This window comes from Methylobacterium sp. JK268 (genome assembly GCF_054052225.1).
The window spans coordinates 1-57,227 of the sequence record NZ_JBSVZN010000009.1; the positions used below are offsets into that span (position 1 = coordinate 1).

Here is a 57,227-nt window from a genome sequence, read left to right on the forward strand (position 1 = left end):
CCGGCGTGGTTGGCGGGGCCGACGATGCCCTCCTTCTCCATCCGCTCCATCAGCGAGGCCGCCCGGTTGTAGCCGATCTGAAGCCGGCGCTGGATGTAGCTCGTCGACGCCTTCTTGTCCCGCAGCACCACCGCCACCGCCTGCTCGTAGAGGTCGGCTGCCGGGTCCGCGAAGGCGCCCTGGTCGAACACCGCGGTGTCGGCGACGGCGGCCTCGGCGCCGCCCTCCTCGCCCTCCTCGGCGGTGATCGCGTCGAGATAGGCCGGACGCCCCTGGCGCTTCAGATGCGCCACGATCGCCTCCACCTCGTCGTCCGACACGAACGGGCCGTGAACCCGCGTCGTCCGACCGCCGCCCGCCATGAACAGCATGTCGCCCTGACCCAGAAGCTGCTCGGCGCCCATCTCCCCCAGGATCGTCCGCGAGTCGATCTTCGACGTCACCTGGAACGAGATCCGGGTCGGGAAGTTCGCCTTGATCGTCCCGGTGATCACGTCCACCGACGGGCGCTGCGTCGCCATGATCAGGTGGATCCCCGCCGCCCGCGCCATCTGCGCCAGACGCTGGATCGCCCCCTCGATGTCCTTGCCGGCCACCATCATCAGGTCGGCCATCTCGTCCACGATCACCACGATGTAGGGCAGCGCGGACAGGTCCATCACCTCGTCCTCGTACACCGCCTCGCCCGTCTCCCGGTCGAACCCCGTCTGCACCGTCCGGGTGATCACCTCGCCCCGCTCGCGCGCCTCCGCCACCCGGGCGTTGAACCCGTCGATGTTGCGAACGCCGAGGCGCGCCATCTTCTTGTAGCGCTCCTCCATCTCGCGCACGGCCCACTTGAGGGCGATCACGGCCTTCTTGGGGTCGGTGACCACGGGCGAGAGCAGGTGCGGGATGCCGTCGTAGACGGAGAGCTCCAGCATCTTGGGATCGACCATGATCAGGCGGCACTCCTCGGGCTTCATGCGGTAGAGGAGGGAGAGGATCATGGTGTTGATGGCCACCGACTTGCCGGATCCGGTTGTGCCGGCGACGAGCAGGTGGGGCATGCGGGCGAGGTCGGCGATGATGGCCTCGCCGCCGATGTTCTTGCCGAGGCAGAGGGCGAGCTTCTGCTTGGTCTCGGCGAAGGCGGGACTGGAGAGGATCTCGCGCAGGTAGACGGTCTCGCGCTTGACGTTCGGGAGTTCGATGCCGATGGCGTTGCGGCCCTGGACGACGGCGACGCGGGCGGAGACCGCCGACATCGAGCGGGCGATGTCGTCGGCGAGCGAGATCACCCGCGAGGACTTGGTGCCCGGCGCCGGTTCGAGCTCGTAGAGGGTGACGACGGGCCCGGGCCGCACGGCCAGGATCTCGCCCCGCACCCCGAAATCCTCCAGGGTCGATTCGAGCAGGGTGGCGTTCTGCTCCAGGGCGTCCGAGGAGACCGCGGCGCTCGGCGAGGGGCCGCGGGGCTCCGCAAGGAGCGCCAGTGACGGCATCTCGTAGGCGTCCGGGTTCGCGGGCGGCGACGGGGCGGCGCGGCGGCCGGCGAGGGGCGCCGGCGGCGGCGCGACCCGGGGGCGCGGCGCGGGCTCGGCCGCCTCCGCCCGCGCGGCGGGGCCGGCGGGAAGCGGGTCGTCGAAGGTCGGCTCCCGGCGGACGGGCCCTGCGGGCGCGTCGTCCCAGGGGGCGTCGCCCTCCTCCGCGAAGACCCGGCGGGCGATCCGGGCCGGGGAGGCCTCGTCCGCCTCGTCCGGCGATGCGTCGAGGCGGGCGGCCCGCCAGGCCGCGACGCGCCCGGCGACGCGGTCGCGCGCGCCGAGGGCGAGCTGCGCCAGCGCGTCCAGGCTGGCGATGCCGACGCCGAGCCCCTCCTCCTCCGCGGAGCGGGACGCCGCCGGGCGGCGCCCGCGCGGCGGGAGGCGGCTCGGGGCCGCGAGGTAGGAATCGCCCTCGTCGTCCTCGTCCTCCTCCCCGTCGGCGAGGCTGCAGGCGGCCGTGAGGCACATCACCGCGGCGACCGCGTAGGCGAGGCCCGCCAGGGCGCCGAGCGGCCCCAGCACCGCCTTCACGGCGGCGAGCAGCGCGTCGCCGCCGACGCCGCCGAGGCCGGTCGGCAGCGGCCAGCGCGCGGTCGGCGGCAGCGCACTCGCCACCGCGCTCGCCGCCCCCGCGCCGGCGAGCCACAGGCCGAGCCGCGCCCGGAGCCGGCCGAGCCGGTGGCGGCGCAGCAGCCGCACGCCCCAGACGGCCAGGGGCAGCACGAAGGCCAGCGACCCGAAGCCGATCAGCTGCATGCCGAGGTCGGAGACGACGGCCCCCGGCGCGCCCAGCAGGTTGTGCGCCGGGCGGCTGGTGGCGTGGTTGAGGCTCGGATCCTCGATCGACCACGTGGCCAGGGCGACCACGAAGGCGCCCGAGCCGAGCAGGAGCGAGAGCCCCGCGAACTCGGTCACGCGCCGCTTCAGGAACGAGCGGAGCGTGTCGACCAGAGCATCGTAGGGCGATGCCGAACGGCGAAGCGAACGCATGCGAGAGCGAACCGGGTACGCGGAACTTGACGCACCCTACCGCGGCGGGAGTTAATGGGCGTTTAAGCCTAACTTTGGGAATACCTTCGAAATATCAATCTATTAATGCGGAACAACGCTCAGGCCGCGGCGTTACGGGCGGCGACGCGACGGGCCCCGGTCCGTGGAACCGGGGCCCGCCGTCGGCACGCGGGGCGGCCGCCCTCAGGGCGGCCGACCGGATCAGTAATTGTAGGCGCGCTCGCCGTGATCCGCGACGTCGAGGCCCTCGCGCTCCTCCTCCTGCGTGACGCGCAGGCCGACGATCAGGTCCACGACCTTGTAGAGGATCGCCGAGCCGACGCCCGACCACAGGATGGTGAAGCCGACCGCCTTGGCCTGGGACAGGAAGGCGGGGCCGAACTCGTAGGCCGCCGCGACCAGTTCGCCGGGCTTGGTGGCGTAGTCCGGCGCGCCGGTGCCGCCGAGCGCCGGGTTGACCAGGATGCCGGTCGCCAGGGCGCCGATGATCCCGCCCACGCAGTGCACGCCGAACACGTCGAGGGAGTCGTCGTAGCCGATGGCGTTCTTCACGGCCGAGCACATCAGGAAGCAGACGGCGCCCGCGACGAGGCCGAGCACGATCGAGCCCATCGGGCCGGCGAAGCCGCAGGCCGGGGTGACGGCGACGAGGCCGGCGACCGCGCCCGAGAGCATGCCGAGCAGCGACGGCTTGCCCTTGGCGGCCCACTCGACGAACAGCCAGGAGAGGCCCGCCGCGCAGGTCGCCACGAAGGTGTTGAGCATCGCCAGCGCGGCGCTGCCGTTGGCCTCCAGGTTCGAGCCGGCGTTGAAGCCGAACCAGCCCACCCAGAGCAGCGAGGCGCCGATCATGGTCATGGTGAGCGAGTGCGGGGCGAGCAGGTCGCGGCCGTAGCCGATGCGCTTGCCGATCAGCAGGGCGCCGACGATGCCCGCCATGCCGGCGTTGATGTGCACCACGGTGCCGCCCGCGAAGTCGAGCGCGCCCCACTTGAACAGCATGCCGGCATCCGCGTTGGCGGCGTCGAGGGCAGCCTGGGCGGTCTGCTTGGCGCTGTCCGTCGTCGCCGCGGCGAGCGCCTTGGCGGCGTTACCGACCGCGTCCGGGCCCGACCAGTACCAGACCATGTGCGCCATCGGGAAGTAGATGAACGTGACCCAGAGCGTCACGAACAGCAACAGGGCCGAGAACTTCATGCGCTCGGCGAAGGCGCCGACGATCAGCGCCGGCGTGATCATCGCGAACGTCATCTGGAAGCAGATGTAGACGTATTCGGGGATGTAGACGCCGTTGGAGAAGGTGGCGGCGGTCGAGTTCGGGTCGACGCCCTTCAGGAAGGCCTTGGAGAAGCCGCCGACGAAGTCGTTGAGGCCGCCGCCGTTGGTGAAGGACAGGCTGTAGCCGTAGAAGACCCAGAGGATGCCGACGAGGCTGACGATGGCGAAGACCTGGGTCAGCAGCGACAGCATGTTCTTGGTGCGGACGAGGCCGCCGTAGAACAGGGCGAGGCCGGGCACCGACATCAGCAGCACCATGGCCGAGGAGACGAGCATCCAGGCCGTGTCGCCCTTGTTGGGCACCGGCGCGGCGGCCGCGGCCGGCGCGGCCTCGGGGGCGGGCGACTGCGCCAGCGACGGCTCCACCAGGAGGAGCGCCAGTGCGGCGCCTCCCAGGCCGAGAGCCAGGAGGTTGCGAAGCTTCATGGAAACGGAACTCCCGATCGGTATCGTCACAAACGGGTCAGGTGGGCCGCCGGAGGGCGGAACGGATCACAGGGCGTCGGCGTCGGTCTCGCCGGTGCGGATGCGGACGGCCTTCTCGAGGGGCATGACGAAGATCTTGCCGTCGCCGATCTGCCCGGTGCGGGCCGCCGCCGCGATGGTGTCCACGACGCTGCCGACGAGGTCGCCGGCCACCGCCACCTCGATCTTCAGCTTGGGCAGGAAGCTCACCGCGTACTCGGCGCCGCGGTAGATCTCCGTATGGCCCTTCTGACGACCGTAACCCTTGACCTCGGTTACGGTCAGGCCGTGCACGCCGATGCTGGTGAGGGCGTCGCGCACCTCCTCCAGCTTGAACGGCTTGATGATGGCCATGACGATCTTCATGGGTCGTGCCCCCTTTCCGATTGGCTCCCGGTCTCCGCGCTCTCTGGCCCGGCCGGCGGCGTGAACTGGGAGGAGCGCCGCCACGGCGTTTCCCGGTCGGTCCCCGTCAAATCAAGGAACGTGCCACGAGACGACGTTCGTCCTTATGGACAAGCTGCCCGGTTCCTGGGCCTTTTGCGGAGATTCAAGCCGTTCCGGCCGGCATGGCCGGTGAAATACGATGCAAATGCTGATTTCATGGGCAATTCGGCGGTCGGTCGGTCGGCGCGAGGGCCGGAGGGAGGGGCTGCGCGCCGCGCCTCTCGTCCTCACGCGGCACGGCTGTCCGGGGGAGGACGCGGGCCTGTTCTCAGCGCTTCAGTCTGCAAAAAGGGCTGACTTGACAGAACGCTACGCCAGTCTACGGCGCGCCGGATCCCTTCTCCCCGCTCGGGCTGACATCGTCACACGTTGCGGTTGGGACGCCTGACGCTTTGCGGATGCGGCGCCATCTCGACCGCTTGGTGCCTTGCGGCGACGTGTGAAGCCGCAAGCCCCCTCGAACAGAGGGGAGACGCGCCTCGCCTCGTTCCCGAATCGCCACGCGCGGCAGGGAGGGCTCGGCCTAAGCCTTCGCCTCTTCGGCCACCGGCCGGATCAGCCCCTCCTGGGCCACCGAGGCCACGAGCGTGCCGTCGCGGGTGAAGATCAGCCCCCGCGCGAAGCCGCGGGCGCCCGATGCGCTCGGGCTGTCCTGGGCGTAGAGGAGCCACTCGTCGGCCCGGAACGGACGGTGGAACCACAGGGCGTGGTCGAGGCTCGCGGGCTGGATGCTGCGCTCGAACACGGTGCGCCCGTGCGCGGCGAGCGAGGTGTCGAGGAGCGTCATGTCGGAGGCGTAGGCGAGCACGCTCTGGTGCACGGCCGGATCGTCGGGAAGCGGCGCCGTGGCGCGGATCCAGACGTTGAACCGCGGCGGGTGAGGCTCGCGGGAGGTGTAGCGTGCCATCTCGACGGCGCGCAGTTCGATCGGCCGCTCGCGCTCGAAATAGGCGCGCACGGCGTCGGGCATGCCGGGCATGATCGACGCCTTGAGGCCGCTCTCGTCGGCGAGCGCCTCGGGCATCGGCACGTCGGGCATCGGCATCCTGTGGTCGAACCCGGGCTCGTCCTTGTGGAAGGAAGCCGACATCGAGAAGATCGGCCGCCCGTGCTGGATCGCCGTGACGCGCCGCGTGGTGAAGCTGCCCCCGTCGCGGATGCGGTCGACCTCGTAGATGATCGGCACCCGCGGGTCGCCGCCGAGCAGGAAGTAGGCGTGGAGCGAGTGCGGCCGCCGCTCCGCCGGGACGGTGCGGGTCGCCGCCACCAGGGCCTGGCCGATCACCTGGCCGCCGAAGACGCGCTGCCAGCGATCCTTGGGGGAGCGTCCGCGGAACAGGTTCTGCTCCAGCTGCTCCAGGTCGAGGAGGCCGAGGAGGTCGTCGACCGCGCGCGTCATCGCCGTCTCGCGTCAGGCCGCCCGGCGGGCGGGGAGGGGCGATCTGGCGCGGGGGGGCCTGCGGCGTCAAGCGGCGGCGGCGCGGCCGCCGTGCTATGGCGGGCCCGTTGCGGCGGGGCCGCGGCCGAAGGAGGAGCGCATGGCGGGACCGGCTCGGGAGATCGTCGTCGCGGGGGGCGGGCTGCCCGGCCTGTCGCTCGCGCTCGCCTTGCGGCGGGCGCTCGGCGAGGCGGTGCGGGTCACGGTCTGCGATCCGGCCTTCGCCCGCACCTCCCCCTCGCCCGACCTGCGCGCCTACGCGGTGGCGGCGAGCGCCCGGCGCATGCTGGACCGCCTCGGCGTCTGGGAGGCGGTGGCGGGGGGCGCCCAGCCGATCCGCGAGATGGTCATCACCGACAGCCGCCTCTCGGACCCGGTGCGGCCGGCCTTCCTGACCTTCGCGGGCGAGGTCGAGGAGGGCGAGCCCTTCGCGCACATGATCGAGGGCGGCGCGCTCCTCGACGCCCTGCGGCGGGAGGCGTCCGCCGCGGGCGCCGTCCTCGACGCGACGCCCGTCGCCGCGGCGGCACCGGAGCGCGACGCCACGGAGGCCCGGCTGAAGGACGGGCGGATTCTGCGCGCCAGCCTCGTGGTCGCCGCCGACGGCGCCCGTTCGCGCCTGCGCGAGGCGGCCGGGATCACCTGGATCGGCTGGTCCTATCCCCAGTCGGGCATCGTCGCGACCGTGTCGCACGAGCGCGACCACGAGGGGCGGGCGATCGAGCATTTCCTGCCCTCCGGCCCCTTCGCGGTGCTGCCGCTCACGCCCGGCGGCGCCCTCGGCCACCGCTCCTCGATCGTCTGGACCGAGCGCCAGGCGGACGTGCCGGCCCTCCTCGGCGGCGGGCCGGAGGACGCGCTGGCGGAGGTCGAGCGCCGCTTCGGCCTCACCCTGGGGCGCCTCGCCCTCGAGACCGGCCTGCGGGCCTACCCGCTGGCATTCGGGGTCGCCCGGCGCTTCCACGGCTCTCGGCTCGCGCTGCTGGGCGACGCGGCCCACCTCATCCACCCGATCGCCGGCCAGGGCCTCAATCTCGGCCTCAAGAGCGCGGCGTCCCTGGCCGAGGCGCTGGTCGACACGATGCGGCTCGGCCTCGATCCGGGCGCGCCGGACGCCCTCGATGCCTACGACCGCGACCGCCGGGCCGACACCCTGGCCATGGGGGCGGCGACGGACGGGCTCAACCGGCTGTTCTCGAACGACGCCCTGCCGGTGCGCCTCGCGCGCGATTTCGGCCTTGGGCTCGTGGACCGGATGCCGGCGCTCAAACGCCTGTTCATCCGGGAGGCGGCGGGCCTACGCGGCGCGCAGCCCCGGCTGATGCGCGGCGAGGCCCTCTGAGGCGGCGCGCAGGTCCGTGCACAGGATCGCGGCGGCGATGTAGCCCGCCAGCGAGACCGCCACGCGGTCGGGGCGGATCGGTTGCGCGAAATGGGCGCTGACGCTCATGACGGTTCCTCCGATTCGGGTCAGGGGATCAGACGCCCGATCGGGGCGGAAGGGAAGCCCGGGCCGGCTCACGGGTGCTCGATCGTCAGGCGCGGCCGGGGGCTCGGTATCACGGCGTCCTAATTGTCCCGCGCACAGGAACTTCCGTATTTACGTCTCTTGAACTCGCTCGTCAGCGCAACGGATCCGGCAAGCATACCACTCCTCATGCTGAGGTGCGACCGCAGGGAGCCTCGAAGCACCCCTGACCGTCAATCCAAGACAAAAGGCTGCCTGGATAGGCTGTTCTGGTGTGCTTCGAGGCTCCCTGCGGTCGCACCTCAGCATGAGGGGGTGAATTGTCCGCCAACAGCGGGGTCTGATGGTGTAGCTTGTCTTAGGCTTCATGAACATCGATCGAGTCGTGCGATCGCTTCTGATGCTGTATGCACGCGCTGACCTGAAGGCGATCATGCCGATCTTTCGGTGGACCTTCGTCAGGCTGCGCCCGCTCTCACCCGCAGAGGAGACGGGTTCACGGAGGGGTCCGCTCCACGTCCCTTGTTCGCCGCCCGGAGGCGCTCAGCGCGGGTCCGAGTTGAAGAAATTCGGGGCGTCGTTGGTCGGGAAGAAGCGCCGCGAGGGTGTCTGGCGCGGCTGCACGGGCGTGCCGCGCAACGGGGCCACGTCGACCTGGCCCTCGCGGTTGACAGGCTGCGAGCGCCGCGCCTCCTGCTGGCCCGGATCGCGGCGCCGGCGCTCGGGCTTGGCCGCGACCACGGGCGCGTCGTCCTGCTCCTTCGCCTCCGCGATGACGTCCGTGCCGCCTTTGCAGTCGACGAGCCAGACGTCGTAGATCGGGTGCTCGATCGCGTGCAGGCCCGGGCTCGACGCGAACATCCAGCCGGTGAAGATCCGCCGGTACTTGTTCTCCAGCGTGACCTCGTCGACCTCCAGGAAGGCCGTCGTCTTGGCGCTCTCGGTGGGCGGGCGGGAGTAGCAGACCCGCGGCGTGAGCTGCAGCGCGCCGAACTGAACGGTCTCGTCCACCGCGACCTCGAAGGTCACGATGCGGCCGGTGATCTTGTCGAGGCCGGAGAAGACCGCGGTCGGGTTGCGGATCTTGTCCGCCTGCGCGGCCGTCGCGGCGCCCGCGAGGCAGAGACACAGCGCCGTGCGGGCGGCGGATCGGGCGGTGATGCGGCTCAACGCGGACACTCCTCGGCTCCCCGCTCTCTCCCCCCGAAGGGTGGTGGAAAAAGGGCGGGGGCGCCTACTCGCCCGGCGTCCAGGGCACGTAGTCGCCGGTGGCGGCCGGGCGCAGGCCGTAGGAGAGCTGCGAGCCGCGCGGCCGGTAGGCCGCGACCGTGCCGGTGAGGTTCGGCTCGAAGGGCTTCTCCCACTCGCGCGGGACGTAGGTCTCCTCGCTCGGCGGCACATCGACCGTGTGGCTGAGCCAGCCGCGCCAGCCCGGCGGCACTTTCGAGGCGTCCGCCTCGCCGTTGTAGATCACCCAGCGCCGCTCCGTCCCGACCGAGGGGTCGATCATCGGCCCCTGCGCCCGGTAGTAGCGGTTGCCGAACTCGTCGGTGCCCACGTGCGCGCCGTGGCGCTTGGTGTAGAATTCCAGCCCCACGGTGGAGCCGCTCCACCACGTGAAGATCCGGAGCAGGGTGTCTCGCAGCGCCATCGCGGCCGTCTCGTCGCTCGCCCGGGCGCGATCCCGCACCCCGATTTGCGGCGGACTATGGTGACGCGGCGGTGGGTTGTCCAGCCGCTCCGCGTCGCAGGCCCCGGGGGGCCAAAATGTTGCGAATTTGCATCGAATGCGCCGGACCCGGGGCCTCGGATCCGGGGGATGACCGGTGCATGGAAAAATTTCCAGGGCGAATCCCGGAGGCCCGATGCGGGGTTACCGACCCCGGTCGAGATATCCACAGGAATTGGCTCGCCGGCACAACATCTAGCGGGGAACGGCCCCGCCCCACACTAGTTGTTGACGCGGAGCCCCGAAGCTCGGTAGCTTGCCCGCAGGTTGGACGACCGGTTCGCCGGCTCACCGTCCACCAGCCGCGCGGCGGGAAGCTGCGGACGGCGCACCCTGGCGCGCGTTGATGCGCCGGGGCGAGGCATCCTGAACCATGCTGGGCGAACGGCCGCGCGGATCGCGGTTCGGGTTGTCGTGTCTTTATGCGGGAGAGGACATTCTATGCGGATCGAGCGGCGCATCACGACGGCCGGACAATCCCCCTATGCCGATATTCCGTTCCGGAAAGCGGTCAGTGAGATCCGCAATCCCGACGGCTCGGTCGTGTTCCGCCTCGACGGCATCGACGTGCCGGAGGCCTGGAGCCAGGTCGCCTGCGACGTGCTGGCCCAGAAGTACTTCCGCAAGGCGGGCGTGCCGGCCGCGCTCAAGCGCGTCGAGGAGACCGGAATCCCCTCCTTCCTGTGGCGCTCGGTGCCCGACGAGGCGGCGCTGGCGGACCTGCCCGAGGAGGCGCGCACCGGCTCCGAGACCTCCGCGACCCAGGTCTTCGATCGGCTGGCCGGCTGCTGGACCTACTGGGGCTGGAAGGGCGGCTACTTCACCAGCGAGGAGGATGCGAGCGCGTTCTTCGACGAATTGCGCGCCATGCTCGCCCGCCAGATGGTGGCGCCGAACTCCCCGCAATGGTTCAACACCGGCCTGCACTGGGCCTACGGCATCGACGGCCCCAGCCAGGGCCACTACTACGTCGATTACCGCAGCGGCGAGCTGACGAAGTCGGCGACCGCCTACGAGCACCCGCAGCCCCACGCCTGCTTCATCCAGTCCGTGCAGGACGACCTCGTCAACGAGGGCGGCATCATGGACCTGTGGGTGCGCGAGGCGCGCCTGTTCAAGTACGGCTCGGGCACCGGCTCGAACTTCTCGGCCCTGCGCGGCGAGAACGAGAAGCTCGCCGGCGGCGGGCGCTCGTCGGGCCTGATGAGCTTCCTCAAGATCGGCGACCGGGCGGCGGGCGCCATCAAGTCGGGCGGCACCACGCGCCGCGCCGCCAAGATGGTGATCGTCGACATCGACCATCCGGACGTGGAATCCTTCATCGACTGGAAGGTGAAGGAGGAGCAGAAGGTCGCCGCCCTCGTCACTGGCTCCAAGGTCGCCGCGAAGCACCTCAAGGCGGTGATGCGCGCCTGCGTGAACTGCGAGGCGGAGGGCGACGCCTGCTTCGATCCCGAGCGCAACCCGGCCCTCAAGCGCGAGGTCAAGGCGGCCCGCCGCGCCATGGTGCCGGACGCCTACATCAAGCGCGTGATCCAGTCCGCCCGCCAGGGCGCCACCGAGGTCGACTTCCCGATCTTCGACACCGACTGGGATTCCGAGGCCTACCTGACGGTCTCGGGCCAGAACTCCAACAACTCGGTCTCGCTCACCGACGCCTTCCTGCGCGCCGTCGAGGCGGATGAGGATTGGCAGCTCACCACCCGCATCGGCGGCAAGGTCGCCAAGACGGTCAAGGCCCGCGACCTCTGGGAGAAGATCGGCGCGGCCGCCTGGGCCTCGGCCGATCCGGGCCTGCACTTCAACACCACCATGAACGACTGGCACACCTGCCCGTCGGGCGGCCGGATCCGGGCCTCGAACCCGTGCTCCGAGTACATGTTCCTGGACGACACCGCCTGCAACCTCGCCTCGGCGAACCTGCTGGCGCTCTACGACCGGCAGGCCAAGAGCTTCGACGTCGAGGCCTACGAGCATCTCTGCCGGCTCTGGACCGTCGTCCTCGAGATCTCGGTGATGATGGCGCAGTTCCCGAGCCGGGAGATCGCCGACCTCTCCTACAAGTACCGCACGCTGGGCCTCGGCTACGCCAATGTCGGCGGGCTGCTGATGACCATGGGCCTTCCTTACGACTCGCGGGAGGGGAGGGCGCTCGCCGGCGCGCTGACCGCGATCATGACGGGCGTCGCCTACGCCACCTCGGCCGAGATGGCGCGGGAGCTCGGGCCCTTCCCGGCCTACGAGGAGAATGCCGACGCGATGCTGCGCGTGATCCGCAACCATCGCCGGGCGGCGCACGGCGAGGCGGAGGGCTACGAGTTCCTCAACACCAAGCCGGTGCCGCTCGACCACGCGGCCTGCCCGCTGCCCGGCCTCGTCGCCCACGCGACGCGGGCCTGGGACCGGGCGCTGGCGCTCGGCGAGGAGCACGGCTACCGCAACGCGCAGTCGACCGTGATCGCGCCGACCGGCACGATCGGCCTGGTGATGGATTGCGACACCACCGGCATCGAGCCCGACTTCGCGCTGGTGAAATTCAAGAAGCTCGCGGGCGGCGGCTACTTCAAGATCATCAACCGGGCGGTGCCGGACGCCCTGCGGGCGCTGGGCTACCGGGAGAGCGAGATCGCCGAGATCGAGGCCTTCGCGGTGGGCCACGGCTCGCTCGGCCAGGCGCCGGGCGTCAACCCGGGCAGCCTTCGCGCCAAGGGCTTCACCGACGAGAAGATCGCGGCGGTCGAGGCGGGGCTGAAATCGGCCTTCGACATCAAGTTCGTGTTCAACCGCTGGACGCTGGGCGACGACTTCCTGACCCAGACCCTGAAGGTCCCGGCGGAGAAGCTCGCCGACCCGACCTTCGACCTCTTGGCCCATCTCGGGTTCGGCAAGCGCGAGGTCGAGGCGGCCAACATCCACGTCTGCGGGGCGATGACGCTCGAGGGCGCGCCGCACCTGAAGCGTGAGCACTACGCGGTGTTCGACTGCGCCAACCCGTGCGGCCGCACGGGCAAGCGCTACCTCTCGGTCGAGAGCCACATCCGCATGATGGCGGCGGCGCAGCCATTCATCTCGGGGGCGATCTCCAAGACCATCAACATGCCGAACGACGCCACGGTGGAGGATTGCAAGGAGGCCTACCGGCTGTCCTGGACGCTGGGCCTCAAGGCCAACGCCCTCTACCGCGACGGCTCGAAGCTCTCGCAGCCCCTCAACGCCGCGCTCATCGCCGACGACGACGCGGAGGAGGTCGAGGAGGCGGTCGAGGCGCTGATCGCCCAGCCGGCGGCGGCGCGCAGCGCCGCGGTGGCCGAGAAGATCGTCGAGCGGGTGATCGAGCGCATCGAGCGCATCCGCTCGCGGGAGAAGATGCCGGACCGGCGCAAGGGCTACACCCAAAAGGCGCGGGTCGGCGGGCACAAGGTCTACCTGCGCACCGGCGAGTACGACGACGGCCGCCTCGGCGAGATCTTCATCGACATGCACAAGGAGGGCGCCGCCTTCCGCTCGCTGATGAACAACTTCGCCATCGCGATCTCGCTCGGCCTGCAATACGGCGTGCCGCTGGAGGAATACGTCGACGCCTTCACCTTCACCCGCTTCGAGCCGGCGGGCTTCGTGCAGGGCAACGACGCGATCAAGAACGCGACCTCGATCCTCGACTACGTGTTCCGGGAACTGGCGATCTCCTATCTCGGCCGGACCGACCTCGCCCATGTCGACCCCTCCGAGATCGGCTCGACCGTGATGGGCGGCGGCACGGCGCAGTCGAAGGCGCCGAGCCCGGAGCCGGTGGTGGCGAACAGTGTCGTGTCGCGCGGCCTGCTGCGCGGCTCGGCCGACCGGCTGACCCTGATCCATGGCGGGCCGGCCGGCACGACCTCCGGGGTGGCGGCGCCGTCGACGGGCGTCTCTGCGCCGGCGGGCGGCAGCGTTCACGCGGTGCGGGGCACGGTGGCGCTCAAGACCGAGCCGACCCTCGCCGGCCGAATCGACGCGCTCGCCGAGGCGCTGCCCTTCGCCAAACCGGAGCTCAAGGTGGCGGAGCCCAAGGTCGAGCGCAGCGTCGCCGACCGCCGGGCCGAGGCGAAGATGAAGGGCTATGTCGGCGAGGCCTGCCCGGAATGCGCGAACTTCACGCTCGTGCGCAACGGGACCTGCCTGAAGTGCGACACCTGCGGGAGCACGACGGGGTGCAGCTGAGGGCGGTCAGAGGCTGCGCGTCCCCGCGATCGGCCTTGGCGTCACGCGCCCCGGATTGACCAGACTTGTAAAGACGATGGGCGGCCCGGTCCGGGCCGCCCATCGTCTTTTCCGATCAAGCCGCTCAGCATAGCGTTGGGGCACTCGAACACCCTCCTCGACGGCGAGCCGCCGTCGGCCCCACCCGAGTGTCCCATGCGGCCCCGAACGCCACCCCTCTCGGCCCTCAGACTGTTCGACGCGGCCGGCCGGCATCTCAGCTTCGCCCGCGCAGCCTCGGAGCTGAACCTCACGCCGAGCGCCGTGAGCCACGGCATCGTCGGCCTCGAGAAGGCGCTGGGAGTGAAGCTGTTCATCCGGGAGCCCGGCCGGCTCGCGCTGACGCGCGAGGGCGCGGATTACCTCACCTACGTGTCCGAGGCGCTGTCGATCATCCAGATCGGAACCCGGCGCCTGCCGCCGCCGCGCGCCGGCCGAACCCTCGCCATCAGCTGCGCCCCGACCCTGGCGTCGCGGTGGCTGCTGCCCCGGCTCCCCGCCTTTCGCGCCCGCCACCCGCGGATCGCGGTCCGGATCGACACCTCGCACAGGCACGTCGGATTTCCGATCGACGGCTTCGACTTCGCCATCCGCATGAGCCGCAACCCGGCCGCGATGCTGCGCGGGACACGCCTCTTCGACGACTGGCTCGTTCCCGTCTGCAGCCCCGCCTATCGCGACGCGCAGGCCGGGCGGGACGGCGCGGTCGATTGGCGCCGGGCCACGCTCATCCACGTCACGTCCATCACGGAGGATTGGCAGGCGTGGTTCGACGCGACGGGGGAGGCCGAGCCCCCGTCGGGCGACAGCCTGCATGTCGACACGTTCGGGCTCTCGCTCGAAGCCGCCGCGGCGGGCCTGGGCATCGCGCTCGGCCGGAGATCGCTGATGGACCGGGAGGTCCGGGATCGCACGCTCGTCGCCGTCGGGCCCGCCCGTCCGGCCGCGACGTCGCACTGGCTCGTCAGCCCGGAGAAGGGCGACGAGCATCGCGATCTCGCCGATTTCCGGGACTGGCTGCTGGCGGAGGCCGAGCGCTTCGCGGCCGATCAGCGGGAGCGCTTCCCGTTCGGACCCGCCGACGAGGGCTAAATAGAACGCGCTCGCAAAGCATTGTCATTATCGCCGGGGGATCAATCCGATTTGGCATGAGATCCAAGCGGGCGCGCCGCCAAGGGCCGTCCCCCCGCCCATGAGCGCCGCTCACCGCCCGAGGAGATGTTCTCGTTTGCGGCCCCGGGACCCGACTGCGATCGTCCCCGCGAAGGAGACGGCGAATGGCGACGATCGGGACAACGCGAGGAACTGGCGGAGGCGGGACGCGCGCCCTGCTCATGGCGGCTGCGGCGGGTCTGGTCCTCAGCGGTGCGATGGGGATCCGGCAGACCTTCGGGCTGTTCCTCGGGCCCTTCTCCCTGGAGACCGGCATCCCGGTGGCGACGACCGCCCTCGCCATCGCCCTGCACAATCTCGTCTGGGGGATCGCGCAGCCCTTCGCGGGTGCGGCGGCGGACCGCTACGGCGCCGCCCCGGTCATCGCGCTCGGCGCCCTCGTCTACGCAGGCGGCCTCGCCCTGACCGCGCTCGCGCCGTCGGCGCCGACGCTCCTGGTCGGGCTGGGCCTGATGGTCGGTCTCGGGATCAGCGGCACGAGCTTCGGCGTCGTCCTGACCGCCGTCGGCCGGGCCTCGACGCCCGAGCGGCGCAGCACGGCTTTGGGGCTCGCGAGCGCCGGCGGCTCGTTGGGGCAAGTCCTGCTCGTGCCGGTCGCGCAGTCGATCACGGCGGTCGCGGGCATGAGTGCGGCCCTCCTCGCGCTGGCCGGAATCATCGTGGCGGTCGCGCCGCTCGGGATCTGGCTCGATCGTCGCCCCCGGAGCGACGCTCCCGAGATTCGGTCGGCGGCCGGCACCTTGTCCGATGCGATCGCACGGGCCGGGCGGAACCCGGGCTACCGGCTCCTCACGCTCGGTTTCTTCACCTGTGGCTTCCAGCTCGCCTTCATCGCGACGCACCTTCCCGGATACCTCGCCCTCTGCCACATGCCGGTCGGCCTGAGCGCGACGGCCCTGGCGCTGATCGGCCTGTTCAACATGGTCGGCAGCTGGGCCTGCGGCTGGCTCGGCGGGCGGTTCCGGCCGCAGCACGTGCTGGGCTGGCTCTACGTCGTCCGGGGACTCGCGATCGGCGCCTTCGCCGTCGCGCCGAAATCCGAGGCCGTCGTCGTCCTCTTCGCCGCCGTGATGGGCCTGACCTGGCTCGGCACGGTGCCGCTCACGAGCGGCCTCGTCGCGAGGGTCTTCGGGGTCGCTCACCTCGGCACGTTGTTCGGCATCGTCTTCCTGAGCCACCAGGTCGGATCGTTCCTCGGCGCCTGGCTCGGCGGCGTGGTCCTGGACGTCACCGGCTCCTACGACCTGGTCTGGGGGGCCACGGCCCTGGCGGGGCTGGTCGCCGCGCTGCTCCACTTCCCGATCGACGACCGGCCGGTCCTCCTCGGCCGGCCTCTCGCGGCGAGGGCCCGATGAGCCGCACCGTCGACGCGCCCGTCGCGGGCGGCGCCCTCTTGCCCGAGGCCGTGGCCATCGCGTGCCGCGACGGCTACGTCCTGCACGGTCATCTCTGGCGCCCGGAGGACGGGACGGCGCCGCTCCACGGCACGGTGATCGTCAACCCGGCGACCGGGGTCCTCGCGCGCTCCTATCACGCCTACGCGCGGTTCCTGGCCCGGCACGGCTTCGCGGTCCTCACCTACGACTACCGGGGGATCGGCGCGTCGCGCCCGCCGAGCCTCCGGCGCTGCGGCATCCGCTGGCGGGACTGGGGCGAACTGGACGTCGACGCCGCCCTGCGCTGGGCGCACGACCGCCGGTCCGGCCCCGTCGCGGTCGTCGGCCACAGCATCGGCGGAGTCCTGCCCGGCTTCGCGGCGGCCGCCCCTCTGGCGGACCGCATCCTGACGGTTGGCGCGCAATTCGCCTACCGGAAGGACTACGCGCCGCGCCACCGGCTGCGCATGACCGCGAAGTGGCACGTCGCGATGCCGCTGGTGACGGCCGTCGCGGGCTACTTTCCCGGGCGCCGCCTGGGATGGCTGGAGGATCTTCCGGCCGGTGTCGTCTACGAGTGGAGCTTCCGGCGCGCCGACATGGCGGCGAGCTATCCGGCGCACGAGCGCGCGGGGATCCTCGCCCGTTTCGCGGCCGTGACCGCACCGATCCTCGCCGTCGGGGTGACGGACGACGCGTTCGGAACCCCGGCGGCGATCCGGCGGGGGCTGCGCCCCTACACGGGGAGCCCGCGCATCCAGGTCTGCCTGAGCCCGGACGATGTAGGCGTCGCGGCGATCGGCCATTTCGCCCTGTTCCAATCCCGCAGGAGCGGCAGGTTCTGGGCCGACACCCTGGCCTGGCTGCGCGAGGGCCGGAATCCCTGGCCGCACGCGGTCGTCGAGGCAGGCTGACGCGGGCGCACCCTGCTCGGCGCTCGCCGGCGCGGGGTGATCCCGCGCCTCAGGCCGCCCGCGCGACCGCGGCCGCCTGCGCCGGCCGCACGAAGGCCGCGACCGTGATCACCCCGAGGACCGCGATCGCGCCGGCGAGCGCGAAGGCGCTGGTGAAGGAGCCGGTCGCCTGGACCATGTAGCCCGTCACGGCCGGGCCGATGATGCCCGCGGTGTTCGCCAGCGCGTGGACGAAGCCGCCCACGGCGCCCACATGCGCCGCGGGCACCGTGTCCTGGATGATCGCCCAGTAGAGGCTGCCTGTCAGGTAGAGGGCGCAGACCGCGACCGCGACCAGCGTGACGGCCCCCACCGCGCCCGTCATGAACCCGGCCGCGATGATCGCCAGCGCGGCCGTCCCGAGGCAGGCCGTCAGGATGACCTTGCGGGAGAACAGCGCGTCGCCGGTGCGCCGGTAGAGGGCGTCGGACAGGAAGCCGCCGCCGATCAGGCCGACGCAGCCCAGCACCCACGGGATCACCGTGACGAGGCTCATCTCGCGCATCGAGAGGCCCCGCGCCATGGTGAGGTAGCTCGGGAACCAGGTCAGGAAGAAGAACAGGATGTAGTTGTAGCCGAAGAAGGCGAAGCCCGTCGCCAGCACGATCGGGTTGCGCAGGTAGCGGCCGAGCCCGGCCGAGGCGCCCTCGGCGGCGAGCGCCGCGGGGCGGTCCGCCGCGATCGCCCGGCGCTCCTCCGCGCCGACGCGGGGGTCGGTCTCCGGGGCGTTGCTCGCGAGGGCGAGCCAGAAGACCAGCCACACGAGGCCGATCGCCGCCACCACGAAGAAGGCGATCCGCCAGCCGAACTGCGCGACGCACAGGCCCACGAGCGGCCCGGCGATGGCGCCGCCGAGCGGCGTGCCCCCGTTGGCGATGCCGATCGCGGCGCCCGCCTCGCGGCGCGGAAACCAGTTGCTGACCATCTTGTTCGCGGTCGCGGAGAACGGGCCCTCGCCGATGCCGAAGCCGATGCGGATCAGCATCATCGATAGGAAGCCGGCCGCCAGCCCGGTGAGGGCGCAGAAGGCCGACCACACCGCCATCGACAGGCCGAAGACCCGGAACGGCCCGGCCCGGTCCGCCAGGTAGCCGCCGATGAAGTTGAAGATCGCGTAGCCGAAGAAGAAGCTGCTGAAGATCAGCCCCATCTCGCCCGGGGAGAGCCCGAGGTCGTCCCGCACGGCCGGTGCCGCGATCGAGAGCGCCGCGCGGTCCATGTAGTTGATGATCCCGGCGCTGAACAGCAGCGCGATGACGAGATGGCGGCGCTTGCGGAACATGCGATTCCTCCCCCTGGCCCGCATCGCCGATGCGCGTCGGCGGGGCGGGCGAGGCGCCACGGGCCGACGGCTCGGCGGTTGACGCTGATCCTGCATTCTACCATTCTAGAATGTCAAGAGACTGACTCTGGGGAGTGATTGCCATGCGCGCCTGCGTGCTCCATGCCGCCGAGGATCTGAGGCTCGAGGAGCGGTCGGACCCCGCGCTGGGTCCCGGCGACGTCCGCGTCCGCGTGCGCGCGGGCGGGATCTGCGGCTCCGACCTGCACTATTTCTTCCACGGGCGGGTCGGGGATTTCGTGCTGCGCGACCCGCTGATTCCCGGCCACGAATTCGCCGGCGAGGTCGTCGAGACGGGATCCGCGGTCGGCCGCGTCCGGATCGGGCAGAAGGTCTGCGTCAACCCGGCCCGCGCCTGCCTGCATTGCGCGCGCTGCCGCGAGGGCCGGCCGAACCTGTGCGAGAACGTGTTCTTCATGGGCAGCGCCAGCAAGGTCCCGCACATGCAGGGGGGCTTCGCCGAGCACGCCGTGGTGGCTGAGGGGCAGTGCTTCCCGGTGGCGGGTGACCTGCCCTTCGCCGAGATGGCCTTCGCCGAGCCGTTGGCGGTCGCGCTCCACGCCGCGTCGCGCGCCGGCTCCCTGCTGGGGCGCCGGGTGCTGGTGACGGGGGCGGGCCCGATCGGGCTGCTGGTGGTCCTGGCCGCGCGCCGCGCCGGCGCGGCCCACGTGGCGGTCACCGACCTGCTCGACGCGCCGCTCGCGGCGGCGCGCCGGATCGGCGCCGACGCGACTGTGAACGTGGCGGGTGGCCCCGCGGCCTTGGCCGCGGCCGCGGCGGAGCGGGGCGGCTACGACGTCGCCTTCGAGGCGTCGGGGGCCGCGCCCGCCCTCAACGCCGCGATCCTGGCCGTGCGGGCCGGCGGGATCGTCGTCCAGGTCGGGTCCCTGCCCGGCGGCGAGAGCCCGGTCCTCGCCAACCGGATCATGGCGCGGGAACTCGACCTGCGCGGCGCCTTCCGGTTCGGCGAGGTGTTCGGCGACGCCGTGGCCTGCATCGAGAGCCGCGTCATCGACGTCCGCCCGCTCCTCACGGCCCGCTTCGGCATGGAGGAGGCCGCCGCCGCCTTCGCGGCCGCCCGCGACCGGACGCGCAACCTGAAGGTGGTGATCTCGTTCTGACCGGCGCGCGCCGGGCCGCGCCGGGCTCAGTCGCCCTCGCCCTGGTCGAAATGCTCCGGCATGCGCGCGATCAGCTCCGGGAGCGACGCGAGCACCTCGGTGAGGTGACCGGCCATGGCCGCGTCGGCCGCCGCCGCGTCGCGGGCGGCGACGGCCGCCACGATGGCGCGGTGCTGGGCGATGATCCGCTCGCCCGGCGTCACCAGGGGCGTGCTGAGATGGCGGACGCGGTCCATCTGCAGCTTGGCCGCGGTCAGGCCCGGCCAGACGCTGGTGATGCCCATGGAGCGGGCGAAGGTCTCGTGAAGGTCGTCGTCGAGAGCCAGGAGCGCGGCCGAATCCTGCTGCGCCAGCGCGTCCTCCTGGCGCTCCACCAGACGCCACATGGCGCGGATCTCCGCGTCGCTGGCCTGCCGGGCGGCCTCGACGATCACGGCGCGCTCCGCGGCCTGCCGGATGAAGCGGCCGCTCAGCACGCCCGCCACCGAGATCCGCGTCACCAGGGTGCCGCGCTGGGGCAGGATCCGCAGGAGGCCCATCTCCGAGAGCCGGATCAGGGCCTCGCGCACCGGCTGCCGGCTGACGCCCATGATCTGCGCCAGCTCCGCCTCCGGCAGGGCCTGTCCCGGCACGAGCTGGTTGCGCACGATCGCGGTGCGAAGAAACGCCGTGATCGCGAGGCCGATCGGCCCCGGCACACTCGCCGTGCTGAACCTCTCCAGAACCTGCAAGGGAGCCATCGTCTCGGGTCGGCCGCCGGATTTCGCCGGTCTTAGGGCGGGATCCGACCGGGTGGCAATCGAATCCTGGCCGCTGGCCCCGGATGGCACGGGGTCCCGCGGCTTGCGCCACCCCTTGACCCGCGGACTCCCTCCCCATACTGGTATGGTAGTCTACATGTTTTAAATCATCGCCTCGGGCGGATCATGACCGCACGTCTCACGCCCTCGACCCTCGCCCGCCTGGCGGCAACGCCTTCGCTGGCCCTGCCGGGCTACGACCGCGCGCGGCTGCGGCCCGCGATCCTGCATCTCGGCCTCGGGGCGTTCTTCCGGGCGCACGGCGCGCTCTACACCGAGGACGTGCTCGAAGCCCGCGGCGGCGACTGGGGCATCCGCGGCGTCTCGCTGCAGCGCCCGGACCAGCGCGACCGCCTCGCGCCGCAGGGCTTCCTCTACACCGCCCTGGAGGCCGCGCCCGAGGGCGAGCGGGCCCGGATCGTCCGCGCCCTCCTCGACGTCCAGGTCGCGCCGGAGGACCCGGCCGCGATCGTCCGGGCTCTGGCCGATCCCGGCACCCGCATCGTCAGCCTGACCGTGACGGAGAAGGGCTACGGCCACGACCCGGCGACGGGGCGGCTGCGCCCCGACCATCCGGATATCCGGCACGACGCCGCGAATCCGGACGCGCCCCGCAGCGCGGTCGGCTTCCTCGCCGCGGGTCTGCGCCTGCGCCGGGCGCGGGGGCTCGCGCCCTTCACCGTCCTGTGCTGCGACAACCTCCCGGGCAATGGTGCGCTGCTGGCGGGGCTCGTCCGGGATTTCGCCGCCCTCACGGACGACGCCCTCGCCGGCTGGATCGAGGCCGCGGTGCCGTTCCCGTCCACGATGGTCGACCGCATCGTCCCCGCCCTCGCGGAGGCCGATCACGCGGCCGCGGCGCGCGTCACCGGCCTGCACGATGCCGCTCCCGTGCGGCACGAACCGTTCCGGCAATGGGTGATCGAGGACCGCTTCGTCGGCGCGGACCGGCCGGACTGGGCGGAGGCAGGCGCGCAGATCGTGGCGGATGTCGCGCCCTTCGAGCAGATGAAGCTGCGCCTCCTCAACGGCGCGCATTCCGCCCTGGCCTATCTGGGCTTCCTCGCGGGCCACGAGACGATCGCGGAGGCGGTCCGCGATCCTGTCCTGCGCGCCTACCTGCACCGGTTCTGGGACGAGGTCCGCCCGGTCGTGCCGGTGCCGCCCGGCCAGGATCTCGACGCCTACACGCGGGCGCTGGCCGAGCGCTTCGCCAACCCGGCGATCCGCCACCGGACCTGGCAGATCGCCATGGACGGCTCGCAGAAGCTGCCGCAGCGCCTCCTGTCCAGCATCCGCGACCGGCTGGCGCGCGGCCTGCCCATCCCGGCCCTGGCGCTCGCCGTCGCCGCCTGGGCCCGCTACGTCGGGGGCACCGACGAGCGTGGCGCGCCGATCGACGTGCGCGATCCCCTGGCGGGGGCGCTGCGCGAGCGCCTGGACGCGGCCGGAGCCGACCCGGCCGCGCGCATCCGCGCGCTGCTGCGGACGGAGGCGGTGTTCGGGCGCGACCTCGGAGCCTCCGCCGCCTTCGCCGACGCGGTGACGACCGCCTATGGCCGCCTGCGCGACAGGGGCGCGCGGGCTGCCGCGCAAGACTGAGATCGACGCCGAACGGCTTGCAGGGAGGACGCGATGGAAGAGACTTGGCGCTGGTTCGGGCCCGGTGACGCGGTGCCGCTCGCCCATATCCGGCAGGCCGGCGCGCGCGGGATCGTCACCGCTCTGCACGAGATCCCCTACGGCGAGGTCTGGAGCGTCGCGGCGATCGAGGAGCGGCAGGCGCAGCTCGCGGCCGACCCGAGCCTCGGCCTGTCCTGGCGGGTCGTCGAGAGCCTGCCGGTGCACGAGAAGATCCGCCGCGGCGACGCGGATTGCGAGCCCCTGTTCAAGACTTACCGCGCCTCGATGCGCAACCTCGCGGCCTGCGGCATCCGGACGATCTGCTACAACTTCATGCCGGTCCTCGATTGGACGCGCACGGAACTGCGCCACCGGCTGCCCGGCGGCGGCACGGCCCTGCGCTTCAACGCCCACCAGTATGTCGGCTTCGACGCCTACATCCTCGAACGCCCCGGGGCGGAGGAGGGCGTGCCGCCCGACCTGCTCGCCCGCGCCAAGGCCTGGGTCGACGGGGCGAGCCGCGACGAGAAGGACCGGCTGCTCGCCGCCATCATGGCGGGCCTGCCGGGGGCCTTCGACCGCTACGACGTGCCGGGGCTGCGCGCGGTGCTGGCGGAGTACGGGCGGATGACGGCCGCGGACCTGCGCGGCAACCTCGCGCGCTTCCTCGACGCGGTGATCCCGACCGCCGAGGAGTGCGGGATCAAGATGGCGATGCACCCGGACGACCCGCCGCGGCCCCTGTTCGGCCTGCCGCGCATCGTCTCCACCGAGGAGGACATCGCCGACCTCCTCGGGCTCGTCGACAGCCCCGCCAACGGGCTCACGCTCTGCACCGGCTCGCTGGGCGCGCACCCGGCCAACGACCTGCCGCGCATCGCGGCGCGCTTCGCGGGGCGGATCCACTTCGCCCATCTGCGCAACGTCGCCAAGGAGCCCGACGGCTCCTTCATGGAGGCCGAGCATCTCGGCGGCGATGTGGACATGGTGGCGGTGGTGCGCGCGCTGCTCGCCGAGCAGGCGCTCCGCCGGGCCGAGGGTCGCGCCGACTGGCGCATCCCGTTCCGGCCCGACCACGGGCACGAACTCGCCGACGACATCGGCAAGCCGACCTTCCCCGGCTACCCGCTGATCGGGCGCCTGCGCGGCCTCGCGGAGCTGCGCGGCGTGATGGTGGCGCTCGCCGCCGTGGAGGGGCTTCCGCTCTAAATCGAACGCGCTCGCAAGGCATTGCCGTTGCTGCGCGATGTGAGGCAAGGCGCTCGGAGAGTCATGGCGCGGGGAATCCCTCTCGCGCACGGGCTTGCGGATTCACGGCACGCGGCACGGGAAGGGCCGCCGCGGTCTCCCGCGGCGGCCCCCAAAGGTCCCAATCGACGAGGGCGCGGCCTACGCCGCCCCCTCGTCGTAATCCTCCGCGGTCGGGACCGCGTTCTCCAGGATCTTGTCCGCGACGAGGCCCATGTTCTGGCGGATCGCCAGCTCGATCCGGTTGGCGATGTCCGGGTTGTCGCGCAGGAAGCCCTTGGCGTTCTCGCGGCCCTGGCCCAGGCGCTGGCTGTCGTAGGAGAACCAGGCTCCCGACTTCTCGACGATGCCGGCCTTGACGCCGAGGTCGATCAACTCGCCGACCTTCGACACGCCCTCGCCGAACATGATGTCGAACTCGACCTGCTTGAACGGCGGCGCCACCTTGTTCTTGACGACCTTGACGCGGACGCTGTTGCCGATCGCCTCGTCGCGGTCCTTCAGCGTCGAGACGCGGCGGATGTCGAGGCGCACCGAGGCGTAGAACTTCAGCGCGTTGCCGCCCGTGGTGGTCTCGGGGCTGCCGTACATCACGCCGATCTTCATCCGGATCTGGTTGATGAAGATGACCATGCAGTTCGAGCGCGAGATCGAGCCGGTGAGCTTGCGCAGGGCCTGGCTCATCAGGCGGGCCTGGAGGCCCGGCTGCTGGTCGCCCATCTCGCCCTCGATCTCGGCCCGGGGCGTGAGTGCGGCGACCGAGTCCACCACCAGCACGTCGATCGCGCCCGAGCGCACCAGCGTGTCGGTGATCTCCAGCGCCTGCTCGCCCGTGTCGGGCTGCGAGATCAGCAGGTCGTCGAGGTTCACCCCGAGCTTGCGGGCGTAGACCGGGTCGAGCGCGTGCTCCGCATCCACGAAGGCGCAGACGCCGCCCTTCTTCTGGGCTTCCGCAATGGTGTGCAGCGCCAGCGTCGTCTTGCCCGAGGATTCCGGGCCGTAGATCTCGATCACCCGGCCGCGCGGAAGGCCGCCCACGCCGAGCGCAATGTCCAGCCCGAGCGACCCGGTGGAGACGGTCTCGACCTCCTGCACCTTGTCGCCCTTGCCCAGGCGCATGATCGAACCTTTGCCGAAGGCGCGCTCGATCTGGGCGAGCGCGGCATCGATCGCCTTCGACTTGTCTTTATCCATGGTCGGGTTTTCCACCAGTCGCAGCGAGGACTGAGCCATCTGACGGGTCCTTATGGCACGGGGACGAAGGGATTCTCAATGCGCGCGGTCCCTCTCGTGTACCCGTTTTGTTCTTGCCCGGCAAGGGCGGATCGGGGGGCCGCCATGCGTGTCGGGTACCCCCGAGACGGCGCGCTTCTCACCTTTCCCGTTTCGCCGATCGTGTGCACAGAGCAGGCAAAACCTGCGTCTCCTCTCCCCGCACGCGCCAGCCCTGTCCGCGGAAAACCTAAGGTCGCTTCGAGGGCGCCTTGGTCTCCAAAAAACGCTCATTCAACAACAAACTATGCCATTCCGGTTCGCGCCAGATCCCCTCTCCCACTCGGGAGATGGGGGAAGTGCCTCACATTGTCCCCGGATAGCCCTGCGCACGCGGAGAGAGGGTATGCGCACGACCCGAAGCGCAAATCCGCGGGCCCGCACGGGAGACGGGATTCTCTCACCGGCAGGGCGGCTGTCCGGGATGGCCGCATGCCCCTCCGCCCGGACGAGCCTGCGGGGCCGGGTGGGGCTGCGGCGCGGGATGCGGCATCGGCGGCGGGCGCTGCATCATCTGCTGCTGCCGGGCCGCCTGCGCGGCCTGCTGCTGGCGCGCCGCAGCCTGGGCCGCCTGCTGCTGCATCATCTGCTGCTGGCGCGCGGCAGCCTGCGCCGCCTGTTGTTGGCGTGCCGCGGCCTGGGCCGCCTGCTGGTGCATCATCATCTGCTGCTGGCGTTGCGCGGCCGCGGCCCGCTGCGCCTGGGCGGCCTGATCCTGGCGCATCTGCTGCTGCCGGGCGAGATCCGCCGGGTTTGGCCGCGGCGCGACCGGCGCGGGTGGGAGGGCGGCGCGACCGGGCCTGCCGAGCGGCCGGGCCTCGGAGAGCGGCGGCTGCCCGGACGGGACCATCAGCGGCCGCATCGCCTGGCGCGGGCCTGCGTGGGGCGGCAGCCCTTGCGGCCGGACTGACGGTGCGGGCTGGTCCGATGGTGGTGGGACGGGGCGCCCGGCCTGCGGCCCGGGTCGCGCACCAGGGCCGGCCGGCTGGCCGATCGTAGCGGCCGGCGCAGGGGGCGCGGGACGCGCCGCCTGCTGGGGTGCCGGGAGCGGGGGCGCGCCGGGGCGTCCGGGTTGCGGCAGGGGCGCGGGGCCGGGAGGGGCGGGCTGGCCCGGCAGGGGCTGGCCGGTGGCGGCGGCCGGTGCTCCAGGCGCGGGGCGCGCCGCCTGCGGGGGGACGGGGAGCGGGGGCGCGCCGGGGCGTCCGGGTTGCGGCAGGGGCGCAGGGGCGGGAGGGGCGGGCTGGCCGGGCAAGGGCTGGCCGGGCAAGGGCTGGCCGATCGCGGCGGCCGGCATTCCGGGCTGGCCGGGGAGGGGGAGCGGCGGCCGGGCCGGCATCGCGGGAGCCTGGGCCGCACCGGGCGGGGCGGCGCCCGGCGGCAGGCTCGGGCGCAGGGCCGCCTTCTGCGACACGGAGGGGGGCAGCGCCACCCGGGTGGCGAGGGCCGCGCCCAGGGCCGCCCCCGCGACGCCCGCCGCCACGGTCCCGGCGGAGAGGCCACCGTGGGCGGCGTTCGCGGCGTTGATCTCCTCGATCGCCCGCCGGTCGTGGATGTGCGGGTAGAGCGCGTCGCCGGGCGGCGGCACCACGGCCTCGGGCGGCCGCACGTAGACCGGGACCGGCACGAAGACCGGCGTCGGCAGGATGTAGGCCTCGGTCACCGGCGGGGGAGGGGGCAGCGCGACGAGGTAGGCCGGCCGCGGCGGCAGGAAGAGCGGCGGGGGCGGCGGCAGGTCGTCCTCCGGGTCGTCGAGGACGAGGACCGGGCGCTCGACATAGACCACCTCCTCGGGCGGGGGCGGCGGCACGTCGTAGGCGAGGACCGCGAAATCCGGGGGCGGCTCGGCCGCGGCGGCGAGTTCCCGCAGGCGCCGCCGGGCGTCGGAGGCGTGGGGCCCGCGCGCGTAGCGCCGCATGTAGGACCAGTAGGCCTCCGGCGTGTCGGCCACCCGCGTGCGGCGCCAGGTCAGCGCCTCGCGCCGCGCCGCCACGATGGCGCGCACCCGCTTGGCGAGCGGATCCCGCGGATAGGCCTGGAGGAAGCCCTCGTAGGCCGGGAGCGTGTCCTCCTCGACGCAGCGCGCGAAGGCCTCCCGGGCGCCGATCTCGGCGAGGGGCCGGCGGTCGTCGCCCGGCGCCGGGAGCGGCGGCGCCTCGGCGGTGCGCTCGAAGAAGCGGAACGGCGCCTCGATCCGGGCGCTGTGCCAGGGCATCTCGGCCCCCCGCGTCACCTCGGCGACGCGCAGCCGCACCCGCTCGAACAGGTCGGCGGGCGCGAGGCCGCCCTCGCGCATCATCTCGACCAAAGCCTGCGCGTAGGCGCCGTAGGGGCCGGTCTCGGGCGGGCCCACCGTGCCGGGAGCGGCGTTGAAGGCGACGAGGGCGCCCGGCTCCGCCTCGACGAGGGCGAGGCCGCCCGCCAGGGGATCGCCTGTGAGGCGAAACGGCGACGGCCGGGCCGCGTCGACCACCAGGAAGCGGGCCTTGAGCGGCAGGGCCGCGAGGCGCTTGGCGGAATCCGAGATGCGCACCGCGCGCTGCGGCACGTCGGCGGCGGCGCCGATCCGCGCATCGACGGGCACGAGGTAGTTCTCGCCCTCGAATTGCAGCCCGTAGCCCGCCAGGTACACGAAGGCGACGGTGTCCGGCCCCGAGGCGGCGGCCTTGTCGGTAAAGTCGCGCAGGGCCCGGCGCAGGCCGTCCTCGTCGAGGTCGCGGGCGCCCACCACGTCGAACCCGGCCGCCTGCAGGGTCTGGGCGACGAGGCCGGCATCGTTGGCGGTGGTGGCGAGCGCGCCCGCCGCGTAGGCGGCATTGCCGACGACCAGCGCGATCCGCGTCTCCGCGGCCGCCGCGCGCGGGAGGGACGCCGCGGCGATCGCGACGAGGAGGGCGGCGAGTTGCGGCAGGAGCCGTCGCGCGCTGATGCGCATCATCCCTCGCCCTCCTCGTGGCGGCTGCGTTCGTCGACACCCTGCATTACGGGGAGCGGCGCGTGAACTCGTCCTGAATGACCGGGGCCGTGCCGGCGGCACCGCCCTTGCCTTCCTGGGCGGCGCCAGAGGAGACCGGATGGCCGACAGGATCCTGCATTGCGCGCTGAGCCTCGCGCTCCTCCTCGCCGTGGGCGTGCTCGCCTCGACGCATCGCCGGGCGATCCGCCCGCGGATCGTCCTCTCGGCGCTGTCGCTCCAGGTGACATTCGGGGCGGCGGTGCTGTTCTGGCCGCTCGGGCGAAGCGGGCTCGCGGCGGCGGCCGGCGCGGTCGAGACCGTGCTGTCCTACGGCGACCGGGGGGCGGCCTTCCTGTTCGGCGGCCTCGTCGACCCCAAGATGTTCGCGCTGTTCGGCAATGGCGGCTTCGTGCTCGCCTTCCGGGTGCTGCCGCAGATCGTCTACGTCTCGGCCCTGATCGGCGTCCTCTACCATCTGGGGATCATGCAGGCGTCGGCGCGGGCGATCGGCTCGGGCCTACGGCGTCTCGTCGGCACCTCGCGGATCGAGACCTTCGCGGCGGTCATCACCATCGCGATCGGTCAGAGCGAGATCGCCGTGGCGCTGCGGCCCTTCCTGCCGCTCCTCACCGGGTCCGAACTCTTCGCCGTGATGACGAGCGGGGCCGCCTCGACGGCGGGCTCGATCCTCGCCGGCTACGCCGCCCTGGGCGTGCCGATGGATTACCTGCTCGCCGCCTCCGTGATGGCGATCCCGGGCGGCCTCCTCTACGCCAAGATCCTGATGCCGGCGACGGAGCCGAGCCGGGTCGGGACCATGCGGGCCGAGTTCGGCGAGCGCCGCGCCGTCAACCTGATCGAGGCGGCGGCCGAGGGCACCCAGAAGGGCCTGGCGGTCGCCGTGGCGGTCGGTGCGATGCTGATCGCCTTCGTGGGCCTGATCGCGCTGGCGGACGGGCTCGTCGGCCAGATCGGCGCCGTCCTCGGCGTCGAGGGGGCTTCCATCGAGGCGATCCTCGGCGCGGTCTTCCGGCCCCTCGCCTGGAGCCTCGGCGTACCCTGGGAGCAGGCCGGCCTCGTGGGCGGCGCGATCGGCCAGAAGGTCGCCTTCAACGAGTTCCTGGCCTACGCCAACCTCTCGCCGGTGCTGAGGAGCGGCGAACTGGGGCGGCGCACCACGGCGATCCTGTGCTTCGCCCTGTGCGGCTTTGCCAACCTCGCCTCGATCGCCATCCAGCTCGCGAGCTTCGGCAGCCTCGTGCCCGCGCGCCGGGCCGAGGTCGCGGCCTACGGGCTGCGGGCGATCCTGGGCGGCAGCCTGTCGAACCTCACGAGCGCGGCCATCGCGGGTCTGTTCGTGGCGTGAAGGGCGCCGCATCGCGACGCGGACGGCCTCACGCGGCGGGTCCGGCCTCCGGCGGTGGTGAAGGGGGAGGGCCGTTCTCGGCGCGCCACTGGGCGAAGAGGCTCTGGAGCACCGAGACCGTGTCGCGCACCGCCTTGGCCTCGTCCTCCACCGACACGCCCTCCGAGACGGAGTTGCGGGTGGCGAGCACGGCGCGCGCCTCGATCTCCGCGAGGCGCTCGGTGAAATCCGGCCGTTCGGCGAGCAGGCTCAGGGCGTCCGACATGGCGGCGGCGAGGCTGGTCGCGAGGAGCCCGGCGGTGGCGACGTCGCCGACCGAGGCCTCGTAGGGCTCGGGCGCCTCGTCGTCCTCGTCCTCCTCCTCGGCCTCGGCCGCGGCCTTCAGGCCCTCCACCAGGGCGTCGACGAGTTCCACGACCGTGTCGTCCGGCAGGGCGAGGCGCACGACCGGGTCCGGCTCCTCCCCGGCGAAGCCCGCGGCCCCGAGGGTGAGCTGGAGGATGCCCGGCCGGCGCAGGCTGAGGCCCAGCACCGCGTTGGCGTAGAGGGTCGGAGCGTCGGCCATCCGGGTCCTTTCGAGCGGGCGCGGGCGCCTCAGGCGCCCGCCAGACCCGGACTCTTGTAGGCCGGAAGGTCGATGTCGATCCCGAGCGTCGAGATTCCGCCGCGGCGGTCGATGGTGACCCGGACCTTGTCGCCGTCCACCGCCACGTGCTTGGCGACCGCGAGCATCACCTCCTCCCGCAGGAGGGTGATCACGTCGCGCCGCCCGAACAGCGCGCGGTCTTGGGCGAGCAGGATCTTGAGCCGGTCCCGGGCCGCTGGCGCCGAGGCGCGGCGGGGCCGGAAGGGGAAGCGCGTCATGCGGCCCTCCGGGAGAGGAGGCGGTTGAGGAAGGACTTGCGCTCGGTCGGGACGGTCATGGCGACGCTCTCGCCGCGCAGGCGTCGGGCGGCGTCCGCGTAGGCGCGGGCCGGGGCGCTGGCGGGGTTGTTGAGGGTGACCGGGCTGCCGACGTTGGAGGCCTTGAGCACCTCCTCGCTCTCGGGCACCACCGCCAGGAGCGGGATCGAGAGGATCTCCAGCACGTCCTCGATCTTGAGCATCTCGCCCCTGTCGGCCCGGGAGGGGTCGTAGCGGGTGAGGATCAGGTGCTTCTCCAGCCCCTCGCCGGCCTCGGCGCGGGCGGTCTTGGCGTCGAGGAGCCCGATGATGCGGTCGGAGTCGCGCACCGAGGAGACCTCGGGGTTGGTGACCACGACGGCGACGTCGGCGTGGCGCATGGCCAGCGTGGCGCCGCGCTCGATGCCGGCGGGGCTGTCGCAGATCACCCAGTCGAAGCGCTCGCGCAGGTCGTTGATCACCCGGGCAACGCCCTCGTCGGTGAGCGCGTCCTTGTCGCGGGTCTGGGAGGCGGGGAGCAGCGAGAGGGTGTCGACGCGCTTGTCGCGGATCAGCGCCTGGGCGAGCTTGGCGTCGCCCTGGACGACGTTGATGAGGTCGTAGACGACCCTGCGCTCGGCGCCCATGATGAGGTCGAGGTTGCGCAGGCCGACGTCGAAATCGACCACGCAGACGTTCTGCCCGGACTGGGCCAGGGCCGCCCCGAGGGCCGCCGTGGTGGTGGTCTTGCCCACCCCGCCCTTGCCCGATGTCACCACCAGAACCTTCGCCATCGTGTCTTCCCCCAGATCGTCCGTTCTCGCCGCGGGCGACCGCGCGCCGTTCGTCTGGCGCGCTTCCGGTCCGACCCGCTCGTCCTTCGTCGTCGCACCCGGCGGCGCCGGCCGCGCTTCCCCTCAGTCCAGGGCCGCCATGCGCAGGGCGTCGCGCTCCAGCCAGACCTGAACGGCCTTGTCGCGCAGGCCGGGATCCGTCGTCTCCGCCGTGCGGAACAGCCCGTCGATGCCGAGCAGTTCCGGCTGGAACCGGCGGCAATAGATCCGGGCGCCGCGGTTGCCGCCGGCCCCCGCGATGGCGCGCCCGCGCAGCGCCCCGTAGACGTGGATCGAGCCGCCCGCGAGGATCTCGGCGCCGGAGGAGACCGAGCCCATCACGGTCACGTCCCCGTCCGGATGCACGATGCTCTGGCCGGACCGGAGAGGGTTCTCCAGGACGAGCGAGCTGAGCTTCGGCTTCTCGGCGATCGGCGGCGTGATCGGGGCCGGCCGCCCGCCGACCAGGCGCGGGGGCATCGTGGCGTCCGTCCAGTCGGGCCGGGCTCCCTCGATCCCGAGGATGCGCAGGCCGCGGCGGTCGAGTTCCGCCAGAAGCGGCGCGAGGTCGGGCCGCGCCTCCGCGGCGGGCGCCTCCTCCGGCGCCGCCGCGAAGGCCGCGACGTCGAGGAGCACCGCCCGTTCGCTGAACAGGGTGGGCGAGCGCAGCAGGAGCCGGTCGAGCTGCGCGAGCCAGTCGTCGAGGGGGCGCTCCGGTGCCAGCACGAGCGCCCGGAAGGCGCGGCCGCGCAGGGGGAGGGAGGGGCGGGTGTGGCTGCTGCTGGTCACGATGCTTGACGAGTTGTTACCCAAGCTCATCAAGCGCCCGTGATGGTTACCGGATCATTAACGTCACGCCGGTCCCGTCAGCTTTGGGCAGCATTTGTTAACAGCATGGCTCCTCCGCCGCCAGCCTGGCGCGCCGACCCGATCGGGGCCGCTGCCCTTGTTGCTTCGGAGTGACATTTTCAAATTCGCCACTCGTTCAGCAATCCCGCTCATCGCCTTTTAAGCCAGGCCATGACAAGAGATCGCTGCTGCTCCCCGCGGTTGCGTCGCCATGCTGCCCCTTCCCGACCCGATCTTGATTCAGTACCGCGAAGTTCGGGCCGTTCTGGTGAGTTCTGGCGTGTTTTTCGCCCTGCTGTTCTGCTCGGCTTGGTTGATCTCCTGATACACCCGCAAGGCTTGACTTTAATCGCCAGGGATCAACCCACGGCATCGCGCGTTGCCCCGTCACTGTGCCGGTCGCGAACCGGCCCGTCTCGAGGAGGAGCGACGTCCATGCGAAAGATTCTGATCCTCAGTGCCGCGATGATGCTGGTCGCCGGGCCCGTCCTGGCGCAGGGCCGCCCGGCCGGCAGTTCGTCCGGTGCCGCCGGCAATGCCACGCAGAACGACAAGCCGGCCTCCGGCACCGCGGGCGGCGGCGCGGGCGGGTCCGGCGGCGGGGGCAAGTAGGCGCGCCACCCCGAATCGGCCTCCGCCGCGCGGGAAGGTCCGACAAACGGAAAGGGCGGCGGGTTTCCACCCGCCGCCCCTTCTCGTGTTCGTCGGCCCCGTCGGCGGGGCGCTCAGGCCTGCGGCTGGGGCTCGTAGCCGCCGTCGTTCTCGCGCGGCCGGCCGCGGCCGGCGGAGGGCACCGGCGAGCCGCGGGCCGGCGCCGGCGGGTAATCGCCGGTGTCGCGCACGGGCGGCTTGCCGTCGAGAAGGTCGCGGATCTCCTCGCCGCTCAGCGTCTCGTATTCCAGGAGGCCGCGGGCCAGCGCCTCCAGGTCGTTGCGGTGGTCGCTGAGGATGCGGCGCGCGTCCTGCAGGCCGGCCTCGACGAGGCGGCGCACCTCCGCGTCGATCTTCTGGGCGGTGGCCTCCGACACGTTCTGCTGCCGGTTGACCTGCATGCCGAGGAAGACCTCGTCGTTGTTCTCGCCGTACGCGACGGTGCCGAGTTCCGGCGAGAAGCCCCAGCGCGTCACCATCATGCGGGCGAGACGGGTCGCCTGCTCGATGTCGGATTGCGCGCCCGAGGTCACCTTCTCGGGGCCGAAGATCATCTCCTCGGCGACCCGCCCGCCCATCATGATGGCCAGCCGCGAGGTCATCTGCTCGAAGGACATCGAGAGCTTGTCGCGCTCGGGCAGCTGCATGACCATGCCCAGCGCGCGCCCGCGCGGAATGATCGTGGCCTTGTGGACCGGGTCGGTCGCCGGGACGTTCAGCGCCACGATGGCGTGGCCGCCCTCGTGATAGGCGGTGAGCCGCTTCTCGTCGTCGGTCATCACGAGGGTGCGCCGCTCGGCGCCCATCATGACCTTGTCCTTCGAGTCCTCGAACTCGTGCATGGTGACGATGCGCTTGCCGCGCCGCGCCGCCAGGAGCGCCGCCTCGTTCACGAGGTTCATCAGGTCCGCGCCCGAGAAGCCCGGGGTGCCCCGCGCGATGACCTTCAGGTCGACGTCGGGGGCGAGCGGCACCTTGCGCACGTGGACCCGCAGGATGCGCTCGCGGCCGATCACGTCCGGGTTCGGCACGATGATCTGGCGGTCGAAGCGGCCGGGCCGCAGCAGCGCCGGGTCGAGCACGTCCGGGCGGTTCGTCGCCGCGATGATGATGATGCCCTCGTTGGCCTCGAAGCCGTCCATCTCCACGAGGAGCTGGTTGAGGGTCTGCTCGCGCTCGTCGTTGCCGCCGCCCAGGCCGGCGCCGCGGTGGCGCCCGACCGCGTCGATCTCGTCGATGAAGATGATGCAGGGGGCGTTCTTCTTCGCCTGGTCGAACATGTCGCGCACCCGCGAGGCGCCGACGCCCACGAACATCTCGACGAAGTCCGAGCCCGAGATGGTGAAGAAGGGCACGTTCGCCTCGCCGGCGACCGCGCGGGCGATCAGGGTCTTGCCGGTGCCGGGCGGGCCGACGAGGAGCACGCCGCGCGGGATGCGCCCGCCGAGGCGCTGGAACTTCTGCGGATCGCGCAGGAACTCGACGATCTCCTGCAGGTCCTCCTTGGCCTCGTCGACGCCCGCCACGTCCTCGAAGGTCACGCGTCCATGCGCCTCGGTCAGGAGCTTCGCCTTCGACTTGCCGAAGCCCATGGCGCGGCCGGCGCCCGACTGCATCTGGCGCGACAGGAAGATCCAGGCGCCGATGAAGACGAGGATCGGCAGCCAGTTCACGAGGAGCGCGATGAACCACGGGGTGCTGTCGGAGGGGGGGCGGGCCGTGATCGTCACGCCCTTGCCCTGCAGCTTCGACACCAGCGAGGGGTCGTTGGGCGCGTAGGTGGTGAACGTGCCGCCGCCCGTGTAGGTGCCGCTGACCTCCTGCCCCGAGATCACGACGCTCTGGATGCGGCCCGCATCGGCGTCGTTGAGGAGCTGGCTGTAGGCGATCTCGCTGCCGCCGGAGCGGTGACCCGGGTTCTGGAACAGGGTCACGAGCGCGAGGACGAGCAGGAAGATGACCACCCACAGGGCGAAATTGCGGAAGTTGGGGTTCATCGAGAAGGCATTCCCTGTGGAGCGCGGGGCCGTGCAACGTGCTGGGACGGCTCCCGACACTCGGACCCCAATGTAGGCGCCGCGCCCACCCTTGCCAAGTAAATGGGCCGGGCGGGCTAGGTCGCACCCGGTGCGCGGGCGGCGCCGCGCCGGGGCGGTTCCGGCGAGAGGTGCAGCCGGCCCCGGCGCAGGTCGAGGAGCGCGCCGCCGAGCGTGCAGCGCAGGGGCGCCCCCGCCGCGGCGGCCGGGAGCAGCCGCCCGAGCGCCACGTCCTCCAGCCGCTCCAGGCGGGGCGGGCGGGTCCCCGGCGCCGCCACCGCCGCGATCGCCCGGGTCAGAACTCCGAGCGCCACGGCCTCCGGCAGGGCGGCCAGCGCCGCCGCGTCGAGGGCGAGGCGGCCCGCCCCGTCCCCCTCCGGCGGCCGGGCGAGGGTGGCGAGCGCCGCCTCGACCGCCCCGGCGAGCGCCGCCTCGTTTCGCCGCAGCCGGGCGGCGAGGCGGGCGAGCCGCAGCGGGGTTAGGCCCTCCGCGGCGAGGAGCGGCGCGACGCGGCGCAGGCGGGCGCGGGCGAAGGCCGGGGCGGCGTTGCTCGGATCGGTGACGAAGGGCCAGCCTCGCGCCGCGCAGGTCGCCACCAGCCGGGCCTTGGGCAGGTCGAGGAAGGGCCGGGCGAGGACGATCGGGCCGAGGCGCCGCGCCGGCGCGATCCCGGCGAGGCCCGCCGGTCCCGACCCCGCGCAGAGCCGCATCAGGACGGTCTCGGCCTGATCGTCGAGGCTGTGGGCGGTCAGGATCGCGCCCGCGCCGATCTCCGCGGCGAGCCGGGCCAGGAGGGCGTAGCGCGCGGCGCGGGCCCGCTCCTGGAGGCGGGACCGGGGCTTCTCCCCCTCCCAGGCGAGGATCCGGTGGGGAAGGCCGAGGCGGGCGGCGAGGTCCGCCACGCCGGCGGCCTCGGCCGCGGAGCCGGGCCGCAGCCCGTGATCGACGGTCGCGACGGTCACCGGGCCCCGGGGCGCGAGTTCGGCGACGCAGCCCATCAGGGCGGTCGAATCCGGTCCGCCGGAAGCCGCCACGATCACGCCGCCCGACGGCCCGTCCGGACCCAGCCAGGGGGCGAGCCGGGCCGCTTCCTCGTCCGGGTCGAGGGGCCGCGCCGCGCCGCTCACGCGGCGCAGCGCGCCCGCTTCTGCTCGCGGTCGACGCCCTGCCGCACGCTGGCGGAAGCCTGCGGGAACTTGCGCTCCAGTTCGGCCAGCGTGGCGCAGGCCTGCTCGCGGGCGCCCAGCGCGTTGAGCGAGGCGCCGAGCTTGAGCATGGCATCGGGCGCCTTGCGGGAGCGGGCGTAGTCCGTCGACACCTTCAGGAACTGCTCGGCCGCCTCGCGGGTGCGGTTGCGCTGCAGGTAGGTCTCGCCGAGCCAGTAGGTCGCGTCCGGCACCAGCGCGTCGCGGGGATGCGACTGGATGAACTGGCGCAGGCTCATCTCGGCCTGCTCGTACTGGCGCTGGAGGACGTAGGCGTAGGCGGCCTCGTAATCCGCCTTGGCGTCGCCCGTGGCCGTGGCCGCCACGCTCTCGCGGGGACGGACCGGCGCGGCCGGGACCGGCGGGCGGGCGGGCGGCGCGAGGTCGACGGGCTCGCCGTAGGCCGGGGCCGGCTCGTCCTCGATCGCCGCGGCCGGGGGGCGCAGCGCCGCGGTCGCGCTCGGCGTCGCGGGCACCGCCTCGCGCAGGGCCGGCGACGAACCGAGGGGCTGGGGCGCGCCCGGCGCTCCCGGCGCGGCCGAGGGATCGAAGGCGTCGCCGCGCTTCTGCGGCCGGGCCGGGGGAGAGGCGGGCGCGGCCGAGCGGCCGCCCTTCTCCTGGAACCGGAACTCCACATCCTCCTGGAACTTGCGCAGCTGCTCCTTGAGCTGGCGGTTCTCGTACTGGAGGGTCTCGATCTGCCCGGCCATCTGGCGGGACTGGTTCTCCAGCCGGTTCAGCCGGACGACGAGGTCGGCCGCGTCCTGCGCCCTCCCGGGAAGGGTCGCGGCGAGGAGGAGACCGGTGGCGAGGATCAGGCGGCGGAGCATGGCGGTGTTTCGCTGTCGCGGCGGTGCGCCGCGATAGCAGATCCGCTCCTTCGCGGCAAAACGGGGGCGGGCGCGGCGTCGCAGGGTGCGGCGCCGCGCGCCGGCCGGCCTACGAGCCGGCGCCGCCGTCGAGCACCGTGACCGCGCGGCGGTTCTGCGACCAGCACGAGATGTCGTTGCAGACCGCCACCGGCCGCTCCTTGCCGTAGGAGACCGTGCGCATCCGCGCCGCCGCGATGCCCCGCGACGTGAGGTAGTCGCGCACGGCCTGCGAGCGGCGGGCGCCGAGGGAGAAATTGTACTCGCGGGTGCCGCGCTCGTCCGCGTGCCCCTCGATCAGGAACGTGTAGCGCGGGTAGCGCGACAGCCACTGGGCCTGCTTGTCGAGGGTGGCGGTGGCGGTGACGGTGAGGTCGGTCGAATCCGTCTCGAAGAACACCCGGTCGCCGACATTCACCACGAAGTCCTGGGCGCTGCCGGGCGTCGCGGCCCCGCCCGCCGCGTAGGCGGAGGCGTCCGCCAGGTCCTTGTTGGACGAGCAGGCGGCGATCGAGAGGGCGAGCCCGACCGCGGCGGCGGCCCTGAGCACGCGGGACGAGGCGAGCGTCAGCGACATCGATGGTACTCCTTTGGCGGAGCCGGGGGCTCCGCGGGCGGGACCGGAACGCTGCCCCGCCGACATGGCGACAACCTGTAGTCCCGGCCGGTTAAGCGAAGGTTCCGTCAACCTTGACGGGACCTTGCGCCGGGCCGTCGGCGCGGCGCAGATTTCTCCGGAACCCACCGCGAGGGTGAATCAGGCGTCAATTGCGGCCTCGCTGCGGCGCGGCGGAGCCGTCGCGGCTTAAGCCCTCGCCTGTGGCCATCCGGCAACGGTGGGGGCGTCGGGCGACCGGCCGCCGCTCGCAGGGTCCGCGCCGGCCGTTGTTGTCCTGCCGGGTCGACCGCTGGCGGCTGCCGGGCTTCGCGCCCCTCGCCGCCCCGCGCGGCCGGTCACGCGCCGCGCAACACCAGACGGCCCGACCAAACGGCAAGTCTCGACGTATCCGTTACTCCAAGTTGTACCTTCTCGTCTGGATCGCGCGCGCCGGCCGGGGTTTTAGCATTTTTACAGCGCCATGCCGTAAGGGTATTTTGTTGTCGGAACGGACGTGTTATCACATCTCTTGTTACGGAGTCTGATTCGAGGTAAGGCAAAAGTTCTCATGAGCTCGACACACAGCAACGTCAGTAGGATGGCTGTCCTGACATCCGACATCGTCACCGCCTATCTCAGCCGCAATCACCTGCAGACGATCGAGGTGCCGCGGCTGATCGCGGAGGTCCACGGCGCCCTGCGGACGGCCGTCGAGGGCGACATCGTGCCGGAGGGTCCGCCCAAGCCGACGCCCGCCGAGATCCGACGGTCGATCACCCACGAGGCGCTGATCAGCTTCGAGGACGGGAAGCCTTACAAGACGTTGCGCCGCCACCTGACGCGCCTCGGCCTGACGCCGGAGACCTACCGCCAGAAATGGGGCCTTCCGCCCGATTACCCGATGACGTCCGCGGATTACTCCCGGCGGCGCTCCGAACTGGCCCGCGCGCTCACCCTCGGGCTGCCGATCAACCGCGAGGCCGCGCCCCCGCCGGCCCGCCGCAGGACGGGCGCCTTACCGGAAGTTCATGCGGCGGAGACGCAGTCGTAAGCCGGAGGGGTGCATCAACGGGACGTCGCCGGACGCGGAACGGGTTCATCGCCCCCCGGACCCCGCCCGCTCCGGCCCCGAGGGCCGGACCGTCGGATCCATCGTCGCCCCCAGGACGATCCGCCGGTTCCCGCCGCGACGGACCGGGCCCCCCCGCCCGGTCCGTCGTCCTCCGAGAGGCGAACCCGACGTGCCGAAGGCCGCGCCCCCGGCCGGCACGTCGGGGACCCGGTTCGAGAGGCCGTGACCGGCCGCGTCCGCCCCGGCGAGCCGGCTCCCCTTCGCCGGGCAATGCTCTAATGTCGCGTCCATGCGTCTCCTGATCATCGAGGACGACCGCGAGGCGGCGTCCTACCTCGCCAAGGCCTTCCGGGAGGCCGGCCACGTCGCGGATCTCGCCGCGGACGGGCTCGACGGCTACGCGCTCGCCCGGGAGGGGGCCTACGACGTCCTGGTGGTCGACCGGATGCTGCCCAAGCTCGACGGGCTGTCGCTGATCCGCTCCCTGCGCGAGCAGGGCGTGGAGACGCCCGTGCTGATCCTCTCGGCGCTGGGCCAGGTCGACGACCGGGTGAAGGGGTTGCGGGCCGGCGGCGACGATTACCTGCCGAAGCCCTACGCCTTCTCGGAATTGCTGGCCCGCGTCGAGGTGCTGGCGCGGCGGCGCGGCGGCGGCGGGGGCGAGCCGACCGCCTACCGGGTCGGCGACCTGGAACTCGACCGGCTCTCCCACCGCGTCGCCCGCGGTGGGCACGAGATCGTGCTGCAGCCCCGGGAGTTCCGGCTCCTCGAATATCTGATGCGCCATGCCGGGCAGGTCGTGACCCGCACGATGCTGCTGGAGCACGTCTGGGACTACCATTTCGATCCCCAGACGAACGTCATCGACGTCCATGTCTCGCGCCTGCGCGCCAAGATCGACAAGGGGTTCGAGCGGCCGATGATCCACACGGTGCGGGGGGCCGGCTACATGGTCCGGGCCGGCGGCGAGGCGTGAGCGTCCGGCCGCCGGCAGGGGAGGGGGTGCCGGCCCGCCTCGGCTCCCTGTTCCGCACCACCGCCTTCAAGCTCTCGCTCGCCTACCTGATGGTCTTCGCGGCCTTCGCGTTCTTCGCGCTGGGCTACGTCGCCTGGAATGCCCGCCAGGTGCTCGACGACCAGATCGTCTCGACGATCGAGGCGGAGATCAACGGCCTGTCCGAGCAATACGCCGCGGGAGGCATCCGGCGGCTCGTCGGCGTCGTGGAGCGGCGCGCGCGGGAGCCGGGCGCCTCGCTCTACCTCGTCACCACGCCGGCGGGCGAGCACGTGGTCGGCAACGTCGAGACCCTGCCGACGGGCGTCCTGTCGGAGCCCGGCCAGACCGAGACCGCCTACGGCCGCTCCACGGACGGCGACCGCCTCGAACACCGGGCGATCGTGCGGATCTTCACCCTACCGGGGGGCTTCCGCCTGCTCGTCGGGCGCGACGTGGAGGAGCGCGACCGGCTGCGCGCCGTCATCGCCCGCGCCTTCGCGTGGTCGCTGATGCTGGTGGTGGGGCTCGGCTTCGTCGGGAGCCTGTTCATCGCCCAGCGGGTGCTCAAGCGCGTCGACGACATGACCGAGATCACGCGCGGGATCATGGCGGGCGACCTCGGCGGGCGGCTGGCGCTCGCGGGCACCGGCGACGAGCTCGACCGCCTCGCCCAGAACCTCAACGCGATGCTGGACCGGATCGGCGAATTGATGCGGGGCCTGCGCGAGGTCTCCGACAACATCGCGCACGACCTCAAGACCCCGCTCACCCGCCTGCGCAACAAGGCGGACGAGGCCCTGCGGGCGGGGCGCGACCCCGAGACGCTGCGGGCGGCCCTCGAGGCCAACATCGAGGAGAGCGACAACCTCATCCGGATCTTCAACGCGCTCCTGATGATCGCCCGCCTTGAGGCCGGCGGCACCCGGGAGACGCTGTCGGATTTCGACGCCGGGGCGGTCGCCCTGGAGGTGGCCGAACTCTACGAGGCGGTGGCGGAGGAGCGCGGCGTGGGTCTCGCCACCGCCGTCGACGACGGGCTGACCGTGCGGGGCAGCCGCGAACTCATCGGCCAGGCGGTGGCGAACCTGATCGACAACGCGCTGAAATACGGCGCCGAGGCCGCGACCCCGGAGGTCACCGTCGAGGCCCGCCGCGAGGGGGGCGAGGTGCGCCTGACGGTGGCCGACCGGGGCATCGGCATCCCGGAGGCCGAGCGGGGCCGGGTGCTGGAGCGGTTCGTGCGCCTGGAGACGGCGCGCTCCAATCCCGGCTTCGGGCTCGGCCTCAGCCTCGTCAACGCGGTGGCCCGCCTGCACCAGGGCCGCTTCCTCCTGGAGGAGAACGGGCCGGGCCTGCGCGCCAGCCTCGTGCTGCCGGCCGCCTGATCCCGCTCAGCCGTTGCGGAACGCGTAGGCGTAGCCGTTGAGGGCCGGCGCGCCGCCGAGATGGGCGTAGAGCACCTTGGAGCCGGCCGGGAAGAAGTCCTTGCGCACGAGGTCGATCATGCCCTGCATCGACTTCCCCTCGTAGACCGGGTCCGTGATCATCCCTTCGAGCCGCGCGCAGAGGCGGATCGCGTCCTTGGTTTCGGCGGAGGGCACGCCGTAGATCGGGTAGGCGTAGTCCTCGTTGAGCACCACGTCGTCGGCCGACAGGTCGCGGCCGAGATCGACGAGGTCCGCGGTGCGCCGGGCGATGTCGAGCACCTGCGCCTTCGTCTGGGCCGGCGTCGCCGAGGCGTCGATGCCGATCACCCGGCGCTCGCGCCCGTCCTTGGCGAAGCCCACCAGCATCCCCGCATGCGTCGAGCCGGTGACCGTGCAGACCACCACGTAGTCGAAGGCGAAGCCGAGCGCCCGCTCCTGCGCGCGCACCTCCTCGGCGAAGCCGACGTAGCCGAGGCCGCCGTACTTGTGCACCGAGGCGCCGGCGGGGATCGCGTAGGGCCGCCCGCCCGCTTCCTTCACCTCCGCGATCGCCTGTTCCCAGCTCGTCCGGATGCCGATGTCGAAGCCGTCGTCGACGAGGCGGACATCGGCGCCCATGATCCGGCTCAGCATGATGTTGCCGACCCGGTCGTAGACCGCGTCTTCGTGGGGCACCCAGGCCTCCTGCACCAGCCGGCACTTCATCCCGATCTTGGCCGCTACCGCCGCCACCATGCGGGTGTGGTTCGACTGCACGCCGCCGATCGACACCAGCGTGTCGGCGCCCGAGGCGATCGCGTCCGGCACGATGTATTCGAGCTTGCGCAGCTTGTTGCCGCCGAAGGCGAGGCCCGAATTGCAATCCTCCCGCTTGGCGTAGAGGTCGACCTTGCCGCCGAGGTGTTCGGAGAGGCGCGCCAGTCTCTCGATCGGGGACGGGCCGAAGGTCAGGGGATAGCGGTCGAAACGGTCGAGCATGGGCGTGGCTCCGGTCTGCGAGGGCGACGAAACCGTAGCAGCCCTTCGGCGGAAGGTGCTCTCGAAGTCGGCCGGCCGATGATGTACAGCCCTCGTTCGGATGGCGTGCGAGAGGAAGATCTCTCACTCTGGCCCGAGAAAACGGATGATCCTTTCATGGCGAGGGCGCCGGACCGCATCGACCTCAGGATGCTGCGCCTCCTGCAGCAGGACGGGCGGCTCACGAACGCGGAACTCGCCAAGCGGGCGCATCTCAGCCCCGCCACCTGCCACCGGCGCCTGCAGCGCCTGCTGGAGGACGGGCTGATCGCGGGCGTGCGCGCCCTGGTGGCGCCGGCCGCGGTGGGGCGGGGCGCGCTGGTGCTCGTCGGCGTCGTCCTCGACCGCTCGACGCCCGAGAGCTTCGCCACCTTCGAGCGCGCCGTCGTGGCCCTCGGCTTCGTGCTCGACTGCCATCTGGTGGCGGGCGACTTCGACTACATGCTCAAGATCCGGGTCGGCGACATGGCGGATTTCAACCGCCTGCACGGCGAGCAGCTGATCGGCCTCCCCGGCGTGCGCCAGACGCGCACCTTCTTCGTGATGAAGGAGGTGATCGACTCGGCGCCGCTGGATTTCTGAGCGGCCGGTTGTGACCCGCTGCCGATCGTGCGACCACCGGCGGCGAAGGGTTGGGACAAGGCCCGACGGGAGGCCGCGCGATGACAGCAACGCTCCTCGACCGGATCCGCACCGCCCCGGTCCTGGCGGAGCCGGACCGGGCGCGCGACCGGCTCGCCGACCTCCTCCAGGCCCTCGACGCGCGGCCGGACCACGCCGCGCTCGCCGCGCGGCTGCGGCTCGACGGCCCGCTGCGCGCCCTCACGCTCGGCCTCGCCGACCACTCGCCCTTCCTGTGGGGCCTCGTGGCGCGCGATCCCGACCGCTTCGCGCGGCTCCTGGGGCAGAGCCCGGAGGCGGCCCACGCCGCCCTCGTGGCGGCCCAGTCGGGTGCGGGCGCCGCCGGAATCCCTCGGGACACCGTCGCCCGGAGCCTGCGGCGCCACCGTGCCGCCCACGCACTCCTCGTCGCGCTCGCCGATCTCGGCGGCGCCTGGTCGGTGGAGACGGTCACGGCGGCGCTCTCCGACTTCGCCGACGCCTCCGTGACGGCGGCCCTCGACGCGGCCCTGCACGAGGCCGCCGCGACGGGCCGGTTCCGGCCCCGCGACCCGGCCGACCCGCAGGCGGGCAGCGGCGTCATCGTGCTCGGCATGGGCAAGCTCGGGGCCGGCGAGCTGAACTATTCGAGCGACATCGACCTCATCGTGTTCTTCGACCCCGCCGTCGCCCCCCTGCGCGAGGGCGTCGAGGCGACGCCCTTCTTCAGCCGGCTCGCCCAGACGGTGGCCAAGCTCCTGCAGGAGCGCGACGCGGACGGCTACGTCCACCGGGTCGATTACCGCCTGCGGCCCGATCCGGGCGCCACGCCGACCGCGCTCTCGCTCGATTCCGCCTTCACCTACTACGAGACGGTGGGCCAGAACTGGGAGCGCGCCGCCTTCATCAAGGCGCGGCCGGTGGCGGGCGACCGGCCGCTGGCGGAGCGCTTTCTCGCCGAGCTGCGCCCCTTCGTCTGGCGCAAGTACTTCGACTTCGCGGCGATCGCCGACGTCCACGCCATGAAGCGCCAGATCCACGCGGTGCGCGGCCACGGCGCCATCGCGGTGGCCGGCCACGACATCAAGCTCGGCCGCGGCGGCATCCGCGAGGTCGAGTTCTTCGTCCAGACGCAGCAGCTCGTCTTCGGGGGCCGCCGGCCCTCGCTGCGGGGCCGGCGCACCCTCGACATGCTGGCGGCCCTGCACGCGGAGGGCTGGATCACCGCGCAGGCCCGCGACGAACTCGCCGAGGCCTACCGATTCCTGCGCGGGCTCGAGCACCGGCTGCAGATGGTGGCCGACGAGCAGACGCAGCGCCTGCCCGACGAGCCGGGGCGCCTCGCGCGCGTCGCCCGCTTCTGCGGCTACCGGGACGCCGCGGCGCTCGGGGCGGCTTTGGTGGCGCAGGCGCGCCGGGTCCAGGCCCATTACGCCCTGTTGTTCGAGGCGGCGCCGGACCTCTCCGCGGAGGTCGGCGACCTCGTCTTCACCGGGGCGGAGGACGACCCCGCCACGCTCGCGACCCTGCGCGACCTCGGCTTCCGCCACCCCGAGCGGGCGATCGAGACGGTGCGGGGCTGGCACCACGGGCGGCGTCCCGCCGTCACCAGCGCCCGCGCCCGGGAGGTGGTGACCGAACTGGTGCCGGCCCTGCTCCAGGCCTTCGCCGGCACCGCCGACCCGGACGGCGCGCTCGCGGCCCTCGACCGCGCCTTCGGGCGCATGCCGGCGGCGGTGGAACTCCTCACCATCCTGCGCTCGCACGAGCGCCTGCGGCTGCTCTTCGCCGACCTCCTCGGCAGCGCCCCACGCCTCGCCGAGACGGTGGCCTACAGCCCGCACGTGCTCGACGCGGTCATCGATCCCGCCTTCGTGGAGCCGGTCACCGATCCGGGCGCGATCGCGGGCCAGTTCCGGCGCCTCGTCGGCAGGCCGGCCGCCCTCGAGGAGTTCCTCGACCGCAGCCGCGACGCCGCCCGCCAGATGCGCTTCGTGACCGGCGCGCGCATGCTGTCGGGGATCCTGCCGCCGGAGGGGGCGGGACGGGCCTACGCGGCGATCGCCCAGGCGGCGGTCGCCGAAGCCCTTCACGCCGTGTCGGACGCCTTCGCGGCCGAGCACGGGCGCGTTCCGGCGGGGCGGATGGCCGTGCTCGGCCTCGGTCGCCTCGGCTCCTGCCAGCTCACGGCCGATTCCGACCTCGATCTGGTGGTCCTGTACGATTTCGATCCGGAGAACCGGGAGAGCGACGGGCGGCGCCCCCTCGACGCCGCGGTCTACCACAACCGGCTCACCCAGCGCCTCGTGGCGGCGCTCACGGTGCCGACGCGGCGCGGGCACCTCTACGAGGTCGACCTGCGCCTGCGGCCCGGCGGCCGGCAGGGCCCGCTCGCCGGCCAGTGGCCGCGCTTCCTGCCCTATCAGCGGGAGGAGGCGGACCTCTGGGAGCACATGGCGCTGACCCGCGCCCGGGTGCTCGCGGGGGACGTGTCCCTCGGGACCGAGATCGAGGCCGCCATCGCCGCCGTGGTGGGGAGCCCGCGCGACGCAGACCTCGTCGCCCGGGAAGTCCGGGCGATGCGCGGCCTCGTCGCCCGCGAGAAGCGCGACGGCGGTCCCCACGACCTCAAGCTGTCGCCGGGCGGGCTCCTCGACCTCGATTTCCTGGCGCAGGCGCTGGTGCTCACCCACGCGGCGGCGCTGCCGGGCCTGATCGGTCTCGACGCCCCGGCGGTCCTCGGGCGGGCGCGCGAGGCGGGGCTGCTGCCCGAGGGAGCCGGCGTGCTGGAGGAGGCCTACCGCCTCCTCGACGACGTCCACCACTGGCAGCGCCTGATGGTGGAGGGCCCCTTCGACAAGGGGGCGTCCCCGGCCACGCGGGCACGCCTCGCGGCGGCCCTGGGCCTGCCCGGGGAGGCGGCGCTGCTGGCGCGGCTCGCAGAGCTGCGCGCGGAGGTGCGGAGCTGGTTCGTGCGCCTGCTGGGGGATCCGGACGCGGCGTGAGGCGGGGATCGCCGGGCCGGCGGCCCCAATCCTCGCTCAGGCCTCCGCCATCTCCGGCTGCGGCAGCGCTGCCACGAGTCGCAGGGTGGGATCGCGCAGGGCGGCCGCGTCGGCGGATGCGGGAGGCTGCGGCAGGCGCAGCAGCACGATGGTGCCGGTGCCGACCTCCGAGCGGATGCGCAGGCGCCCGCCATGGAGCTCGGTGAGGGAGCGGGCGATGGCGAGGCCCAGGCCCGAGCCCTTGAAGCTGCGCGAGAGGTTGCTCTCGACCCGCTCGAAGGGCGCGCCGAGCTTCGGCAGCACGGCCTTCGGGATGCCGATGCCGCTGTCCTCCACGAAGATGTGCACGGCATCGAGCGCGCGGCGCGTGCGCACCGCGACCCGCCCGCCCTCGGGCGTGAACTTCACGGCGTTCTGCATCAGGTTGAGCAGCACCTGGTGCATGGCGCGGGAATCCGCCAGGACCACGGCGTCGGGACTGAGCTCGACGCTCAGCGTCAGCCCCTTCAGCCGGGCGGCCTCCGCGACCTGGCCGAGGACCCGCTCCAGCACGTCCGCCACCGCGAGCGGCTGCTTCACCAGGGTCACCCGGCGCGCCTCGATGCGCGACATATCGAGGATGTCGTCGATCACCGACAGCAGGTACTGCCCGCTGGTTCGGATGTCGCTGCAGTATTCCCGGTACTTCGCCGAGCCGAGCTTTCCGAACACCTCGTCCTGCATCACCTCGGCGAAGCCCAGGATCGCGTTGAGGGGCGTGCGCAGCTCGTGGCTCATGTTGGCCAGGAACTCGGACTTGGAGCGGTTGGCGCTCTCCGCCTGGTACTTCTGGTCGAGGTAGCGCTCGGCGAGGTCCGCGAGCTGCTGGGTCTGCAATTCCAGGGTGCGGCGGGAGCGCTTGAGATCCGCGATGGTGGCGATCAGCTGACGCTCGGACTCGACCAGCCGCTCCTGATGGCGCTTGAGGGCCGTGATGTCGGTGCCGACCGAGACGTAGCCGCCGTCCTTGGTCCGCCGCTCGCTGATCTGGAGCCAGCGCCCGTCCCCCAGTTCCGCCTCGAAGGTGCGGGCGCCGGCCTCGGCGAGGTCCCCGTTCTGGATCTCGCGGCGCACCGGCGGCACGGCGGCCCGGCCCATCAGCGAGTCGTAGCGCCGGCCGGGCTGCGCGTCCTCGGGGGTGAGGGCGTGCAGGCGGCGGAACTTCGAATTGCACAGGACGAGGCGGTTCTGGGCGTCCCAGAGCACGAAGGCCTCGGACACCGCCTCGACCGCGTCGCGCAGGCGCATGTCGGCGGTGGCGGTCGATTCCGCGAGGCGCCGCTGCTCGGAGACGTCGATGGCGATGCCCACGAGGTGGCGCCCGCCATCCTCCTGGTCGCGCACCACCTCCGCCCGGGCGCGGACCCAGATCCACTCGCCCGCCGCGCTGCGGATCCGGAACTCGTGGTCGACGGCCGCCTCCTGGGCGGCGAGCTGGCTCGCCAGGCCGTACAGGTCGGTGTCGTCCGGGTGGACCAGCGCGTTGACGTCCCCGAAGGACAGGAACTCGTGCTCCCGGGTGTAGCCGAGGAGCTGGTACATCGAGTCCGACCAGTAGATGCGGCCCCGCGCGATGTCCCAGTCCCACAGGCCGCAGCGCCCGCGGCAGAGGGCCATGTCGAGGCGCTGGCGGACCTGCTCGCAGACCCGGTCGACGGCCCGCGCCCGGTCGGCCTGGAGCGTGTAGGCGAGGCCGACGCTGATGATGACCAGGGCGGCCGTGCCGATCACCAGCACCTGGGTGCGGGCGCGGCCCTGCCACTGCGCCATCACGGCGTCGAGGGATTGCACCACCACCACCCGCCCGCGCCCGTCCGGCAGCGTCCGCAGGGTGGCGACGGCCGGCGCATCGCCCAGCCGCACGGCGATCACGCCCGCCCGCTCCCCGAAGGTCAGGAGCGGCTGCGCGTTGCCGAGACGCTCCCCGAGGGTGCGGCCGGGCGCGGGCACGGCCGGCATCGAGGCGATCACCACCTCGTCCGGCCCGATCAGGTGGATCTCGCGGCCCGGCGCCAGCGCGAAGGACGGGACCGCACCCTCCAGGTCGCTGCCCGGTCGCGCGAGCGCCGCCGCGACGAGGCGGGCCAGGAGGTCGATCTCGTGGCTCGCCTGCGCGGCGGCCTCGCGCCGCTGGGCCATGAGCTGCGCCGCCGTGATCGCGCAGAGGGAGAGCAGGAACAGCGCGATGACGGCAGGGACCGCGATCCGCAGCCAGGATTCCGCGCGGGCGAGCCGCTGATGGGTCGGAGTGAGGGCCCGCGCGATGCCGAGGATCGTGGCCGCACGGGCAGCGAGTGGGGCGGGATCCGCCTCCAGCATACTCTCTTCCCCCACACGCTCGGGTGATTGCGTCGCCGGCTTGACCCGTCCGCGAATCGCTCCTTCTTGTGACATTTCCACAGCTGATTTGTCCAGCACATCCCTGCGTCGCGCGCATGGTTAATGCTTCGTGAATTTGCCGCGTTCGACTCAGAATCGCCTTCGTCTGTCAAGCATTTATGTGATGGCGCGCCGGGGCGAGGGAGCGGCCGGCGATGTCGCCGACATCGGGCGAGAGGCCCGGCGCCGCCGCGATCGCGCGCAGGCGCGCCTCCGCGAGGCCGCGGCGGCCCGGCTCCATCATCCGCCACGTATTGAATGCCGTGAGCAAACGTGCCGCGACCTGGGGGTTGCGCGAGTCGAGGTCGAGCACCGTCTCGGCCAGCAGATCGTAGCCGGCGCCGTCCGCCCGGTGGAACTGGGTCGGGTTGTTGAGGCTGAAGCTGCCGATGAGCGCGCGCACCCGGTTGGGGTTGGCCGCCGAGAAGGCCTCGTGGCGGGTGAGGTCCCGCACCCGCGCCACCGTGCCCGGCTCCGGGATCATCGCCTGGAGCGCGAACCACTTGTCGAGGACCAGGGGCTCGGACCGGTAGGCGGACGCGAAGGCGGCGAGAGCCCGCTCGCGGGCCGCGCCGGGGATCAGGGTCAGGACCGCCAGGGCGGCCAGGCGGTCGGTCATGTTGCCGGCCTCGTCGAACTGCGCCTCCGCGAGGGCCGTGCCGCGCGCCGGATCGGCGGCCGCGATCAGGTCGAGGGCGGCGTTGCGCAGGGCCCGGCGCCCGGCGCTGGCGGCGTCCGGGCTGAACGGAGTGCCGGGGGGCGCCGCGAGCCGGTCGCGCAGGGCGGCGAGCCGGGCCGCGAGGGCGCGGCCGAGATGCGCGCGCAAGGTCCAGCGGGCGCGGTGGATCGCGTCCGGATCGACGTTGGAGCCGACCTCCTGGGCCACCTCCTGGTCGCCCGGGATCGCCAGGACCAGGGCCGCGAAGGCCGGATCCGCGAGGGCCTCGCCGTCGAGGAAGCGGCCGAGGGCCTCGGCGAGGGCCGCCCCCTCGGCGCCCGCGTCGTCCTCCAGCGGAGCGGCCCGGCGCGCCCGGGCGACGAGGAGGTCGAGGGCGAGGTTCTGCGCTGCCTGCCAGCGGTTGAACGGGTCGCTGTCGTGGGCGAGCAGCGTCAGCCACTGGGTGGTGCCGAGGGTGTAGGCCACCTTCACGGGGGCCGAGAAGCCCCGGAACAGGGAGGGCACCGGCTCGCCGCGCACCTCCGTGAACACGAGCCGATCGCTCTCGCCTTCCATCACGAACACGCCGTCGCGGACGCGCTCGCTGGTCGCCGCGATGGGGGTGCCGTCGCGCCCGACGAGCCCGAGGGCGATCGGGATCACCAGGGGCTGCGGGGGCCCGCCGCTCGCCGCCTCGGTGGCAACCGCCGGCAGGCTCTGGTGGAAATCGAGGGTGTAGCTGCGCTGGCGCGGATCGTAGCGCCCCGCCACCGAGACGGTGGGGGTGCCGGCCTGGGCGTACCAGCGGGCGAAGGCGGTGAGGTCGCGCCCGCTCGCGTCCTGGAAGGCCGTCAGGAAATCCTCGACCGTCGCCGCGGTGCCGTCGTGGCGGGCGAAGTAGAGGTCCATTCCCTTGCGGAAGGTCTCGGCCCCGAGGAGCGTGCGCAGCATGCGCACGATCTCGGCGCCCTTCTCGTAGACCGTCGCCGTGTAGAAGTTGTTGATCTCCCGGTAGGCCTGGGGCCGCACCGGGTGGGCGAGGGGGCCCGCATCCTCCGGGAACTGGCGGGCGCGCAGGGTGCGCACCTCGGCGATGCGGTGGACCGGTCGCGAGCGCGCGTCGGAGGAGAATTCCTGGTCGCGGAAGACCGTCAGGCCCTCCTTCAGGCACAGCTGGAACCAGTCGCGGCAGGTCACCCGGTTGCCGGACCAGTTGTGGAAATACTCGTGGGCGATGATCGCCTCGATGTTGGCGTAGTCCGTGTCGGTGGCGGTGTCGGGGCTCGCCAGCACGTACTTGTCGTTGAAGATGTTGAGGCCCTTGTTCTCCATCGCGCCCATGTTGAAGTCGGAGACGGCGACGACGTTGAAGACGTCGAGGTCGTAGGCGCGGCCGAAGACCCGCTCGTCCCAGGCCATGGAACGGATCACCGCGTCGAGGGCGTAGGGCGCCCGCTCCTCCTTCCCGGGCTCGACGTAGACGGCGACCTCGACGTCCCGGCCCTCCATGGTGGTGAAGCGGGTGCCGATGCGGCCGAGCCGCCCGCCCACGAGGGCGAACAGGTAGGCGGGCTTGGGGTGGGGATCGTGCCAGACCGCGTAGTGGCGCCCCGCCTCCGCCTCGCCGGCCTCGATCCGGTTGCCGTTGCCAAGCAGCACCGGCGCCTCGTCCCGGTCGGCCTCGATGCGGGTGGTGTAGACGGCGAGCACGTCCGGACGATCGAGGAAGTAGGTGATGCGCCGGAACCCGTCCGCCTCGCACTGGGTGCAGTAGACGCCGTTCGACCGGTAGAGGCCCATCAGCTTGGTGTTGGCGCTCGGGTTCACCCGCGTCTCGAGGCTGAGCACGAAGGGGCGCTGCGGCGGCTGGTGCAGGGTGAGGCCGCCGGGCGCGACGTCGAGGGCGCCGGGCGCGGTCGGCTGGCCGTCGAGGGCGACCGCCAGCAGCGCGAGGTCGTCCCCGTCGAGGCGCAGCGGCGCGCCGGGCTCGCCGAGCGGGTTCGGCCGCAGCGCCAGGGTGGCGGTGACGCGGGTCTCGGTCGGGTGCAGGCGCACGTCGAGATCGACCCGGTCGATCAGGTAGTCGCTCGGCCGGTAATCGGCGAGGCGGACGATCGGCGGTGACTCGGTGCGCATGGGACGAGAGGGCCCTTCGGTGCGGCGGGGGATCCCCCCTTGTAGCCGCCGCGGGCTCGCGCGCAACGCGGTCGAGGGGCACCGGAATGCGGGCGGCCCGCGACGGCTCGCGTTGACCCGGTGCGGCCCGGTCCCACATATGGCCGCGGTCCCCCAGGAGCCTGACGCCGGAGCCCCGACGATGGAATACCTGCACACGATGGTCCGGGTCGCCGACCTCGACCGCGCCCTCGACTTCTACTGCGGCAAGTTCGGCCTCCAGGAGGTGCGCCGGATGGACAGCGAGCAGGGACGCTACACCCTGGTCTTCCTGGCCGCGCCGGGCGACGTCGCCCGCGCCCGGGAGAGCAAGTCGCCCCTCCTCGAACTCACCTACAACTGGGATCCCGAGGAGTATACGGGCGGGCGCAACTTCGGCCACCTGGCCTATCAGGTCGACGACATCTACGAGACCTGTGCCAAGCTGCAGGCGGCCGGCGTGACCATCAACCGCCCGCCGCGGGACGGGCGCATGGCCTTCGTCCGCTCGCCCGACGGCATCTCCATCGAGATCCTGCAGAAGGGGGCGGCCAAGCCCCCGCAGGAGCCGTGGACGTCGATGCAGAACACCGGAACCTGGTAGCACCGCCGCGGGCGGAGGAGGATGCGCGCGATGGAGGTGCCGAAGGGCGGGATGCCGTGGTGGGCCTGGGCCTCACCGCTGGTGGCATGGCTCCTCCTCGCCGCGATCCTGCTGACCCATCCGCCCGGCGCCCTCCTGACCGTCGCGGGCGTCGGGCTGGTCGCGACGGTGTTCGCGGCGGTCTTCCACGCGGAGGTGGTGGCGCACCGGGTGGGCGAGCCCTTCGGCACCCTGGTGCTGGCGCTGGCCGTGACGGTGATCGAGGTCGCGCTGATCGTCTCGGTGACGATCGGCGGCGGGGAGGACAAGGCGACGCTCGCCCGCGACACCGTCTTCTCCGCCGTGATGATCATCTGCAACGGCCTCGTCGGGCTGTGTCTGCTGGCGGGCGGCGTGCGTCACCACATTCAGGGCTTCCAGCTCGAGGGGGCCCTCGCGGCGCTCGCCGTGCTGGCGGCCCTGGTCACCCTGACCCTCGTCCTGCCGAACTTCGTCGACACGGCGGGGCCGGTCTTCACGGTGCCCCAGCTCCTCTTCGCGGCGGCGGCCTCGCTCATCCTCTACGGCGCCTTCGTCTTCGTGCAGACGGTGCGGCACCGGGACTTCTTCCTGCCGGGGGGAGATGGGCACGAGGAAGAGCACGCCGAGCCGCCCTCCGTGCGGGTGGCGCTCGCGAGCTTCGGCCTGCTCCTCGCCTGCCTGGTGGCGGTGGTGGGCCTCGCCAAGGGGCTCACCCCGACCCTGGAGCAGGGGATCGACGCCGTCGGCGCGCCGAAATCCGTGGCCGGCATCGTCATCGCCGCCCTGGTGCTGATGCCCGAGGGGCTCGCGGCCCTGCGCGCCGCCCGGGCCGACCGCCTGCAGACCAGCATGAATCTCGCGCTGGGCTCGGCGCTGGCGACGATCGGGCTGACGATCCCCGCCGTGGCGGCGGCCTCGATCCTGATCGGGCAGCCCCTGGCGCTGGGGCTCGGGCCCAAGGAGCAGGTGCTGCTCGCCCTCACGCTTCTCGTCGCCGTGATCACGCTCGGGACCGGGCGCACCACCGTGCTGCAGGGCGTGGTGCACCTGACGATCTTCGCGTCGTTCCTGTTCTTCGCGCTGATGCCGTAGCGGGTGGCGCGCTCGCGGTGAGGGTCGAAGGATCTGCGCGGGACGCGTTCCCTCCCCCGTAGATGCACGGCTGTCCGGGAAACTCGGAGGCTTCTATTCGGGCGCCTTGGTTCCCGAAAAGCTCTACGTTAACAACAAACTATGCCATTCCAGCTCGCGCGCGATCCCCTCTCCCGAGTGGGAGAGGGGCAGGGGTGAGGGACGGACGGTTCAGCAAGTAAACTCGACCGTCGAGCTGCCAGCGGCGCGGTTCAGGATACTTGCTGAAGCCGAGCCACCCTCACCCCCGGCCCCTCTCCCACTCGGGAGAGGGGAGACGTGCCTCGCATTGTCCCCGGACAGCCGTGCCGTAGATGGGGAAGGTTCGGGCGCGAGCCTCCGCAGCGGAGCGTCTGCGCCGGGACATCCTCACGCCTTCGCGGTCGGCGTGATCCCGAGTTCGGCGAGCTTGGCGTGGATCGCCGTGACGGGGCGCTTGAGCTTCAGGCTCATCACGGAGGCCGGGATGCCCTCGCGGGCCATGCTGCGCAGCTGCTGGACGGTCTCAAGCGTCCAGCCGGTCTCGACGGTCTCGCTCATGGGGTGCCTCCAGGTTCCCGGCCGCACCGCGCGGCGGCCTTGGCCCGGCAGGTAGGATCCGGGCCGGGAACCGGCAACCCACCGGCTTGACGCCGGGCCCGGCCCGTCGCACATCGCCCGCATCAGCCGGCCGGGCGGCCGCTCCGCCCTCGGGCGGGGAGGAAAGTCCGGGCTCCATGGAGAGACGGTGCCGGATAACGTCCGGCGGGGGCGACCCCAGGGACAGTGCCACAGAGAGCAGACCGCCGGGCGGGCCGCGAGGCCCGCGCCGGTCAGGGTGAAAGGGTGCGGTAAGAGCGCACCGCGGACGCGGCAACGCGGACGGCACGGCAAACCCCACCGGGAGCAAAACCGAATAGGGGCGACACGCAACGGGCGATGAGCCCCGCGCAGGCCCTCTCTCCAGGCCCGTCGCCCGGGTTGGTTGCTCGAGGCGGCCGGCAACGGTCGTCCCAGAGGAATGGCCGCCACGTCCGGAGGACCCGCGAGGGTCCGCCGGGCCCTACAGAACCCGGCTTACAGGCCGGCTGATCCCTTCCTCGCGCCTGCCCCCAAAGTCCGGGGGCGGTGCACGCATCCCGCGTCCGGGCGAAATTCTGCAAGCCTTCGTTAACGTTGCTGACGTCTGATCGAGTCGGGCGTCGTGGCCTCCCCGCAGGGCCGCGTTGACGCTTCCGGAGGCCCATGATAGCCCGACCCAACTCATTGACGGCGCATCGCAAACCGGCGCCGGTCCCGATGCGGGGCGGCTCTCGGCCGGGGATCGTCTCGGCCGGGGGAGGGTCTGCCGTGGGGCGCCGGCCGCCTCCGTGCCTGCGCCCCTCGACGATTGCGGAGCATCATGGAGCGTCAGGCGTGCGAGTGCGCCGCGGGCGGCCGAGCGCCGTCCCGGCGGCGCGGGGTCCGTGGCACCAAGGGCGGGGCCGTCCGGTGAGCGGCGCGGCCCCCCATATCCCGGTCCTCCTCGAGGAGGTGCGGGGCGCCCTGCGGCTCGGCGGGGCGGGCGGGGTCGTGGTCGATGGCACCTTCGGGGCCGGCGGCTACACCCGCGCGATCCTGGCCGCGCATCCCGGGCAGCGCGTCGTCGCCATCGACCGCGACCCGACCGCCATCGCGGCGGGCCGCGGCCTCGCGGCCCAAGCCCAGGGCCGGCTGCTCCTGGTCCAGGGCCGGTTCGGCGACCTCGACACGCTGGTGCGCGCCGAGGGGATCGAGGCCGTGGACGGCGTCGTCCTCGACATCGGCGTCTCCTCGATGCAGCTCGACCGGCCCGAGCGCGGGTTCTCCTTCCGGCACGACGGCCCCCTCGACATGCGCATGGGCGGAGAGGGGCCCTCGGCCGCCGACCTCGTGAACGAGGCGCCCGAGGCCGAGCTCGCCGACATCATCTACCATTACGGCGAGGAGCGCCGCTCCCGCGCGGTGGCCCGGGCGATCCTGGAGGCGCGCCGCCGCGCCCCGATCGCCACCACGGGCGCCCTGGCGGAGATCGTCGCCAGCGTGGTCCGGGCCGAGCCCGGCAGCGGCATCCACCCCGCCACCCGGACCTTCCAGGCCCTGCGCATCGCGGTCAACGACGAACTCGGCGAGCTCAACCGGGCGCTCCACGCGGCCGAGCGAATCCTGCGCCCCGGCGGGCGCCTCGCCGTGGTGACCTTCCACTCGCTGGAGGACCGCATCGTCAAGCAGTTCCTCTCCGCCCGCAGCGGTCGGGCCGTCTCGGCCTCCCGGCACCTGCCGATGGCCGAGCGGCCGACGCCGAAGAGCTTCACCCTCGTGACGAAGGGGCCGGTCGCTCCGAGCGAGGCGGAGGCGGCCGCCAATCCCCGCGCGCGCTCGGCCAAGCTGCGCGCCGCCGAGCGCACCGACGCGCCGGTGCCCGAGCCCCTGACGGCTCTCGACGCCCTCTCCGGACTGCCCCCCCGCGAGCGCGGAGGCCGCCGGTGATCCGCATCCTGCACCTCCTCGCCATCGCGGGTCTGATCGCCTCGGCCGGCTACGCCTACTCGATCAAGTACGACACGCTCTACCAGGCCGAGCAGGTCGCCAAGCTGAAGACCCGCCTGCGCCGCGAGCGCGAGGCCACGGCCGTGCTGCGGGCCGAGTGGCAGCTGCTGACGCGACCCGACCGCCTCCAGGCCGCGGCCGACAAGTACCTGGACCTCGAACCCATCGGCACCGAGCATCTCGGCCGGCTCGCCGACCTGCCGGCGCGGCCCGAGCGCGGCGACGAGATCGCCCGCAAGCTCGAATCCCTCGGGCTGCTCGCGACCGCGACGCCGGCCGGGAAGGACCGGCCCGCCACCACCGGCAGGGGCGGGGAGGAGCCGCGCACCACCGGCTCGACCTCCCCGGCGAAGTCCTCCCCCGCCGCCACGCCCCCCCGCACGTCCACCCGCACCCCGACGGCGACGAGGTAAGTGTCCGTGTCCGACGCGTTCCCCGACCCGGCCCCGCCGGAATCCGCCCCGCAGCCCGCCCTGGTCCGGACGATCCTGCGGGCGATGTTCCGCTTCGCCGTCGAGCGCAGCGGCACCCGCGTGGGCCTCGTGGGCCTCGTCTTCGGTGGGGTCTTCGCCACCATCATCGGGCGGCTCGTCCTGGTGGCGGCGATCCCCGAGGAACCGTCGAGCTCGGCCCAGCGGGTCGCGGCCGCCGCGGCGACCGCCATCCGGCCCGACATCGTCGACCGCAACGGCGAGATCCTGGCCACCGACATCCGCACCGTCTCGGCCTTCGCGGAGCCGGGCAACATCGTCGACAAGGACGAGGCGGTGGAACTCCTCACCGCGGTCCTGCCCGACCTCAACGCCGCGGAGCTGCGCGCCAAGCTCACGGCCAAGCGCGTCAAGGGGGCGGGCTTCGTCTGGATCAAGCGCGAGCTGACCCCCAAGCAGCAGGCCGAGGTGCACCGCCTCGGCATCCCGGGCGTCGGCTTCCTGCCCGACCACAAGCGCGTCTACCCGAACGGCGTCGCGGCCGCCCACGTCATCGGCTTCTCCAACCTCGACAATGTCGGCATCGCCGGCATGGAGAAGTACATCGACAAGACCGGCCTGAAGGACCTCAACAGCCTCGGCTTCATCGAGAAATCGGCCGACCTCGCCCCGGTGCAGCTCTCGATCGACCTCAGGGCGCAGCACGCGCTGCGCGACGAACTGGCCTGGGGCCTGGAGCATTACCGCGCCAAGGCGGCGGCGGCGATGATCCTCGACGTGACCACCGGCGAGGTGCTGGCGCTCGCCTCCCTGCCGGATTTCGACCCGAACGAGCCCGCCGACGCGCTGAGCCCGGACCGCATCAACCGGATGAATGTCGGCGTCTACGAGATGGGCTCGACCTTCAAGGCCATGACGCTGGCCATGGCGCTCGATTCCGGCAAGTTCAACGTCAACTCGACCTTCGACACCCGCGGCGGCGTGCTGAACTGGGGCCGGCAGAAGATCCACGAGTACCACGGCACCAACCGCGTCATCACGATGCCGGAGGTGTTCACCCACTCCTCGAACATCGGCTCGGCCAAGATGGCGCTCGGCATCGGGGTGCCCGGCCACAAGGCCTTCCTCCGGAAGATGGGCCTGCTCGACCGGATGCGGACGGAACTGCCGGAGAGCGCCGAGCCGATCATCCCGCCGCGCTGGACCGAGATCAACACCATCACGATCGCGTTCGGCCACGGCCTCGCGGTGGCGCCGATCCAGGCCGCCGCGGCGGTGGCGGCGATCGCCAATGGCGGCTTCCTGATGACCCCGACCTTCCTGAAGCGCGACGAGGCCGCCGCCCGCGAGAAGGCGGTCCAGGTCTTGACGCCGCAGACCAGCGAGGCGATGCGGTTCATCATGCGCCTCAATGCCACCGAGGGCTCCGCCAAGAAGGCGGACAACCCCTACTACTTCGTCGGCGGCAAGACCGGGACCGCCGAGAAGGTGATCCACGGCCACTACGTGAAGAACCGGCTGTTCACGACCTTCATGGCGGCGGCTCCCATGAACAAGCCCAAGTACCTGTTCGTGACGGTGATGGACGAGCCGCAGGCGATCGCCGCGGAATCGGGCTCCTACGCCACCGCGGCCTGGAACTCGGGCGTCGTGACGGGCCGGATCCTGAGCCGGGTGGCGCCGATCCTCGGTCTGCCGCCGCAATTCGACCCGCCGGTCAACCCCTTCCCACAGATGGTCAAGCTCGGGGCCTACCACGTCAACCAGGTCGGGGCGCGATGACGGATCTCGGCGCGCTCTTCCCCGAGGAAGCGGGCGCGGCGGCCGGGCTCCCGGTCGCCGGGATCACCGCCGACAGCCGCCGGGTCGCGCCGGGCTTCGTCTTCGTCGCGGTGCCGGGCACGAAGGCCGACGGACGCGGCTTCGCCGCGCAGGCCGCCGCCGCGGGCGCGGTCGCCATGGTGGCGGAGGGGCCGCGCCCCGCGGCGCTGCCGGAGGGCGTCGCCTACCTCTCGGTGCCGGATGCCCGCCGGGCGCTGGCGCTCGCCGCCGCGCGGCTGCATCCCGGCCAGCCCGGGACGGTGGTCGCGATCACCGGCACCAACGGCAAGAGTTCGGTCGCGGATTTCGTCCGCCAGATCGTGGCGCGGCTCGGGCACCGCTCGGCGAGCCTGGGCACGCTCGGCGTGGTCACCGGGGAGGGCGCCGCCTACGGCTCGCTCACCACGCCCGACCCGGTCACCCTGCACCAGACCCTCGACCGCCTCGCCCGCGACGGGATCGAGGCGCTGGCCATGGAGGCCTCCTCCCACGGCATCGAGCAGCGCCGCCTCGACGGGGTGCGCCTGTCCGCGGCGGCCTTCCTCAATCTCGGCCACGACCATCTCGACTACC

The 57,227-nt window shown here is 72.5% G+C and carries 44 protein-coding genes and 1 other RNA gene (1 of these 45 running past the window's edge); 22 read left to right on the forward strand and 23 right to left on the reverse strand.

The genetic code is table 11. From position 1 onward, the window contains the following. The 4 genes from ACW9J6_RS11195 to tesB all read right to left on the reverse strand — a co-directional run. On the reverse strand, positions 1-2,516 hold a 2,516-nt coding region (locus ACW9J6_RS11195; protein WP_457116551.1), incomplete at its 3' end, for a DNA translocase FtsK 4TM domain-containing protein. A gap of 222 nt (positions 2,517-2,738) precedes the next feature. Beyond that, positions 2,739-4,241, reverse strand: coding sequence for an ammonium transporter (locus ACW9J6_RS11200; protein ID WP_457116552.1), 1,503 nt, complete (start codon positions 4,239-4,241; stop codon positions 2,739-2,741). Positions 4,242-4,307: 66 nt separating this feature from the next. Next, complete coding sequence (locus ACW9J6_RS11205) at positions 4,308-4,646, reverse strand: P-II family nitrogen regulator (RefSeq protein WP_457116553.1); 339 nt, start codon at positions 4,644-4,646, stop codon at positions 4,308-4,310. Positions 4,647-5,250: 604 nt separating this feature from the next. Then, the gene (gene tesB, locus ACW9J6_RS11210) at positions 5,251-6,126 is read right to left on the reverse strand and encodes an acyl-CoA thioesterase II (protein WP_457116554.1); all 876 of its coding nucleotides are present in this window, start codon (positions 6,124-6,126) and stop codon (positions 5,251-5,253) included. Positions 6,127-6,265: 139 nt separating this feature from the next. Between tesB and ACW9J6_RS11215 the strand changes: the two genes are divergently transcribed. Next, complete coding sequence (locus ACW9J6_RS11215; protein ID WP_457116555.1) at positions 6,266-7,507, forward strand: FAD-dependent monooxygenase; 1,242 nt, start codon at positions 6,266-6,268, stop codon at positions 7,505-7,507. Here ACW9J6_RS11215 and ACW9J6_RS11220 read toward each other — a convergent pair. The 3 genes from ACW9J6_RS11220 to ACW9J6_RS11230 form a co-directional block, all read right to left on the reverse strand. Next, complete coding sequence (locus ACW9J6_RS11220) at positions 7,463-7,615, reverse strand: hypothetical protein (protein WP_457116556.1); 153 nt, start codon at positions 7,613-7,615, stop codon at positions 7,463-7,465. The two genes, ACW9J6_RS11215 and ACW9J6_RS11220, sit on opposite strands and share 45 nt — an antisense overlap. 561 nt (positions 7,616-8,176) lie before the next feature. Then, positions 8,177-8,803, reverse strand: a complete 627-nt coding sequence (locus tag ACW9J6_RS11225; RefSeq protein WP_457116557.1) for a DUF2155 domain-containing protein — start codon at positions 8,801-8,803, stop codon at positions 8,177-8,179. A gap of 64 nt (positions 8,804-8,867) precedes the next feature. Next, on the reverse strand, positions 8,868-9,284 hold the full coding sequence (locus ACW9J6_RS11230; RefSeq protein ID WP_457116558.1) for an NADH:ubiquinone oxidoreductase subunit NDUFA12: 417 nt from the start codon (positions 9,282-9,284) through the stop codon (positions 8,868-8,870). A 519-nt stretch (positions 9,285-9,803) separates the two neighbouring features. Here ACW9J6_RS11230 and ACW9J6_RS11235 point away from each other — a divergent pair. From ACW9J6_RS11235 to ACW9J6_RS11250, 4 genes are all read left to right on the forward strand, one after another. Beyond that, complete coding sequence (locus ACW9J6_RS11235) at positions 9,804-13,562, forward strand: vitamin B12-dependent ribonucleotide reductase (protein WP_457116559.1); 3,759 nt, start codon at positions 9,804-9,806, stop codon at positions 13,560-13,562. Positions 13,563-13,757: 195 nt separating this feature from the next. Continuing rightward, the gene (locus tag ACW9J6_RS11240) at positions 13,758-14,693 is read left to right on the forward strand and encodes a LysR substrate-binding domain-containing protein (RefSeq protein WP_457116560.1); all 936 of its coding nucleotides are present in this window, start codon (positions 13,758-13,760) and stop codon (positions 14,691-14,693) included. Between the two features lie 242 nt (positions 14,694-14,935). Next, on the forward strand, positions 14,936-16,129 hold the full coding sequence (locus ACW9J6_RS11245; protein WP_457116561.1) for an MFS transporter: 1,194 nt from the start codon (positions 14,936-14,938) through the stop codon (positions 16,127-16,129). Continuing rightward, positions 16,126-17,064 (forward strand): alpha/beta hydrolase family protein, encoded by a 939-nt coding sequence (locus ACW9J6_RS11250; protein ID WP_457116562.1) that lies wholly within the window; start codon positions 16,126-16,128, stop codon positions 17,062-17,064. Before ACW9J6_RS11245 ends, ACW9J6_RS11250 begins: the two co-directional genes overlap by 4 nt. A 49-nt stretch (positions 17,065-17,113) precedes the next feature. Here ACW9J6_RS11250 and ACW9J6_RS11255 read toward each other — a convergent pair whose 3' ends face one another. Beyond that, positions 17,114-18,385, reverse strand: a complete 1,272-nt coding sequence (locus tag ACW9J6_RS11255) for an MFS transporter (RefSeq protein ID WP_457116563.1) — start codon at positions 18,383-18,385, stop codon at positions 17,114-17,116. Positions 18,386-18,528: 143 nt separating this feature from the next. Here ACW9J6_RS11255 and ACW9J6_RS11260 point away from each other — a divergent pair, with 143 nt between their 5' ends. Beyond that, a complete protein-coding gene (locus ACW9J6_RS11260; protein WP_457116564.1) occupies positions 18,529-19,566 on the forward strand; it encodes an L-idonate 5-dehydrogenase in 1,038 nt (345 codons plus the stop codon). A gap of 26 nt (positions 19,567-19,592) precedes the next feature. Here ACW9J6_RS11260 and ACW9J6_RS11265 read toward each other — a convergent pair whose 3' ends face one another. Further along, a complete protein-coding gene (locus ACW9J6_RS11265) occupies positions 19,593-20,306 on the reverse strand; it encodes a GntR family transcriptional regulator (protein WP_457116565.1) in 714 nt (237 codons plus the stop codon). A 186-nt stretch (positions 20,307-20,492) separates the two neighbouring features. On the opposite strand from ACW9J6_RS11265, the gene ACW9J6_RS11270 reads away from it, so the two are divergent. Next, on the forward strand, positions 20,493-21,968 hold the full coding sequence (locus tag ACW9J6_RS11270; RefSeq protein WP_457116566.1) for a mannitol dehydrogenase family protein: 1,476 nt from the start codon (positions 20,493-20,495) through the stop codon (positions 21,966-21,968). A 33-nt stretch (positions 21,969-22,001) separates the two neighbouring features. Beyond that, positions 22,002-23,198 carry a mannonate dehydratase gene (uxuA, locus tag ACW9J6_RS11275; RefSeq protein ID WP_457116567.1) on the forward strand — a complete coding sequence of 399 codons (1,197 nt, stop codon included), beginning with the start codon at positions 22,002-22,004 and terminating at the stop codon, positions 23,196-23,198. A gap of 180 nt (positions 23,199-23,378) precedes the next feature. Here the strand turns inward: uxuA and recA are convergent, their stop codons facing one another. Together recA and ACW9J6_RS11285 are read right to left on the reverse strand one after the other, a co-directional pair. Then, positions 23,379-24,470, reverse strand: a complete 1,092-nt coding sequence (gene recA / locus ACW9J6_RS11280) for a recombinase RecA (RefSeq protein ID WP_457116568.1) — start codon at positions 24,468-24,470, stop codon at positions 23,379-23,381. 439 nt (positions 24,471-24,909) lie between these two features. Beyond that, the gene (locus ACW9J6_RS11285; protein WP_457116569.1) at positions 24,910-27,444 is read right to left on the reverse strand and encodes a caspase family protein; all 2,535 of its coding nucleotides are present in this window, start codon (positions 27,442-27,444) and stop codon (positions 24,910-24,912) included. Between the two features lie 136 nt (positions 27,445-27,580). On the opposite strand from ACW9J6_RS11285, the gene ACW9J6_RS11290 reads away from it, so the two are divergent. Next, positions 27,581-28,828 carry a NupC/NupG family nucleoside CNT transporter gene (locus tag ACW9J6_RS11290; protein WP_457116570.1) on the forward strand — a complete coding sequence of 416 codons (1,248 nt, stop codon included), beginning with the start codon at positions 27,581-27,583 and terminating at the stop codon, positions 28,826-28,828. A 28-nt stretch (positions 28,829-28,856) separates the two neighbouring features. Here the strand turns inward: ACW9J6_RS11290 and ACW9J6_RS11295 are convergent, their stop codons facing one another. From ACW9J6_RS11295 to minC, 4 genes are all read right to left on the reverse strand, one after another. Beyond that, the gene (locus tag ACW9J6_RS11295; RefSeq protein ID WP_457116571.1) at positions 28,857-29,393 is read right to left on the reverse strand and encodes a hypothetical protein; all 537 of its coding nucleotides are present in this window, start codon (positions 29,391-29,393) and stop codon (positions 28,857-28,859) included. A gap of 29 nt (positions 29,394-29,422) precedes the next feature. Continuing rightward, positions 29,423-29,692: a cell division topological specificity factor MinE gene (gene minE, locus ACW9J6_RS11300; protein WP_457116572.1), complete on the reverse strand. Its 270-nt coding sequence runs from the start codon at positions 29,690-29,692 to the stop codon at positions 29,423-29,425. After that, positions 29,689-30,504, reverse strand: coding sequence for a septum site-determining protein MinD (minD, locus tag ACW9J6_RS11305; protein ID WP_457116573.1), 816 nt, complete (start codon positions 30,502-30,504; stop codon positions 29,689-29,691). Before minD ends, minE begins: the two co-directional genes overlap by 4 nt. A 123-nt stretch (positions 30,505-30,627) precedes the next feature. Further along, positions 30,628-31,362 (reverse strand): septum site-determining protein MinC, encoded by a 735-nt coding sequence (gene minC / locus ACW9J6_RS11310; RefSeq protein ID WP_457116574.1) that lies wholly within the window; start codon positions 31,360-31,362, stop codon positions 30,628-30,630. 465 nt (positions 31,363-31,827) lie between these two features. Between minC and ACW9J6_RS11315 the strand changes: the two genes are divergently transcribed. Further along, positions 31,828-32,004, forward strand: a complete 177-nt coding sequence (locus tag ACW9J6_RS11315) for a hypothetical protein (RefSeq protein ID WP_457116575.1) — start codon at positions 31,828-31,830, stop codon at positions 32,002-32,004. Between the two features lie 113 nt (positions 32,005-32,117). On the opposite strand, the gene ftsH is transcribed toward ACW9J6_RS11315, so the two are convergent. From ftsH to pal, 4 genes are all read right to left on the reverse strand, one after another. Beyond that, positions 32,118-34,040, reverse strand: coding sequence for an ATP-dependent zinc metalloprotease FtsH (gene ftsH / locus ACW9J6_RS11320; RefSeq protein WP_457116576.1), 1,923 nt, complete (start codon positions 34,038-34,040; stop codon positions 32,118-32,120). A 116-nt stretch (positions 34,041-34,156) separates the two neighbouring features. Beyond that, complete coding sequence (gene tilS, locus ACW9J6_RS11325; RefSeq protein WP_457116577.1) at positions 34,157-35,206, reverse strand: tRNA lysidine(34) synthetase TilS; 1,050 nt, start codon at positions 35,204-35,206, stop codon at positions 34,157-34,159. Next, positions 35,203-36,114 (reverse strand): tol-pal system protein YbgF, encoded by a 912-nt coding sequence (gene ybgF, locus ACW9J6_RS11330; RefSeq protein WP_457116578.1) that lies wholly within the window; start codon positions 36,112-36,114, stop codon positions 35,203-35,205. Before ybgF ends, tilS begins: the two co-directional genes overlap by 4 nt. Positions 36,115-36,223: 109 nt before the next feature. Further along, positions 36,224-36,730, reverse strand: coding sequence for a peptidoglycan-associated lipoprotein Pal (gene pal / locus ACW9J6_RS11335; protein WP_457116579.1), 507 nt, complete (start codon positions 36,728-36,730; stop codon positions 36,224-36,226). Between the two features lie 589 nt (positions 36,731-37,319). On the opposite strand from pal, the gene ACW9J6_RS11340 reads away from it, so the two are divergent. The 3 genes from ACW9J6_RS11340 to ACW9J6_RS11350 all read left to right on the forward strand — a co-directional run bounded on the left by ACW9J6_RS11340 (position 37,320) and on the right by ACW9J6_RS11350 (position 40,205). Further along, positions 37,320-37,802 (forward strand): MucR family transcriptional regulator, encoded by a 483-nt coding sequence (locus ACW9J6_RS11340; RefSeq protein WP_457116580.1) that lies wholly within the window; start codon positions 37,320-37,322, stop codon positions 37,800-37,802. Positions 37,803-38,112: 310 nt separating this feature from the next. After that, positions 38,113-38,799: a winged helix-turn-helix domain-containing protein gene (locus ACW9J6_RS11345; RefSeq protein ID WP_457116581.1), complete on the forward strand. Its 687-nt coding sequence runs from the start codon at positions 38,113-38,115 to the stop codon at positions 38,797-38,799. Next, a complete protein-coding gene (locus tag ACW9J6_RS11350) occupies positions 38,796-40,205 on the forward strand; it encodes a sensor histidine kinase (RefSeq protein WP_457116582.1) in 1,410 nt (469 codons plus the stop codon). Before ACW9J6_RS11345 ends, ACW9J6_RS11350 begins: the two co-directional genes overlap by 4 nt. Before the next feature lie 6 nt (positions 40,206-40,211). On the opposite strand, the gene ACW9J6_RS11355 is transcribed toward ACW9J6_RS11350, so the two are convergent. Continuing rightward, complete coding sequence (locus ACW9J6_RS11355) at positions 40,212-41,225, reverse strand: 1-aminocyclopropane-1-carboxylate deaminase (RefSeq protein WP_457116583.1); 1,014 nt, start codon at positions 41,223-41,225, stop codon at positions 40,212-40,214. A gap of 156 nt (positions 41,226-41,381) precedes the next feature. Between ACW9J6_RS11355 and ACW9J6_RS11360 the strand changes: the two genes are divergently transcribed. Beyond that, entirely contained in the window at positions 41,382-41,846 is a 465-nt protein-coding gene (locus ACW9J6_RS11360) for an Lrp/AsnC family transcriptional regulator (RefSeq protein WP_457116584.1), read from the forward strand. Between the two features lie 80 nt (positions 41,847-41,926). Beyond that, positions 41,927-44,869, forward strand: a complete 2,943-nt coding sequence (locus tag ACW9J6_RS11365; RefSeq protein ID WP_457116585.1) for a bifunctional [glutamine synthetase] adenylyltransferase/[glutamine synthetase]-adenylyl-L-tyrosine phosphorylase — start codon at positions 41,927-41,929, stop codon at positions 44,867-44,869. Between the two features lie 36 nt (positions 44,870-44,905). Here the strand turns inward: ACW9J6_RS11365 and ACW9J6_RS11370 are convergent, their stop codons facing one another. Together ACW9J6_RS11370 and pepN are read right to left on the reverse strand one after the other, a co-directional pair. Beyond that, a complete protein-coding gene (locus ACW9J6_RS11370) occupies positions 44,906-47,227 on the reverse strand; it encodes a PAS domain-containing sensor histidine kinase (protein WP_457116586.1) in 2,322 nt (773 codons plus the stop codon). Between the two features lie 169 nt (positions 47,228-47,396). Continuing rightward, positions 47,397-50,081: an aminopeptidase N gene (gene pepN / locus ACW9J6_RS11375; protein WP_457116587.1), complete on the reverse strand. Its 2,685-nt coding sequence runs from the start codon at positions 50,079-50,081 to the stop codon at positions 47,397-47,399. Positions 50,082-50,262: 181 nt separating this feature from the next. On the opposite strand from pepN, the gene ACW9J6_RS11380 reads away from it, so the two are divergent. Both ACW9J6_RS11380 and ACW9J6_RS11385 read left to right on the forward strand, forming a co-directional pair. Continuing rightward, positions 50,263-50,703: a VOC family protein gene (locus ACW9J6_RS11380; protein WP_457116588.1), complete on the forward strand. Its 441-nt coding sequence runs from the start codon at positions 50,263-50,265 to the stop codon at positions 50,701-50,703. 30 nt (positions 50,704-50,733) lie between these two features. Then, positions 50,734-51,816 (forward strand): calcium:proton antiporter, encoded by a 1,083-nt coding sequence (locus ACW9J6_RS11385; RefSeq protein ID WP_457116589.1) that lies wholly within the window; start codon positions 50,734-50,736, stop codon positions 51,814-51,816. A 408-nt stretch (positions 51,817-52,224) separates the two neighbouring features. On the opposite strand, the gene ACW9J6_RS11390 is transcribed toward ACW9J6_RS11385, so the two are convergent. Further along, positions 52,225-52,395 carry a hypothetical protein gene (locus ACW9J6_RS11390; RefSeq protein ID WP_457116590.1) on the reverse strand — a complete coding sequence of 57 codons (171 nt, stop codon included), beginning with the start codon at positions 52,393-52,395 and terminating at the stop codon, positions 52,225-52,227. Between the two features lie 122 nt (positions 52,396-52,517). Here ACW9J6_RS11390 and rnpB point away from each other — a divergent pair. The 5 genes from rnpB to ACW9J6_RS11415 form a co-directional block, all read left to right on the forward strand. After that, positions 52,518-52,930: RNase P RNA component class A (rnpB, locus tag ACW9J6_RS11395), an RNA gene on the forward strand. 395 nt (positions 52,931-53,325) lie between these two features. After that, entirely contained in the window at positions 53,326-54,342 is a 1,017-nt protein-coding gene (gene rsmH / locus ACW9J6_RS11400) for a 16S rRNA (cytosine(1402)-N(4))-methyltransferase RsmH (protein WP_457116591.1), read from the forward strand. Further along, the gene (gene ftsL, locus ACW9J6_RS11405) at positions 54,339-54,815 is read left to right on the forward strand and encodes a cell division protein FtsL (RefSeq protein WP_457116592.1); all 477 of its coding nucleotides are present in this window, start codon (positions 54,339-54,341) and stop codon (positions 54,813-54,815) included. The genes rsmH and ftsL overlap by 4 nt, the downstream gene beginning before the upstream one ends. A gap of 6 nt (positions 54,816-54,821) precedes the next feature. Then, positions 54,822-56,615 carry a peptidoglycan D,D-transpeptidase FtsI family protein gene (locus ACW9J6_RS11410; RefSeq protein ID WP_457116593.1) on the forward strand — a complete coding sequence of 598 codons (1,794 nt, stop codon included), beginning with the start codon at positions 54,822-54,824 and terminating at the stop codon, positions 56,613-56,615. After that, positions 56,612-57,227 carry the start of a UDP-N-acetylmuramoyl-L-alanyl-D-glutamate--2,6-diaminopimelate ligase gene (locus ACW9J6_RS11415; protein WP_457116594.1) on the forward strand. Its footprint extends 842 nt past the window's final position, so only the first 616 of its 1,458 coding nucleotides appear in the window; it begins with the start codon at positions 56,612-56,614; its stop codon lies off the right edge, out of view. The genes ACW9J6_RS11410 and ACW9J6_RS11415 overlap by 4 nt, the downstream gene beginning before the upstream one ends.

Coding starts and splice junctions, on each gene's coding strand:
- ACW9J6_RS11200 (WP_457116552.1), bottom strand. CDS start 4,241: ATGAAGCTTCGCAACCTCCTGGCTCTCGGCCTGGGAGGCGCCGCACTG.
- ACW9J6_RS11205 (WP_457116553.1), bottom strand. CDS start 4,646: ATGAAGATCGTCATGGCCATCATCAAGCCGTTCAAGCTGGAGGAGGTG.
- tesB (WP_457116554.1), bottom strand. CDS start 6,126: ATGACGCGCGCGGTCGACGACCTCCTCGGCCTCCTCGACCTGGAGCAG.
- ACW9J6_RS11215 (WP_457116555.1), top strand. CDS start 6,266: ATGGCGGGACCGGCTCGGGAGATCGTCGTCGCGGGGGGCGGGCTGCCC.
- ACW9J6_RS11220 (WP_457116556.1), bottom strand. CDS start 7,615: ATGAGCGTCAGCGCCCATTTCGCGCAACCGATCCGCCCCGACCGCGTG.
- ACW9J6_RS11230 (WP_457116558.1), bottom strand. CDS start 9,284: ATGGCGCTGCGAGACACCCTGCTCCGGATCTTCACGTGGTGGAGCGGC.
- ACW9J6_RS11235 (WP_457116559.1), top strand. CDS start 9,804: ATGCGGATCGAGCGGCGCATCACGACGGCCGGACAATCCCCCTATGCC.
- ACW9J6_RS11240 (WP_457116560.1), top strand. CDS start 13,758: ATGCGGCCCCGAACGCCACCCCTCTCGGCCCTCAGACTGTTCGACGCG.
- ACW9J6_RS11245 (WP_457116561.1), top strand. CDS start 14,936: ATGGCGGCTGCGGCGGGTCTGGTCCTCAGCGGTGCGATGGGGATCCGG.
- ACW9J6_RS11250 (WP_457116562.1), top strand. CDS start 16,126: ATGAGCCGCACCGTCGACGCGCCCGTCGCGGGCGGCGCCCTCTTGCCC.
- ACW9J6_RS11255 (WP_457116563.1), bottom strand. CDS start 18,385: ATGTTCCGCAAGCGCCGCCATCTCGTCATCGCGCTGCTGTTCAGCGCC.
- ACW9J6_RS11260 (WP_457116564.1), top strand. CDS start 18,529: ATGCGCGCCTGCGTGCTCCATGCCGCCGAGGATCTGAGGCTCGAGGAG.
- ACW9J6_RS11265 (WP_457116565.1), bottom strand. CDS start 20,306: ATGGCTCCCTTGCAGGTTCTGGAGAGGTTCAGCACGGCGAGTGTGCCG.
- ACW9J6_RS11270 (WP_457116566.1), top strand. CDS start 20,493: ATGACCGCACGTCTCACGCCCTCGACCCTCGCCCGCCTGGCGGCAACG.
- uxuA (WP_457116567.1), top strand. CDS start 22,002: ATGGAAGAGACTTGGCGCTGGTTCGGGCCCGGTGACGCGGTGCCGCTC.
- recA (WP_457116568.1), bottom strand. CDS start 24,470: ATGGCTCAGTCCTCGCTGCGACTGGTGGAAAACCCGACCATGGATAAA.
- ACW9J6_RS11285 (WP_457116569.1), bottom strand. CDS start 27,444: ATGATGCGCATCAGCGCGCGACGGCTCCTGCCGCAACTCGCCGCCCTC.
- ACW9J6_RS11290 (WP_457116570.1), top strand. CDS start 27,581: ATGGCCGACAGGATCCTGCATTGCGCGCTGAGCCTCGCGCTCCTCCTC.
- ACW9J6_RS11295 (WP_457116571.1), bottom strand. CDS start 29,393: ATGGCCGACGCTCCGACCCTCTACGCCAACGCGGTGCTGGGCCTCAGC.
- minE (WP_457116572.1), bottom strand. CDS start 29,692: ATGACGCGCTTCCCCTTCCGGCCCCGCCGCGCCTCGGCGCCAGCGGCC.
- minD (WP_457116573.1), bottom strand. CDS start 30,504: ATGGCGAAGGTTCTGGTGGTGACATCGGGCAAGGGCGGGGTGGGCAAG.
- minC (WP_457116574.1), bottom strand. CDS start 31,362: ATGAGCTTGGGTAACAACTCGTCAAGCATCGTGACCAGCAGCAGCCAC.
- ACW9J6_RS11315 (WP_457116575.1), top strand. CDS start 31,828: ATGCGAAAGATTCTGATCCTCAGTGCCGCGATGATGCTGGTCGCCGGG.
- ftsH (WP_457116576.1), bottom strand. CDS start 34,040: ATGAACCCCAACTTCCGCAATTTCGCCCTGTGGGTGGTCATCTTCCTG.
- ybgF (WP_457116578.1), bottom strand. CDS start 36,114: ATGCTCCGCCGCCTGATCCTCGCCACCGGTCTCCTCCTCGCCGCGACC.
- pal (WP_457116579.1), bottom strand. CDS start 36,730: ATGTCGCTGACGCTCGCCTCGTCCCGCGTGCTCAGGGCCGCCGCCGCG.
- ACW9J6_RS11340 (WP_457116580.1), top strand. CDS start 37,320: ATGAGCTCGACACACAGCAACGTCAGTAGGATGGCTGTCCTGACATCC.
- ACW9J6_RS11345 (WP_457116581.1), top strand. CDS start 38,113: ATGCGTCTCCTGATCATCGAGGACGACCGCGAGGCGGCGTCCTACCTC.
- ACW9J6_RS11355 (WP_457116583.1), bottom strand. CDS start 41,225: ATGCTCGACCGTTTCGACCGCTATCCCCTGACCTTCGGCCCGTCCCCG.
- ACW9J6_RS11360 (WP_457116584.1), top strand. CDS start 41,382: ATGGCGAGGGCGCCGGACCGCATCGACCTCAGGATGCTGCGCCTCCTG.
- ACW9J6_RS11365 (WP_457116585.1), top strand. CDS start 41,927: ATGACAGCAACGCTCCTCGACCGGATCCGCACCGCCCCGGTCCTGGCG.
- ACW9J6_RS11370 (WP_457116586.1), bottom strand. CDS start 47,227: ATGCTGGAGGCGGATCCCGCCCCACTCGCTGCCCGTGCGGCCACGATC.
- pepN (WP_457116587.1), bottom strand. CDS start 50,081: ATGCGCACCGAGTCACCGCCGATCGTCCGCCTCGCCGATTACCGGCCG.
- ACW9J6_RS11380 (WP_457116588.1), top strand. CDS start 50,263: ATGGAATACCTGCACACGATGGTCCGGGTCGCCGACCTCGACCGCGCC.
- ACW9J6_RS11385 (WP_457116589.1), top strand. CDS start 50,734: ATGGAGGTGCCGAAGGGCGGGATGCCGTGGTGGGCCTGGGCCTCACCG.
- ACW9J6_RS11390 (WP_457116590.1), bottom strand. CDS start 52,395: ATGAGCGAGACCGTCGAGACCGGCTGGACGCTTGAGACCGTCCAGCAG.